This window comes from Pseudomonas sp. P20 (genome assembly GCF_016463925.1).
Taxonomy (GTDB): Bacteria; Pseudomonadota; Gammaproteobacteria; order Pseudomonadales; family Pseudomonadaceae; genus Pseudomonas; species Pseudomonas aeruginosa.
Map to the genome: position 1 here is coordinate 167,281 of NZ_JAEMVM010000008.1, position 54,476 is coordinate 221,756.

Genomic DNA, 54,476 nt, shown 5'->3' on the forward strand with positions numbered 1-54,476 from the left:
CCCAAAGAGGGAATGTCCTGTTGCTTGCCAGTTTTTATGTTGTTTTCATGGAAAAGGCAAAGAGCTCTTCAGACTATTGGGATTTTCGTTCGGTTTTTATGCCAACTAGTTGAATTGTTAAGATATTCATTGGCGCACATGGTGTGCATTGAAGGGTTAGGATGACCTATTCGAGCAAGCTCTCCTCGCATTATCTGGAACTCGCGGAACAGCCGATTTCAAAGGATGTCTTTGCGGGTGAGGATGTGCGTTTTTCCAGCGAATACGAGGCGCTGGAAAATGAGCTGGGCAAGGCGCTCTCGCTCCATGAGAACGGCCAGACCGACTGGTTGAAAATCCTGGAAAACAGCGAAGCGCTGCTTCGTGCCCAATCCAAGGACCTGCGTGTTGCAGCCTGGTTGACCTGGGCCCTCTACCAACGGGAATCCTTTCCCGGTTTGCTGGCCGGACTGGGATTGCTGGAACGTCTGTGCAGCCGGCACTGGGTCGAGATCCATCCGCTCAAGGCGCGCACTCGCGCCGCGGCCATTGCCTGGCTGGTGCCCCGGCTGGAGCAGGCGCTGAACGAGAACGTACCGATCAAGGAGCAACTCCCCCTGTTCCGGCGTCTCGCCGAGCACCTGGAAAAACTCGATACCGCGCTGACCGCGCAACTGGGCGACGACGCGCCCTTGTTGCTGCCGATCAGCCGACGCCTTTCGGGCATGCTCCAGCGCGCCGCCGACAACCAGCCCGAACCTGGCGTGGTCGGCGCCGTGGTGGCCCAGGTCAAGCAGGCGGCCAGCCAGTTGCTGGCGCCGGGTGCGCCCATCGACAACGAGCGCGACGCCCACAAGGCCATGCGCGCCCAGCAGGAGGCCGCACGCCCCCTGTGCGCCTGGTGGCTGAAGCAGAAGGCCACCGATCTGCGCGCGCTGCGCCTCAACCGAACGATGCTCTGGCTGCCCATCGAGTCCATGCCCGAGCGCAATGCCGAACAGGTCACCGCGCTAAGGGGAGTGCCGGCGGACAAGCTGAAAAGCTACCAGGAGCGTTTCGCCCAGGGCCTGTACGCCGATCTCCTGGTGGAGCTGGAGGCGAGCCTGGCACGGGCGCCGTTCTGGTTCGACGGCCAGCGCCTGGTCTGGGAGTGCCTGCAAGGGCTCAACGCCGAGCAGGCGATGCGGGAAGTCGAAATGCATTTCGCCTTGCTCCTGCAGCGTCTGCCGGGGCTGGTGGAGCTGCGTTTCCACGATGGCAGCGCATTCGCCGATGCGGCCACCCGCGGCTGGATCAGCGCCCATGTCATGCCCCATCTCCAGAACGACAGTGCGCCGCGCAAGGTCGAGACCGTGGCCCTGCAGGCCGAATGGGACGTCGCCCTGGACGAGGTCCAGCCGGTGTTGCGCAAGGACGGCCTGAAGGCGGCGGTACAGGTGTTGAAGCAGGGCATGAAGCGCGCCCACGGCGGGCGCGCCCGGTTCTTCTGGCAACTGAGCCTCGCGCGACTGTGCTTCCTGGCGAAGAAGTACGAGCTGGCCAAGACCCAGCTGGAGAGCCTCGACCATCAGTTGCACGAATTGGGATTGCACGCCTGGGAGCCCGATCTGGCGCTGGATGTACTGCACCTGCTGCATAGCTGCTGCGAGCTGTTGCCGCAGAACCACGCCGTGCGAGAACGCAAGGAAGACATTTATCGCAGGCTGTGCCACCTCGATCTCGAGGTGGTGCTCGAATAGGGCTTCGCGCCCTCAATTCTCAAGGAGAAAAAGCCATGGCCAAAGAAGGCTCGGTAGCCCCAAAGGAACGCATCAACGTCACCTTCAAGCCCGCCACCGGCGGTGCCCAGGAGGAAATCGAACTGCCGTTGAAGCTACTGGCGATCGGCGATTACACCCAGCGCACGGATGAGCGCAAGGTGGAGGACCGCAAGCCGATCGGCATCGACAAGATGACCTTCGACGAGGTCCTGGCCAAGCAGGAGCTGGGGCTGACGCTGAGCGTACCCAATCGTCTCCAGGAGGAGGGCGGCAGCGACGAGCTGGCGGTGGGGCTGCAGATCAACTCGATGAAGGACTTCAACCCGGCCAGCATCGTCGAGCAGGTGCCCGAGCTGAAGAAGCTGATGGAGTTGCGCGATGCGTTGGTGGCCCTCAAGGGCCCGCTGGGCAACGCCCCGGCGTTCCGCAAGGCCATCGAAAGCGTACTCGCCGACGACGAGTCCCGTAGCCGTGTGCTGGGCGAGCTGGGGCTGAGCGCCGCCCCCTCCCAGGACGCCTGAGCCACCCCCTAGCCAAGGAAGCAGATACATGAGCACCAGTGCCGCACAGCAAGGCCGGAACCAGAACGGCGAATACAACATTCTCGACAGCATCATCGCCGAGACCCGCCTGAGCCCGGACGACGAGGCCTACGACATCGCCAAGCGCGGCGTCTCCGCCTTCATCGAGGAATTGCTCAAGCCGCAGAACGACGGCGAGCCGGTGAAGAAGGCGATGGTCGACCGGATGATCGCCGAGATCGACGCCAAGCTCAGCACGCAGATGGACGAGATTCTCCATCATCCCGATTTCCAGGCGCTGGAGTCGGCCTGGCGCGGCCTGCAACTGCTGGTCGACCGCACCAACTTCCGCGAGAACATCAAGATCGAGATTCTCAGCGTTTCCAAGCAGGACCTGCTGGACGATTTCGAGGACTCGCCCGAGGTGATGCAGTCCGGCCTGTACAAGCACATCTACACCGCCGAATACGGCCAGTTCGGTGGCCAGCCGGTCGGCGCCATCATCGCCAACTACTACATGTCGCCCAGTTCGCCCGACGTCAAGCTGATGCAATACGTCTCCAGCGTGGCCTGCATGGCCCATGCGCCATTCGTGGCGGCCGCCGGTCCGAAGTTCTTCGGCCTGGAAAGCTTCACCGGCCTGCCGGACCTGAAGGACCTGAAGGATCATTTCGAAGGCCCGCAGTTCGCCAAGTGGCAGAGCTTCCGCCAGTCCGAGGATTCCCGCTACGTGGCGCTGACCGTACCGCGCTTCCTGCTGCGCACGCCCTACGATCCGGAAGAGAATCCGGTCAAGTCGTTCGCCTACAAGGAGACCGTGGCCAACAGCCACGAGCATTACCTGTGGGGCAACACCGCCTATGCCTTCGGCACCAAGCTGACCGACAGCTTCGCCAAGTATCGCTGGTGCCCGAACATCATCGGGCCGCAGAGCGGCGGTGCGGTAGAGGACCTGCCGTTGCACCACTTCGAGAGCATGGGCGAGATCGAGACCAAGATCCCCACCGAGGTGCTGGTGTCCGATCGCCGCGAGTACGAACTGGCCGAGGAAGGCTTCATTTCCCTGACCATGCGCAAGGGCAGCGACAACGCCGCGTTCTTCTCCGCCAGCTCGGTGCAGAAGCCGAAGTTCTTCGGCATCAGCGCCGAAGGCAAGGCCGCGGAGCTGAACTACAAGCTCGGCACCCAGTTGCCGTACATGATGATCGTCAACCGCCTGGCCCATTACCTGAAGGTCCTGCAACGCGAACAGCTGGGGTCGTGGAAGGAGCGTACCGACCTCGAGCTGGAGCTGAACAAGTGGATCCGCCAGTACGTCGCCGACCAGGAAAACCCCAGCGCCGAAGTGCGCGGCCGTCGCCCGCTGCGCGCTGCACAGATCATCGTCAGTGACGTCGAGGGCGAGCCGGGCTGGTACCGCGTCAGCCTGAACGTGCGCCCGCACTTCAAGTACATGGGGGCGGACTTCACCCTGTCGCTGGTCGGTAAGCTGGACAAAGAGTAAGCGGAGCTTTCCATGACCGGATACGGCAGCCTGTTCGAGCGCCTGAACGGCGACGCGGATAAGCGCGTCGGCTGGAGCCGCGAGGTTTCCGCCATGGCGTCGGTGGCTGCCCATCTGGGCAAGATGCTCAGCACCCGGGCGGGCAGCGTGCAGACGCTGTCCGACTACGGGTTGCCCGATCTCAACGACATGCGCCTGAGCCTGCACGACTCCCTGAGCCAGGCCCGCTCGGCCATCGAAGGTTTCATCGAGGCTTACGAACCGCGCTTGAGCGACGTGCGTGTCGTTTCCCTGCCGCGCGACAACGACCAGCTCCGCCTGGCCTTCAGCATCGAAGGGTTGCTGGAGGTGGAAGGTTTCAAGCGCCAGGTGAGTTTTTCCGCATGCCTGGATGGCAGCGGCCAGGTGAAGGTCAGCTAAGGAGGTTTCGATGTCCGGCAAACCCGCAGCCCGCGTTTCCGATCCAACCGCTTGTCCGCTCCCCGGGCACGGCAGCAATCCAATCGTCGTCGGTTCCGCCGACGTGTTCTTCGACGGCCTCGCGGCGGCCCGCCAGGGTGACGCCTCGGCCTGGCGCGCTTCGATGCCTGGTTCGTCCATGAGGTCTTCTGAGATGGGCGCGAATCGGGTCGATTACGGAAAGACAACGGACACCGTGGGTTTCCGATCTTCAGGCCAGAAATGTCATTGCGGTTTTGGCGGCAGCGGTCAGACGACTGCCATCAGTGAAACGATATCCAGCAGGTAGGCCGTGTCCTTCAATCATTACTACCAGAGCGAACTCACCGCACTGCGCCAGCTGGGGCGCCGTTTCGCCGAGCGTAGCCCGGCCCTGGCCCCGTTTCTCGGGCAGGTCGGACGCGATCCGGATGTCGAGCGCCTGCTCGAGGGCTTTGCCTTCCTGACCGGGCGGTTGCGGCAGAAGCTGGACGACGAGTTGCCGGAACTCAGCCACTCGATGATGCACCTGCTGTGGCCGAACTATATGCGCCCGCTGCCGGCTTTCAGCATTCTCCAGTTCGACCCCCTGACCCGCCCGGGCGGGGCGCTGCGCGTGGAGCGCGATACGCCGGTCGAGAGCCGGCCGGTGGGCGAGGTCGCCTGTCGCTTCCGTACCTGCTACGCCACCGAGGTCCTGCCGCTGGTGCTGGAGGCGCTCAACTATTCGGTGACCGGCGAGGGTGCGCTGCTCGGCCTGCGCCTGGCGATGAACTGCGACGGGCATCTCGGCGAGCTGGGCCTGAGTCGGCTGCGCCTGCACCTGGCCGGCGAGCGCTACATCAGCCAGATGCTCTACCTGTGCCTGCTGCGCAACCTGGAGAGCATCCAGCTGATTCCGCTGGACGCCCATGGGCGGCCGCTGGATGGCGTGGCCGGCAAGCCGATGTCGTTCCGCCTGACGGGCGAGCGGGTGCAGCCGGTGGGGTTCGCCGAAGACGAGGCGTTGATTCCCTATCCGCTGAATACCTTCCGTGGCTATCGCTACCTGCAGGAATACTTCGCGTTCCAGGACAAGTTCCTGTTCGTCGACGTGGATGGCCTTGACCTGCTCGGCGCTCTGCCCGAGGAAACCCTCAAGCAGGTCCGCGGCCTCGAGTTGCGCTTCGATATCCGCAAGAGCGGCATCCAGCGCCTGCACCCGACGCTGGAGAACGTCAAGCTGTACTGTACGCCGGTGGCCAACCTGTTCCGCCACGATGCGCTGCCGATCCGCCTAGACGGCAAGCAGGACGAATACCTGCTGATGCCGGCCGAATACAGCCTGGAGGACTGCGGGGTGTTCTCGGTAGAGGGCGTCACCGGCTGGCGGCCGGGCGGGCTCGGCTACCAGGCCTATGTGCCGTTCGAGTCCTTCGAGCACGATCCCAGCTTCGACGTCCCGGAAGCACGGCCCCACTACAGCGTCCGGCAACGGACCTCGTTGCTGCACGATGGCCTGGACACCTACCTGAGCTTCGGCATCCGCCATCCCGAGCAGATCGAGACGCTGTCGGTGGAACTGACCTGCACCAACCAGAACCTGCCCCAACGGCTGCGCCTGGGCGATATCTGCGTCGCCTGCGAAGGCACGCCGGAGTTCCTCGGTTTCCGCAATATCACCCCGGCGACGCCGAGCTACGCGCCGCCGCTGAACCGCGATTTCCTCTGGAAACTGATCAGCAACATGTCGCTCAACTACCTGTCGCTGGCCAACGTCGACGCGCTCAAGGTGATCCTCGAAACCTACGACCTGCCGCGCTACTACGACCAGCATGCGGCGAAGGTCAGCAAGCGCCTGCTGGGCGGGCTCAAGTCGGTCCGCCACGAGCATGTCGACCGCCTGCATCGGGGCCTGCCGCTGCGCGGCTTGCGTACCGAGCTGACGATCGATCCGGAAGGCTACATCGGCGAGGGCGACCTGTTCGTGTTCGCTTCGGTTCTGAACGAATTTTTCGCGCTTTACGCCAGCATCAACTCCTACCACGAGTTGCGGGTGAGGAGCACACAGGGAGACGTGTACCAATGGAAACCGCGCATGGGTTTGCAGCCCCTGCTGTAAGCGCGCTGGCCCGGGGCATTCGCGAGTACTCGCTGTTCCAGGCGGTCCTGCTGGTCATGGATCGCCTGCGTCAGGAATATCCCGGCCTGGGAGACGAGGCGCTCTACGATCAGTTGGAATTCCAGGCCAATCCTAGCCTCGGTTTCCCGGGCAGCGATGTCGATCGGGTGGAGTTCTTCGAAGAGCGCGGCATGCTGCGGGCGCGGCTGCGTTTCAACCTGATCGGCTTGTTCGGTGCCAGTTCGCCGTTGCCGGCGTTCTACAGCGAGCAGGCTCTGGGCGACAGCGAGGAGGGCAATCCTACGCGGAACTTCCTCGATCTCTTCCATCACCGCCTGCATCGGCTGCTGTTGCCGATCTGGCGCAAGTACCGCTACCGGGTGAGCTTCCAGAGCGGCGCGAGCGATGCGTTCTCCGCTCAGTTGTTCGCCCTCGTCGGATTGGGCGGGGAAGAGATCCGCAAGGCCAGGGAACTGAACTGGAAACGCCTGCTGCCCTACCTGGGCCTGCTCAGCCTGCGGGCGCACTCGGCGGCCTTGATCGAGTCGGTGCTGCGCTACTACTTCAAGCATGCCGAACTGGTCGCCGAGCAGTGTATCGAACGGCGCGTCGCGATCCTCGAAGAGCAGCGCAACCGGCTCGGCCTGTTCAACAGCCAGCTTGGCGAAGACGCGGTGCTGGGCGAACGGGTCCGCGACCGCAGCGGCAAGTTCCGCATTCATATCCGCCAGCTCGACTGGCAGCGCTTCCACGAGTTCCTGCCGATCGGTCCCGGCTACCAGCCGCTTTGCGCGCTGGTTCGCTTCACCCTGCGCGACCCGCTCGACTACGACATCCGGCTGGTCTTGCGCCACGAGGAAATCCGTGAGTTCCGCATCGGCGCGCAGAACGCCTGCCGCCTTGGCTGGACCAGCTGGCTGGGCCGGGAGCGTGCGGATGGCGTGGTGACGCTGGGCAGCAAGATTCATTAAGGATGGATGAGCATGATCAACGTAGACCTGCAACAACTGATTCAGGCGCTGGATGCCGACACCCGGCGCGACCTCGAAGGCTCGGCCGAGCGCTGCGTAGCCCGTGGCGGCAGCAAGGTACTGGTGGAGGACCTGTTGCTGGGCCTGCTGGAGCGTCCCCAGGGACTGCTGGCGCGCGCCCTGCAGGATGCCGCGGTGGACGCCGGCGAACTCAACGCCGCGTTGCAAGCGCGGGGCGAGCATAGTGCCTCGCGCAATCCGGTGTTCGCGCCCGAGCTGGTGCAGTGGCTGCAGGATGCGCTGTTGCTGGCCAACCTCGAACTGGGCCGTAGCCAGATCGACCAGGCGGCATTGATCCTGGCCCTGCTACGCAACCCGTTGCGCTATGCCGGCAGCCGCTACCAGCCGCTGCTGGCGCGGCTCGACATCGAGCGGTTGAAGGATTTCGCGCTCTCGCAGCCGCTGGAGGGCGCGCCCAGCGGCAAGCCGGGCGGCGGCGAGTCCCTGTTGCAGCGTTTCACCCACAACCTTACCCAGCAGGCGCGCGACGGCAAGCTCGATCCGGTGCTCTGTCGCGACGGGGCTATTCGCCAGATGGTCGACATCCTGGCCCGTCGGCGGAAAAACAACCCCATCGTGGTCGGCGAGGCCGGCGTCGGCAAGACCGCCATCGTCGAAGGCCTGGCCTCGCGGATCGCCGCAGGGGAAGTGCCGCCGGCGCTGAGGGACGTCGAGCTGTTGTCCCTCGACATGGGCCTGTTGCAGGCCGGTGCCAGCGTGAAGGGCGAGTTCGAGCGGCGCCTGAAAGGCGTCATCGACGAAGTGAAGGCAGCGCTCAGGCCGACCATCCTGTTCATCGACGAGGCCCATACGCTTATCGGCGCGGGCGGTCAGGCCGGCGGCTCGGATGCCGCCAACCTGCTAAAGCCGGCCCTGGCACGTGGCGAGTTGCGCACCATCGCGGCGACGACCTGGGCCGAATACAAGAAGTATTTCGAGAAGGACCCGGCGCTGGCCCGGCGCTTCCAGCCCGTGCAGTTGCATGAGCCGAGCGTTGCCGAGGCGGTGACGATCCTGCGTGGCCTGGCCCGGGTTTACGAGGAAAGCCACGGTATCTACCTGCGCGACGACGCGGTGGTGGCCGCCGCCGAACTGTCCGCCCGCTACCTGGCGGGTCGCCAGTTGCCGGACAAGGCCGTCGACGTCCTCGACACCGCCTGTGCGCGGGTGCGCATCAGCCTGGCGGCGGCGCCGGAGAGCCTCGAGCGCCTGCGCGGCGAGCTGGCCGAAGGCGAGCGCCAGCGCCAGGCCCTGCGCCGCGATGCCGAGGCAGGCCTGCCGATCGACCACGATACCCTGCAGGCGCTGGAGGAGCGCCTGGCCCAGGCGGAAAGCGAGCGGCACGTACAGGAGGACCAGTGGAGCCGCCAGCGCGAACTCGCCGAGCGCCTGCTCGCCCTGCGCCAGCAATTGGCCAGGGCCCGCGAGGCGAACCGGGAAGAGCAGGGCGGCGAGGCGGACGCGGAGACTTTCCCGGCCGACGAGCATGGCGGTGTCGAAGCCCTGGAAAAGGCCCTTCACGAAACCCGCCAGGCGCTCGTCGATGCCCAGGCCCAGGGGCGGCTGGTCAGCTTCGAGGTCTGCCCGCGCCTGGTTGCCGAGGTGATCGGCGCCTGGACCGGCGTACCGGTGGAACAACTGGCGCGGGAACACAACGCCAAGGTGATGGGGTTCGCCGACGACCTGCGGGCGCGGATCCGTGGCCAGGAACAGGCGGTCAGCGCCCTGGACCGCGCGATGCGCGCCACCGCGGCCGGGCTGAACAAGCCCGATGCGCCGGTCGGCGTGTTCCTGCTGGTGGGCCCGAGCGGGGTGGGCAAGACCGAGACCGCGCTGGCGCTGGCCGACCTGCTGTATGGCGGCGAGCGTTTCATCACCACCATCAACATGTCCGAGTTCCAGGAGAAGCACACCGTCTCGCGCCTGATCGGCGCGCCGCCCGGCTATGTCGGCTATGGCGAGGGTGGCATGCTCACCGAGGCGGTACGCCAGAAGCCCTATTCGGTGATATTGCTGGACGAGGTGGAGAAGGCCGATCCGGACGTGCTCAACCTGTTCTACCAGATCTTCGACAAGGGCGTGGCCAACGATGGCGAAGGGCGCGAGATCGATTTCCGCAATACCTTGATCCTGATGACCTCCAACCTCGCCAGCGAGCACATCGCCGCGCTTTGCCAGGACGGCGCGCGGCCTTCCGCCGAACTCCTGGAGGAAACCATCCGGCCGGCGCTCAGCCGGCATTTCAAGCCGGCGCTGCTGGCGCGCATGCGCGTGGTGCCTTACTACCCGGTGGGCGGCCCGGTACTGCGCGAGCTGATCGAGATCAAGCTGCAACGCCTCGGCGAGCGCCTGGCGCGCCGTCAACTGGCTTTCGACTACAGCCGGGCGCTGGTGGGCCACCTGGCCGAGCGTTGCACCCAGAGCGACAGCGGCGCACGGTTGATCGACCACCTGCTGGACACGCACCTGCTGCCGCTGGTGGCCGACCGTTTGCTGGAAGCGATGGCGCGCGACGAGCGTCTCGAGCGGGTCCATGCGACGCTGGGCGAGCACGGCCGCGTGCTCTGCGAGTTCGCCTGAGGTGGGTGCGATGTTCAGCCGCGTACCGCAACCCCTGGCCTTCGCCGAAGCCCTGCTCGCTCAGTTCGGCGCGCTGTCGCGGGAAACCGACGCCGCGGCCCTGCTGGGCGGTTTCGCACGCGCAGTCGGCGAACTCAGCGGCTGCGAGCTGAGCCAGTTGTATCTGCTCGACCAGACCCATACCGCGCTCACCCTCAACGCCGAATGCCGGGACGGCCTGTTGCAGGCGCTGGAGCCGTCGAGCCTGCCGGCGGACTACACCGGCGAGCAGTTGCTGCAGTTCGCCCTGTGCCAGAACCGCGTGGTCAGTCTCGTCGACCTGCCGTCGCGGCTGCACGAGACCGGCTTCCTGCCGGCAGCGGAGCAGCCCTGGCTGTCCCTGCTCTGCGTTCCGCTGGTGAGCCCGGAGAAAACGGTCGAGGGCATGGTGGTCTGCGCTACCCGGCGCCCACTGGACCTGCAGGGATTCGCCCATCCACTGGGCCAGCTGGGCTCGTTCGTGCTGGCCCAGCTGCATCTGCTGCAACGCCTCTCGCAACCCTCCGGCGAGCCGCAGGGACCGTCCAGCGCACCGGTGGTCAGCGGCTACGGGCTGATCGGCAGGAGCGCGGCGATGCGTGAGACCTGCCGCCTGATCAGCAAGGTCCTGCACAACCCCTATACCGTGTTGCTGCAGGGCGAGACCGGCACCGGCAAGGAGGTGGTCGCACGGGCGATCCACGAGTACGGCCCGCGGCGTGCACAGGCGTTCGTGGTGCAGAACTGCGCGGCGTTTCCGGAAAACCTGCTGGAAAGCGAGCTGTTCGGCTACCGCAAGGGCGCCTTTACCGGTGCAGAGCGCGATCGCCCCGGGTTGTTCGATGCCGCGGATGGCGGAACCCTGTTGCTCGACGAAATCGGCGACATGCCCCTCTCGCTCCAGGCCAAGCTGTTGCGCGTGTTGCAGGAAGGCGAGATTCGCCCGCTCGGCGGCAACGACACGCACAAGGTCGATGTACGCATCATCGCCGCTACCCACCGTGACCTCGCCCTGCTGGTACGCGATGGCAAGTTCCGCGAAGACCTCTACTACCGGCTGGCGCAGTTTCCCATCGAGTTGCCGCCGTTGCGCCAGCGCGAGGGCGACGCCCTCGAACTGGCCCGGCATTTCGCCGAGCGCGCCTGCGTGTTCCTGCGCCGCACGCCGTTGGGCTGGTCCGCGGAAGCGCTGGAACTGCTCGACGGCTATGGCTTTCCCGGCAACGTTCGGGAGCTGAAGGGACTGGTGGAATGCGCGGTACTGCTCTGCGAAGGCGATGTGCTGCTGGCCGAACACTTTTCCCTGCGCGCGCCCCCGGAAGCGGAGGCGCCGCTCAAGCTGCGCGAGCATCTGGAGCAGATCGAACGGGACCTGCTGCTCGCCTGCCTGCGCAGGAACGCTGGCAACCAGACCCTCGCCGCGCGCGAACTGGGTCTGCCGCGACGAACCCTGATCTATCGCATGGGACGCCTGAACATTCATTTCGGCGATCCCCGGACCTGAAGCCCATGATCGAGATTTCCTTCCAACCAGCCCAGCCGGGCGCGCGCCTGGAGCGCGGCGTCCGCGGCCCTTCCATGGAGACTCCCTGATGCCTGTTCGTCACTGGCCCGCCGTGCTTCTGGCCCTGGCCGTCCTCTGCGGCCTCGCCGGTTGCAGCGGCAACTACAAATTCAACGACGGCGACTATCGCCCGCTTGGCGATCCGCAGGCGGTCAATCGCGGCAAGTGACCGCAAGGAGCGATCTCATGGAACTGGTATTGGAAATGCTCAGCGCCAAGCAATTCGTACCGACGGAGCTATGCAGCAAGACCTTCGGCAGGAACGGCGGCCTCATCGGCCGCGGCGGTGAGTGCGATTGGGCGATTCCCGATCGCAAGCGGCACCTGTCCAAGCAGCATGCGCGGGTCAGCTATCGCAACGGCGCGTTCTACCTGACCGACACCAGCAGCAACGGCATCCGCGCCGGCAACGGCAGCCGCCTGCCGCATGGCGAGCCGCAGCGCATCGAGCAGGACAGCGTCTTCCTGCTCGGCGACTTCGAGATCCGCGCGCGGTTGCTGCGCGAGCCCGACGAGCTCGCCATGGACGTCGGGCGGCCGCAGCCGGCGGGCAGCATCATTCCGGACGATGCCTTCCTGGCCCTCGATCCGTTGCAGGCGCTCGACCAGGACGGTGCAGATGCCTACGAACTCGACGACCTGAGCGCGATCGCCCAGCCCAGCCAGGAGGCCGGGGCGCGTGCGGACTACGCGCGGATCGACATGGAAAGCCTGGTCGTACCGGAGCTGGTGCCCGCCCCGGCGGCCCCGCAGGAACCCGTGGAAAGTCCGCGTCCGGGTCGCGACGAAGCCTTCTGGCAGCGTTTCGGCCAGGCCCTGGGAATGGACCTCGAAGGCCTCGACGGCGCTGCGCGCGAAGCGCTGGCGATCGACGCCGCCGGTTTGCTGCGGCAGTGCATCGGCGGCTTGCAGCAGAGCCTGCGGACCCGCAGCGAACTGAAGAACGAACTGCGCCTGTCGCTGAGCACGTTGCGCGATACCGGCAAGAATCCCTTGCGCTTCAGCGCCGATGCCGGCGAGGCGCTGGGTCATCTGCTACGGGATGGCAAGCCTGGCCAGTTGAGTGGCGAACAGGCCGTCGCACGCAGTTTCCGCGACCTCCAGGCACACCAGGTGGCGCTGCTCGGCGCCAGCCGGGCGGCGGTGCGCGCGACCCTCGAGCATTTCTCGCCGCAGCAGCTGGCCCTGCGTTTCGAGCGCGACGGTCGCCGGCCGTTGCTGGCCACCTCGGGCAGCCGCTGGCGTGCCTATGGTCGCTACCACCAGTCGCTATGCCAGGACGACGATTGGAGCGAGCGTCTGTTGGCGCGTGATTTCGCCCAGGCCTACGAAGAGCAGGTTCGCCTGATTTCCACCCTCTACACCGAGCACCAAGGATGATCGCCATGTCTCGTCGCCCGATCCCGCCAGCCAGGGCGCTGGCCATGCTCGCCGTCCTGGCGCTGCTGGCCGGCTGTTCCACGCTGTCGCCGTATTCCAGACTGACCAAGCTCGACCTCGCCCTGAGCGCCGGCGAGCGGGTCAATCCCGACCTCAATGGCCGGCCGTCGCCGGTGGTAGTGCGGCTGTTCGAGCTGAAACACCCGGTGGCGTTCGAGAACGCCGACTTCTTCAGCCTCTACGAACGTCCCAAGGAGACCCTGGACCCCGACCTGGTGACCAGCGAGGAGCTGGAGCTGCGTCCCGGCGAGCGGGTCGAACTCAAGCTCAGCGTGGAGGAGGGGAGCCGCTACGTGGGCGTGCTCGCCGCCTACCGCGATCTCGGCGAGGCAAGCTGGCGCTACGTGGTGCCGGTCACGGCGAAAGAGCTGACCCGGGTAGAGCTGAAGCTGGGCCAGAAGGGCATCCTGAATGCCGGCGAATTGCTCGGCAAGGCGGGTGACGCGCGATGAACGTGCACAAGATCGTCTGGCAGGAAGGCATGCTGCTGCGCCCGCAGCACCTGCAACACAACGACCGCTACTACGACAACCAGATGAAGGCCCGGACCCAGTTGCTGGGCAGCTACAACTGGGGCTTCCTCGCCCTGGAGCTGGACCGCCAGTTCCTCAACATGGGCAAGCTGGTGATCAGCCAGGCCTCCGGCGTATTGCCCGACGGCAGCCTGTTCGAACTCGGCGGCAACACCGAGCCGCTCGCCCTCGACGTGCCGCCCAATACCTCGAACGTGCCGATCTACCTGGCCCTGCCGCTGGTCACCGGCAACCACATCGAGGCGCGCCGGCCGGAGCAGGCCGAGGTCCTGGCGCGCTATACCGCCTATGACCTGGAGGTGGCGGACTCCAACGCCGGCGAGGATTCCATGGTGCAGGTCAGCTGCGCGCGGCCGGATTTTCGCCTGCTGCTCGGCGAGCAGCAGAGCGACCAGGCCTACGTCAAACTGAAGGTGGCGGTGGTGCTGGATACCACGCCGGACGGGGTGATCAGCCTCGACCCCGACTTCGTGCCGAGCTACCTCCACGCCCACGCATCCGCCTACCTGCTGTCCTGCCTGAAGGAGGTGATCAGCATGCTCGGCCATCGCGGCGACACCATCGCCGAGCGTATCCGGTCCAATGGCAAGGTCGGCGGCGCGGAGGTCGGCGATTTCATGATGCTGCAACTGATCAATCGCACCGAGTTGCTGCTGCGCCACTACCTGGGATTGGAGCAGGTGCATCCGGAGCAGTTGTACCGGGTGCTGCTGACCATGCTCGGCGACCTCGCCACCTTCGGCAGCGAGAGCAAGCGTCCGCGCCTGGACAGCCGTTACCAGCACAGCGACCAGGGCGCCAGCTTCCGCAGGCTGATGGAGGCGATCCGCCAGGTCCTGTCGATGGTGCTCGAGCAGCATGCCATCGAACTGCCTCTCCAGGCCCGCCAGTACGGCATCCTGGTCTCGCCCCTGCACGACCACAAGCTGCTCGGCAGCGCCTCGTTCGTGCTCGCCGCCAGTGCCAATTGCGAGTCGGAGGAACTGCGCCAGCGGCTGCCCGCGCATCTCAAGGTGGGTGCGGTCGAGCACATTCGCCAACTGGTCAACCTGCACCTGCCGGGGATCCGGGTCAAGCCGCTGCCGGTGGCGCCGCGGCAGATCCCGTTCCACTCCAACAAGACCTATTTCATTCTCGAACCCAACGCCGAGGACATGGCCCAGCTGGAGCGCTCCGGCGGTTTCGCGTTCCACGTATCCGGCGAGTTCTCCGAGCTTGAACTGAAATTCTGGGCCATCAGGAACTGAACATGATCAAGGAAAGGGAATACCACGAGGACGAGAAGACCGTCCTCCTCGATCACCAGGGACAGGTACCGGCCCAGGGGCCGCTGACCGATTTCGCCGAACCGCCGCGCTTCGAGCAGCTCGAGGAGCGGATGATCTACGCGGCGCGCCTGCGTCCGGGCGAGGCCTTCAACGTCAGCCTGAACCCGCTGGTGGCGGCGGCTTCCGAACTGCTTTCGGAAGTGGTCCGGCTCAAGCACAGCACCGTGCTGGAGAACCTTGCGGCGCTCAAGGAGCGGTTGACCTCCGCCATGAAGCTCTTCGAATTCCGCGCCGTGCAGGATAGCGTGGAAAACAGCCAGGTCATGGCGGCGCGCTACGTGCTGTGCACGGTGGTCGACGAGGCGGTGGTGACCACCCCGTGGGGCAACGAAAGCGAATGGTCGAAGATCAGCCTGCTGAGCAGCTTCCATAACGAGACCTTCGGCGGCGAGAAGTTCTTCCAGTTGCTCGACCGGCTGTCGAAGAACCCGGTCAAGCACCTGCCGATGCTGGAGCTGATGTACCTCTGCCTGGCCCTCGGCTTCGAGGGCAAGTACCGGGTGATGGCTCGCGGCGTGCTCGACCTGGACGGTATTTCCGATGCGCTCTACCGGCAGATCCGCCAGTTGCGCGGCGACGTGCCGCGCGAACTGTCGCCGCACTGGCAGGGGCTCAGCGACCAGCGTCGCGGCCTGGTGCGGATCGTGCCCTGGTGGATGGTGGCGCTGTTCACCCTGGTCTGCCTGGTGGTGATGTATTCGGGATTCGCCTGGGTTCTCGGCGAACAACGCGACACGGTGCTGCAGCCTTACCAGTCGCTCGATGCGGCGGCAGGACAGCCCGGTTCGTAAACACAGGGACGCGAAATGAAAAACTTCTTCAAGAAAGTCGGCGCCTTCCTGCGCAAGACGTGGGTCTGGACGCTGTTGCTGGTACTCCTGGCGGCATTGCTGGTGTGGTTCGTCGGGCCGCTGCTGGCGGTCGCCGACTACAAGTTCTGGGAAAGCCCGACCTCGCGGTTGCTGAGCATCAGCCTGATGTTCCTGGTCTGGGGGCTGGCGATGGTCTTCGTCAGCTGGCGCGCCGGAGTGCGGCGCAAGGCCGTCGAGGACAGCGACGAGGGCCAGGAGCGCCTGCGCCGCGACGGTCTGATCGAAGACGAACAGAAGGAATTGCGCAGCCGCTTCAAGGACGCCTTGCGCACCCTGAAGACCTCCAGCCTGTACCGCGGTCGCAGCGAGCGCTGGCGCAACGAGCTGCCCTGGTACCTGCTGATCGGCCCGCAGGGAAGCGGCAAGACCAGCCTGCTGGACTTTTCCGGACTGGAATTCCCGATCAACCGGATCGACCGCAAGCTGACCCGCGACACCGCCGGCACGCGCTACTGCGACTGGTACTTCGCCGACCACGGCGTCCTGATCGACACCGCCGGGCGCTACCTGACCCAAGCCGACGGCGAGGTCGACGGGGGCGCCTGGGCGACCCTGCTCGGCCTGTTGCGCAAGCGCCGCCGCGCACGGCCGCTGAATGGCGTGATGGTGTCGATTCCGGTGGAAACGTTGCTCAGTGACGACGAGATGGCGCTGGATACGCTGGCTCGCCAGGTGCGTGCGCGCCTGCAGGAAATCCAGCAGACCCTGCACCTCGATCTGCCGGTCTACCTGGTGCTGAGCAAGGCCGACCAGTTGCTCGGCTTCGACGAGTTCTTCGACCAGTTGAGCCGCGAGGAGAGCGACCAGGTTCTGGGCACCAGCTTCGGCAAGGAGCAGAACGGCACCGATGTGACGGTCCTGCGCCAGGCGTTCGAGGACCTTCTGCGACGCCTGAACAGCCAGGTGATCATGCGCATCCACCAGGAGCGCGATACCCTGCGTCGCGGTCGCATCCTGGACTTCCCGCACCAGCTTGGCCAGATCGGCGAGCGGTTGTGCCTGTTCGTCGAACTCGCCTTCACCGGCAACCGCTACCAGCGCGCCAGCCGCCTGCGCGGCTTCTACCTGACCAGCGCGCCGCACCTGGCCCAGCAGCTGGACGAGGACACCGCCGGCATCGGCGCCAACCTGGGGATCGCCAGCGGCCTGCTGCCGACCCTGCGCAACGGGCGCTCGCGCTTCATCCATCACCTGCTGAGCCAGGTGATCTTCCCCGAGGCCAACCTGGCAGGTCTCGATCGCCGCGAACGCACGCGCATCCACTGGGGCCAGCGCGCCCTGTACGTCGGTTCGCTGGCGCTCCTTCTGCTATTCGGCCTGCTCTGGGCTGGCGGTTTCTCGGCCAACCACGAGCGCCTGGAGCGGGTCCGCGAGCTGGCGCAGCAATGGGCCCAGCAGCGCCAGGCGCTTGGCGAGCGCGACGACGCCATGGCGGCGCTGAAGACGCTGGATAGCAGCTATGCGGCGACCACCGTGTTTCCGCCCAAAGGGGAAGTCTCGCTGCACGAGCGCGCCGGGCTGTACCAGGGCAACGAGGTCAACCCGCCGCTGGCCGCTGCCTATCGCCGCGAGCTGGAGACGCAACTGCTGCCGCGCGTGGCGCGGATGCTCGAAGCGCAGATCCGCGGCAACATGCAGAATCGCGAACGCCTGCTCAACAGCCTGCGGGCCTACCTGATGCTGAATCTGCGCGAGCGCCGCGAGAACGGATGGCTCAAGGACTGGGTGGCTACCGACTGGTCGCAGCGCTATGCCGGCAACGGCACCGTGCAGAATGGCCTGAACACGCATTTCGCCCGTCTGCTCGAGCAACCGTTCAGCTATCCGCTGAACGAGACCCTGGTGGCCCAGGCACGCCAGGTGCTGCGCAGCGAGTCCCTGGCCAACGTGGTCTACCGGGTGCTGCGCGAACAGGCGCGAAGCCTGCCCGAGTATCGCTTCGGCCAGCACCTGGGGCCGCAGGCCGGTCTGTTCGTCGGCACCGACTACGTGATCCCGGGGTTCTACACCCAGCAGGGCTACCAGCAATACTTCGTGGTCCAGGGCGCCAGCCTGGTCAACGACATCCTTCGCGACAACTGGGTCCTGGGCGAGGGCAGCGGGATCAGCGACATGGACCTGCGGCGCCTGATGGTCGAACTCGAGCAGTTGTATTTCCGCGACTACGCGAACTTCTGGAGCGAGGCGGTCGGACGCCTGGGCCTGCTGCCGTTCAACGATGCCGGCGAGGGCGCCGACCAGGTTTCCGGGCTGCTCGCCGCCAACTCGCCGCTCCTCCAGTTGTTGCTGGAGGTCCGTGAGAACACCCGTTTCCCGGTCCTGGCGGAGAGCGCCGAGGCGCTGGCAGAGGCCAGCGACAAGGCCGCGGAAAAGGGCGGCAAGCTGGGCAAGGCGGCCGCCGCGGCGGCCGGCAAGGCCAGGGACGCGTTGGCGAAGAACCTGCCGGATACCGCGAAGAAGTCCCTGCAACGCCGCTTCGAGCCCCTGCATCGCCTGCTCGACGATAACAACGGCCCGGCGGCCGACCTCACCCCGCTGTTGCAGGCGCTCAACGAGTTGCAGTTGCAACTCGCCGGACTGGCGCGCGCCAGCCAGCCGGAGCAGGCGGCTTTCGACATGGCGAAGAGCCGCATGGGCGGCCAGCGCGATGCCCTGAGCAACCTGCGCAACGCCTCCGCGCGACTGCCGCGACCGCTCGGCGGATGGTTCAGCGTGCTGGCCGAAGACGCCTGGCGGCTGGTCCTCGGCGATACCTACCTGTACCTCAACCAGCGCTACCAGAGCGAGCTGTACGGTTTCTACAGCAAGGCGATCAACAAGCGCTACCCGTTCAACGCGCACAGCGCCAGCGATGTCGCGGTCAGCGATTTCCGCGAGTTCTTCAAGGCGCAGGGCGTCGCCGAACGCTTCTTCGAAACCTACATGCGGCCCTTCGTCAGCGGCGACCCGGGCAGTTACCGCCTGCGCAGCGTGGACGGTTACAGCCTGCCGATGTCCAAGGTCTATCTCGACCAGATGGGCACGGCCCAGGTGATCCGCCAGAGCTTCTTCGCCGAGAACCCGGCCGAGCCACAGGTGCGCTTCCGCCTGGAGCCCTATACCCTCGATCCTGGCGTCAGCCGCGCCGAGTTCCGTTTCGACGGTCAGTCCATGGAGTACCGCCACGGCCCGATCGTGCCGATGTCGTTCAAGTGGCCCAGCGACGCCGACGGCGGCCGCACCAGCCTGGTGCTGGAGAAGATGGCCGGACGACCGGTGGGAATCGAACGCAATACCGGGCCCTGGTCGCTGTTCAGGCTGTTCGACCTGATGCAGACCGAGTACCTCAGCGGGCGTGACGTGATGGTGCTCAAGGCCGACCTGGGCGGCCTGCGCGCCAACTACCTGCTGCTCGCCCAGCGCACGCCGAATCCGTTCGATCTCGCGGTCCTGCGCAGCTTCCGCATGCCGGTGCAGCTCTGATGCAACGCACCGAGCCCTGGCGCAGCGCGGCGCGCACGGATCGCGGCAAGGTCCGCGCGCGCAACGAGGATGCCTTCCTGGACTGCCCGGATCGCGGGCTCTGGGCGGTCGCCGATGGCATGGGCGGGCACCAGGCCGGCGACCTGGCCAGCCGGATGATCGTCACCAGCCTGGCGGAACTGCCGGCCCGGGCGGGATTCGACGAGCGCCTGAACGCGATGCGCCAGTGCCTGCACTGGCTCAACCGGCGCCTGGGCGAGGAACTCACCCTCAGCGCCGAACGCGGCGACAGGATCATCGGCAGTACGGTGGTGGCGCTGGTCGTGGAGGGGTCGCGGGCGGCCTGCGTGTGGGTCGGCGACAGCCGTTGCTACCTGTGGCGCGGCCAGCGGCTGTACCAGCTGTCCCGCGACCACTCGCTGTTGCAGCGACTGGTCGACGAACGGCGGATGGATATCGAGCAGGCCCGCGCCTATCCCTCGGCGCGCGCGCTGACCCGTGCCGTCGGCGCTAGCGAACAACTGGTGCTGGACGTGTTGGAACTGGAGGTGCATCCCGGTGATGTCTTCCTGCTCTGCAGCGACGGGCTCTACGAAGAGCTGAGCGCCGATGCGCTGGGTCGCGCGTTGAGCCTGGCATCGCCGCAGGTGGCGGTGGAGCGGCTGTTCGACGGTGCCCTGAGCGGCGCCGCACGGGACAACCTGACGGCCGTGGTGATCCGCCAATGAACGAACCGCTGTCGTCGCTGGAGCTGCTGCCGGAGGAGGAGGGCGGCGCGAACCTGACCTATTTCGCCTTCGCCGCCCCGACCGCCTCGGCGCCGGACCTGCCGGCGGTGTTGCCCGGTCCGCTGCCGGACGTTCTTTCCGGGCGCTACCGTCTGGAGCGGATGCTCGGCGCCGGCGGCATGGGGGCGGTCTACCGTGCCCGGGACCTGCTCCATGAGCAGTTCGGCGACCCGGCGCCGCTGGTAGCGCTGAAGCTGCTCAACGAGTCGGTCGCCGAGTCACCCGACGCCAGCGCCTTGCTCTATAGCGAGTTCGCCCTGACCCGGCGCTTGCGCCATCCGAACGTCGTGCGTCTGTTCACCTTCGACGTCGACACCGCATGCCAGCGCGCCTACATCGTCATGGAACTCATGCCTGGCCTGCCGCTCGACCGCCTGCTCTGCGAGCGTCCCGAAGGCCTGCCCTGGTCCGAGCTGAGCGCGATCGCCCGGCCGTTGCTGGATGTTCTGGCCTACGTCCACGAACAAGGAGTACTGCATGGCGACCTGAAGCCGAGCAACGTGATGCTCGGCGAAGAGGGCGTGCGGCTCTTCGACTTCGGCCTCGGCCAGGCGCAGGCAGGCATCCTGGATGGCCTGCCGCAGCTCAGCCGGGGCCGCATCGACGCCTGGACTCCGGGCTACGCCGCTCCCGAACTGCTCGAGGGCGCGCCATTGTCGCCGGCGGCCGACCTGTATGCGCTGGCCTGCGTCCTCTACGAACTGGCCGACGGTCGCCATCCGTTCCGCCGCCTGCCCTCGAACCAGGCCCGGGAGCAGGGGCTGGAGCGCCAGCTGCGCGCGCCCGGACACCTGCCTCGGCGCTGCTGGCCGGCGCTGCGTACCGCCCTGAGCCTCGACCCCGAACGGCGCTGCATCGGCGTCCGCGAATTGCAGGAAGCGCTGGGCGCGCGGCGTTCCTGGCTGGCCGGCGTTCTTGCCCGTTGAGCCGGCGGCGCTCGGTTTGCAGGACCTCTACGGCCGCTCTCCGCAAGCGCTCCGCAGGGCGATACGATTGCCTTCGCTGTCCCTGATCTCGGCGATGAACACGCCGTCGCCAAGCGGCGTCTTCGGGAAGAGGATTTCGCTGCCTTCGCCGAGGGCCCGGGCAATGACGGCATCCAGGTCCGCGACATTCAGGTAGATGATCGCCCCATGTAGCGTAGGCACGTAGACGTCGCCCTCGGCGAGTGCGCCGCTGGCACCGTCACGGCCTTCCTCGAAGGGGAAATGCGCCATTCTGCTTCCGTGCAGGGTGGCTACCTCGCCGAACGCCACTCCGAACACCGAGGCGTAGAAACGCATCGCCCTCCCCAGGTCGGACACCGGTATTTCCACGTGCGCGATCAGGTTCATTTCCTTCCTGTCCTGTCGGGACCACTGGTGACGCCGCTTTCCGGCGACGATGGCGGATGTTCAGCCGCGCGAAACCGAGCGGATCGAGCGAGCATGCCGCCGCGAGGGGGGCGAATGAATTCATGCGAAATTCATTAACATCTTGTCCCGCTTGACCGGCGTCAATACCCGTACTGCGTCACAAAAATACCCTGGCCCCAGGCCGTTCGGAAAGGCCGTTCGCTGTTCGCTTGGGGGAAGTCATCATGGCGCATCTGGTCTGGCAGGATGACCTGAATACCGGTATTCAGGTCATCGACAATCAACACAAACGCATCGTCGAGATGATCAATCACCTGCACGACGCCCAGCAAGGCAAGGAACACGCGGCGATCGCCGAGGTGATCGAGGAGCTGGTGGACTACACGCTGTCGCACTTCGCCTTCGAGGAAACCCTGATGGAGGACGCCGGCTACCAGTTTTCCCGGGCGCACAAGAAGATCCACGAGCTGTTCATCCGCCGGGTCTCCGAATACCGGGTGCGCTTCCAGGCCGGCGAGGATGTCGGCGACGAACTCAAGGGCTTGCTCTCGCGCTGGCTGTTCAACCACATCCGCAACGACGACGCCGGATATGTGGATGCGGTACGCCACAGCATGTCCGAACTGGTCAAGGACAAGAGCGAGGGCGGTTGGTTGTCGCGCTCGATGAAGCGCTTCTTCGGCTGATCGCCGGGGAGGGAAACGCAAAACCGGCCCAGTGGGGCCGGTTCTTTCGCCAGCGGACCTGGCCTCAGCGGATCAGGCTGAGGAATTCGCTGCGGGTGGCTGCGTTGTCGCGGAATTCGCCGAGCATCACCGAAGTGACCATGGACGAGTTCTGCTTTTCCACGCCGCGCATCATCATGCACATGTGCTGGGCCTGGATCACCACCGCGACGCCGAGGGCGCCGGTGACCTGCTGGACCGCCTCGGCGATCTGCCGGCTCATGTTCTCCTGGATCTGCAGGCGGCGGGCGTACATGTCGACGATCCGCGCGACCTTCGACAGGCCGAGCACCTTGCCGTTCGGGATATAGGCCACGTGGGCCTTGCCGATGAAGGGCAGCAGGTGGTGCTCGCAGAGCGAGTACAGCTCGATGTCCTTGACCAATACCATTTCGCTGTTGTCGGAGCTGAACAGGGCACCGTTGACGACTTCTTCCAGGCTCTGTTGGTAGCCGCGGCACAGGTACTTCATGGCCTTGGCGGCACGCTTGGGCGTGTCCAGCAGACCTTCGCGGTTAACGTCCTCGCCGAGCTGGGTGAGGATCGAGGAGTAGTGTTGTTCCAGGGACATGGGCGTTCCAGTCAGACGATTACCAGCGCGGAGGGTAGGACGTCGCCGGGCCGCTGGCAAGACTCGGCGCTTGCCGGCTACTCGTCGCGGCCTTCGAGCATGGTCCTGCGCAGCATCACGTAGACCGAGCCGGTGCCGCCGTGGCGTGGCAGGCAGGAGGTGAAACCGAGCACCTGCGGGTGCTGGCGCAACCAGGTATTGACGTGGCTTTTCACCAGCGGGCTGCGTCCGTCCTTGCGCGCGGCCTTGCCATGGGTCACGCGCACGCAGCGGATTTCCAGGCGGGTGGCCTCGGCAAGGAAGTCCCATAGCGTCTGCCGGGCCTTCTCCACGCTCATGCCGTGCAGGTCGAGGCTACCGTCGAAGGGCACCAGGCCCTGCTTGAGCTTGCGCAACTGGCTTTCCTGGACGCCGTCGCGGGCCCAGGACAGCTCGTCCTCGGGGCCGACGTCGATGACGAACTGGTCGGACAGGCCATCGACGCGGATTTCGTCGTTGCGCACGCTGGCATTGAGCTGGCGCTGCTTGAGTTGCTGGCGGTCGTTGCGAGGTTTGCCGGTATCGGCTCGATCGACCGAGATGCGCTTGACGCCGCGCATCTCGCTCTTGAACAGGGAAAAGTCGTCGTCTTGCATGGGAGCCTCCGCGAAGCGGCGCAGTTTACCGGATCGGCCGGACGCCGGCAGCCCGCTCAGTCGCGCTTTTTCATCAGGTTCGGCGACAGGCTCAGGTCGCTGTTGCGGCGGCTGCGGCGGCGGCTGAAACGCCAGAAGAACACGCCGAGGCAGAGCGACAGCAGGCCAAGGGCCAGCAAGACGCCGCCAGCGGCGGGTTCGATATGCAGCATGCCGACAGCCGGCTGGCGGCCGATCAAGGCCGAGGTGCCGGCCAGCGACAGCAGCACGCCCAGGCTCGCCACCAGGGCCGCGAACGCCGCCGCCAGGCGCCAGCGCCAGACTCTCGGCCGGCGCGGGCGCAGCCGGCGCGCATCGAAACTATCGGACAACTTCATCCCGACTTCCTCGTGTGTCATCGGGGCTAGGACCGGAACCTTCCGGCCGGGTTCCCGGATTCCCGGGAGCCGTGGGCAAACCGTGCGCCACTCGTCTTCTCGCCGCAAGCCATGGCCCTGCAGGCAGACTAGTCCTCCGCAGGGCGGGACGGGAGGGCGGCTGGATGGGCGGTCAGAGCAGTTCCCGGGCCTGGGCGACGATCGCCGCGAAGTTGTCGCCGAGGGCGGCGATCTCGGCGCGTTGCAGGTCCGCGGCGCTCAGGACCCCGCCGTTCAGGGTGGGTATGTCGCGGGTGGCGCAGGCGCTATCGGCGAGGGTGCAGCGGTAGCCGTAGTCCTTGGCCGCGCGCACGGTGGTGCTGACGCTGGAATGGGTCATGAAGCCGCAGACGATCAGGTCGAGACGGCCGTGGTTCTGCAGCAGGTCGTGCAGCTCGGTGCCGGAGAAGGCATTGGGCAGGCGTTTCTCCACGACTTTTTCCCCGGCTTCCGGTTGCAGTTCCGGGAGGAACTGGCCGCGCGGCCCTTGCGGATCGAACAGGCCGCCCTGGATACCCAGGTGGCGTACATGCACGATGGGCGTACCGCTGGCGCGGGCCGCCTGCACCAGCACGCCGATCTCCGCGGCGGCGGCGTCGAGGCCTGGCAGGCGCAGGGCGCCGCTGCGGTACTCTTCCTGGGCATCGATGATCAGCAAGGTGCTCTGCCGAAGGGGGGCTGGCGGGTAGCCGCGTCCGCTGATCTGCAAAAGGGTGAGCGGATGAGGCATGTCACTACTCCTGAGAAGGCACATGCCTTTCATTCTGGCCCCTATCGGCGAGCCTGTGAACCTTTGCCGCATGCGCACTAAAGTGGTATGGACTTCCCGCGCTGGAGGCCAGCTCCGGCGCGATCGGCTAGAATGTCGCCCTTTTGTGCGTTGCGAGGAGCAATTCCGTCATGTCCGAGTCCCGTCTGCTCACCCTGCGCGACTACATCCGCTGGGCTGTCAGCCGTTTCCACGCCGCCGGCCTGTTCTTCGGTCACGGCACCGACAATGCCTGGGACGAGGCGCGCCACCTGGTTCTGGGCTCCCTGCACCTTCCCTGGGAAATTTCTGACAGCTACCTGGATTGTCGCCTGGAAGACGATGAACGCGCCGAGCTGGCGGAGATCCTCCGGCGGCGCATCGAGGAACGGATTCCGGCGGCCTACCTGCTGGGCGAAGCCTGGTTCTGCGGGATTCCCTTCAGCGTCGACGAACGCGTGCTGGTGCCGCGCTCGCCTATCGCCGAACTTATCGAACAGCGCTTCGCGCCCTGGCTGCCGGCCGAGCCGGCGCGAATCCTCGACCTCTGCACCGGTTCCGGCTGCATCGGCATCGCCTGCGCCTATGCGTTCGAGCAGGCGGAGGTGGTGCTCGCCGACCTGTCCTTCGATGCGCTGGAGGTGGCCAACGTCAATATCGAGCGCCACGACCTCGGCGAGCGGGTCTACACCGTCCAGGGCGACGGTTTCGCCGGGCTGCCCGGCCAGCGCTTCGACCTGATCGTGTCCAATCCGCCCTACGTGGATGCCGAGGATTTCGCCGACATGCCGGCGGAGTTCCATCATGAGCCTGAACTCGGCCTGGCCTGCGGCGACGACGGCCTGGACCTGGTGCGACGGATGCTCGCCGAGGCGGCCGACCACCTCAGCGAGAAAGGCCTGCTGATCGTCGAGGTGGGCAACAGCGAGGTCCATGTGCAGGCGCTGTATCCGGAAGTGGACTTCACCTGGCTGGAGTTCGAGCACGGCGGCCACGGGGTGTTCATGCTGTCCGCCGCGCAGTGCCGCGAGCACCGGGAACTGTTCCGTTCGCGCTTGGAAAAGTGATCGGAGGCGGCTGGTGCCGCCGGTTCAGTGAGTGGCGATCCAGATCAGCAGGCCGGCCTGGAACACCGCGAAGGCGGTCAGGCAGGCGATGGTGAAGCGCAAGCTGGTGTCGTCGCGGCGGTAGTGGTTGATGCGCTGTTCCAGTTGGCGGATCTCCGCATCCTGGGCCTGCAGGGTCTGCTCGGCCTGTTCCAGCATCGCCGCGGCGTCCAGCAGCGGCACGATCTGCACCTTGTCCTTGTGCCAATCGCTGTGCAGCTCGCTGACCCGGCCGGCGCTGTAGCGGGCCTTGAGCAACCGCTGGTCCTCATAGCTGACGTCGAAGCCCTGGGCGCGGATGAAATGGTCGCGGCGCAGGCGTGCGTCTTCGGTCAGGCCATCCTTCAGCGCCAGTGCGCCGCCTTCCACCTTGTAGTGGGCCCAGCGTCGTTGCGCCCAGGCGATCGCCTGGGCCAGCAGGAAACGGCCCAGCCCGCGGTTCAAGGGTTCAAGGCTGAGCCCGGCGTCCGAGCCGAAACGCACTTCCTTGTTGCGATGATCGGCCCAGACCTCCAGCAGGTTCTGCTCCTTGCGCAGCATCAGGCCTGGCACCTGGATGCTCAGGCGCAGCAGGCTCTGGTCCGCGCTGTGCCGTTCGACCCTGCCGAGCTGGACGAAGCGCAGGGGGCGGGCGCCGGTCGCGCGGTCGGTGGGCAGCGGCGCCAGGCGGAGCAGGCGGAAATGCTCCGGCGCCAGTTCGGCCCAGGGGTGCGGCGGTTTCTTCTCGGCTTCTTCTGCGGCCGGTTGGGTATCGCTATCGATCATCGGACATCCTCTGGCCGGCCGCCTTCACGGGCCGGCTTTCAGAACTTGTCGGCGCGGGAAGCGATTTCTGTAGCGGCTCAGCGGCCTTTTTCCGCCTCTGCGCCGCGCAGGATGAAGCGGCTGACCGCCTCGACCAGTTGCCGGGCCAGCGGCAGGTTCGGGTCGTTGTAGGCGGAAAGCTGCTGGAGACCGGTGCTCGGGGCGATCCGCAGGATGTGGTTCATGCCGTCGATGAGCACCAGTTGCGAGTCGGGCTTGGCTCGCTGGAGCGCCTCGGCGTCGGCGACGCCGACCTGGATGTCATTGCGGCCCTGGACGATCAGGGTCGGGATGCGCAGGCGGCCGAACGCGCGGGCCGGGTCTTCGCGGAACAGCGAGATCAGGTACGGCTGCACGCTGGGTCGGAGCAGGCTGGCGAGCGCCGGCGGGATATCGCTGCGGGTCTCGCCGGCCTTCAGCGAAGCCAGCACCGAGTCGGCCTGGCGCAGTTGCGCCGGCGGCAGGCGACCGCGCAGTTGCTCGCGCAACACCCGGTCGATGGGTTGGCCGCTGCCGGCGATGGCGATCAATTCCTCGGCCGGCGTGCGAGGCGCCGCCAGGCTGGCGATCAGCGCGCCTTCGCTATGGCCGACCAGGATCAGCCGGGAGAAGCGCGGGTCGCGGGCCAGCCGCTCGCTCCAGGCGACCACGTCGTCGACATAGACGCCGACGCTGAGGTCTTCCTCGCGCGGCGCCGCCGCCAGGCTGCGGGCGACTCCCCGCTTGTCGTAGCGCACGCTGGCGATTCCGCGTTCGGCCAGGGCCTCGGCGAGACGCAGTAGGTAGCGGTTGTTGCCGCCGAAGGGGTTGTTGCCGTCGCGGTCGGTGGGACCGGAGCCGGCGACCAGCAGGACCACCGGCGGCGGCACGGCGCTGCGCGGCAGCAGCAAGGAGCCGCGCAGCACGCCGTGCCCGGTGTCCAGGTCGTAGGGGCGGTGCAGGATGCTGTTGGGAGCGGCGTGGGCCAGGCTGGCGAGCAGGCAGAACAGGGCGAGGAGGGCGCGCGGCATGGAGGTCTTCATGGGCCGATGATAGCGCTTTGATCGCGTCCTCCGGGGAAGGTTCGCAGGCCCGTCCTTGACGGGTATACTCCGATGTCTTTCCCTCTCGTTCTCACGCGGAGCCTCGCATGTCCGGCAACACCTACGGCAAGCTCTTCACCGTCACCACCGCAGGCGAAAGCCACGGCCCGGCGCTGGTCGCCATCGTCGATGGGTGCCCCCCGGGGCTGGAACTGTCCGCCCGGGACCTGCAACGCGACCTCGACCGGCGCAAGCCCGGCACCAGCCGGCACACCACCCAGCGCCAGGAAGCCGACGAGGTGGAGATTCTTTCCGGGGTGTTCGAGGGCAAGACCACCGGCACGCCGATCGGCCTGCTGATCCGCAACACCGACCAGAAGTCCAAGGACTACTCGGCGATCAAGGACCTGTTCCGCCCGGCCCATGCCGACTACACCTACCACCACAAGTACGGCGTGCGCGACTACCGCGGCGGCGGCCGTTCCTCGGCGCGCGAGACCGCCATGCGCGTGGCCGCCGGGGCTATCGCCAAGAAATACCTGGCGGGCCTGGGCATCCAGGTGCGCGGCTACATGAGCCAGCTCGGGCCGATCGAGATTCCGTTCAGGAGCTGGGACAGCGTCGAGCAGAATGCCTTCTTCAGCCCCGACCCGGACAAGGTGCCGGAGCTGGAGGCCTACATGGACCAATTGCGCCGCGACCAGGATTCGGTCGGGGCGAAGATCACCGTGGTTGCCGAAGGCGTGCCGCCGGGCCTGGGCGAGCCGATCTTCGACCGCCTGGACGCCGAACTGGCGCATGCGCTGATGAGCATCAACGCGGTGAAGGGCGTGGAGATCGGCGCCGGCTTCGCCAGCATCGCCCAGCGCGGCACCGAGCACCGCGACGAACTGACCCCGCAAGGCTTCCTGTCGAACAATGCCGGCGGCATCCTCGGCGGGATCTCCTCCGGCCAGCCGATCGTCGCCCACCTGGCGCTGAAGCCGACCTCCAGCATCACCACTCCCGGCCGTTCGATCGATACCGCCGGCGAGCCGGTGGACATGATCACCAAGGGCCGTCACGACCCGTGCGTCGGCATCCGCGCCACGCCGATCGCCGAGGCGATGATGGCCATCGTCCTGCTCGACCAGTTGCTGCGCCAGCGTGGGCAGAACGCCGACGTGCGCGTCGACACGCCGGTCCTGCCGCAGCTGTGAGGGCTGTGGCAGGCCGCGGTGCGGGACGGGTGAACGGCGGATCGTGACCAGCGCGGTTCCCTACTGGCGCCTGTCCAGCTTCTATTTCTTCTATTTCAGCCTGCTCGGCGCCACGGCGCCGTTCCTCGCCCTGTATTTCCATCACCTGGGCTTCCCCAGCCCGCGCATCGGCGAGCTGGTGGCGATTCCCATGCTGATGCGTTGCGTCGCGCCCAACCTGTGGGGCTGGCTGGGCGACCGCAGCGGCCAGCGCCTGGCTATCGTGCGCTTCGGCGCGGTATGCACGGCGCTGGGCTTCTCGCTGATCTTCGTCAGCCACAGCTACGCCTGGCTGGCCTTGGTGATGGCGTTGCACGCGTTCTTCTGGCACGCCGTGCTGCCGCAGTTCGAGGTCATCACCCTGGCCCACCTGCGCGAGCGCAGCGCCAGCTACAGCCGGATTCGCCTGTGGGGCTCGATCGGTTTCATCTGCACCGTGGTCGGTCTCGGCGCGCTGTTCGAGCGCCTGAGCCTGGATGTCTACCCGGCGACGCTGCTGGGTATCATGCTCGGCATCGTGCTGTGCAGCTGGTGGGTGCCCAATGCCCAGCCGGCCCATCGCGAACCGCGCGAAGGCGAGGGCGGCTTCCTCGCCCAGTTGCGCCAGCCGGGCGTGCTGGCGTTCTACCTGTGCGTGTGCCTGATGCAGCTGTCCCATGGGCCGTACTACACCTTCCTGACCCTGCACCTGGAATCGCTGGGCTACAGCCGGGCGCTGATCGGTCTGCTCTGGGCGCTGGGGGTGGTCGCCGAGGTCATGTTGTTCCTCGCCATGCCACGCCTGCTGCAACGCTTCAGCCTGCGCCAGGTGCTGGCCGCGAGCTTCCTGCTGGCGTCGTTGCGCTGGCTGCTTCTCGGCAACCTGGCCGACAGCCTGGCGCTGCTGGTCTTTGCCCAGACGCTGCATGCCGCCACCTTCGGCAGTTTTCATGCGGCTGCCATCCATTTCGTGCAGCGTAGCTTCGGCCCGCGCCAGCAGGGCCAGGGCCAGGCCCTGTATGCTGCGCTGGCCGGTACCGGCGGAGCCCTGGGCGCGCTGTATTCCGGCTATAGCTGGAACAGCCTGGGCCCTGCCTGGACCTTCGCCATCGCCAGCCTGGCAGCCTTGCTGGCAGCCGCTATCATCAGTACCCGTTTGCAAGAGGTGCGGGCATGAACGACAACCGTGAACAGCTGACCCAGCAGATCATCGACGCCGGCCGGTTCCTCTACGGCCGCGGCTGGTCGCCGGCAACCAGCAGCAACTACTCCGCGCGCCTGGACGAACAGCGCGCGCTGCTCACCGTCTCGGGCAAGCACAAGGGCCAGTTGGGCTTCGACGACGTGCTGGCCACCGACCTGGCCGGCAACAGCCTGGAACCGGGCAAGAAACCCTCGGCGGAGACCCTCCTGCACACCCAGCTGTATGCCTGGAACCCGGCGATCGGCGCGGTGCTGCATACCCACTCGGTGAATGCCACCGTGCTTTCCCGCCTGGTCCGCGGCGACCGCCTGGTGCTGCAGGACTACGAACTGCAGAAGGCCTTCGCCGGGGTCACCACCCACGAAGGCCAGGTCGAGGTGCCGATCTTCGACAACGACCAGGACATCGCCCGCCTGGCCAGCCGCGTGCAGCCCTGGCTGGAGGCGCATCCGCACTGCCCGGGGTATTTGATCCGCGGCCACGGGCTGTACACTTGGGGCGCGCGCATGAGCGATGCCCTGCGTCAGGTGGAAGCTTTCGAGTTTCTGTTCGAGTGTGAACTGAAAGTACTGAGTCTGAGCCGATGAGCAGCCTTACCGTCTATCACGAGAACCAGCCGGAGCAGCCGCTGAAGCTGCTGACCCATGCCGAGGACATCGCTTCGACCCTGGCCGAGGTCGGCGTCCGTTTCGAACGCTGGGAAGCCGCCGCGCCGATCGCCGCCGGCGCCAGCCAGGACGAGGTGATCGCCGCCTACGCCCACGAGATCGAGCGGCTCAAGCGCGAGCGCGGCTACATCACCGTGGACGTGGTCAGCCTGAACAGCGACCACCCGCAGAAGGCCGAATTGCGCGCCAAGTTCCTCGACGAGCACCGCCATGGCGAAGACGAGGTGCGCTTCTTCGTCGCCGGGCGCGGCCTGTTCGTCCTGCATATCGAGGAGCATGTCTACGCCGTGCTCTGCGAGCGCAACGACCTGATCTCTGTGCCGGCCGGCACCCGCCACTGGTTCGACATGGGCGAGCACCCGCATTTCGTCGCCGTGCGCCTGTTCAACAACCCGGAGGGCTGGGTCGCCCAGTTCACCGGCGACGACATCGCCAGCCGCTTCCCCCTGCTGGAAGACTGAGCGAGGCACCGTCCCATCCGTCACCATCCGCGCCCCCGGTCCTGCCGGGGGCGGTTTCATCCGGAGTCCGCATGACCATCAAAGCCATCCTCACCGACATCGAAGGCACCACCAGCGCGGTCAGCTTCGTTTTCGACGTGCTGTTTCCCTATGCCGCCCGGCACCTGCCGGACTTCGTCCGCGAACACGCCGGAGAGACCGAGGTAGCCGCACAGTTGGCGGCGGTGCGTGCCGAGAGCGGTGAGGCGGACGCCGATGTCGAGCGGGTGATCGCGATCCTCCTGCAATGGATCGCCGAGGACCGCAAGGTGACGCCGCTGAAGGCCCTGCAAGGCATGGTCTGGGCCCAGGGCTACCGCGACGGTCAGTTGAAGGGCCACGTCTACCCGGACGCGGTGCAGGCGCTGCGCGAGTGGAAGGCCCGTGGGCTGGACCTGTACGTCTATTCCTCCGGCTCGATCCAGGCGCAGAAGCTGATCTTCGGCTGTTCCGAGGCCGGCGACCTGGGCTCGCTGTTTTCCGGCTACTTCGACACTACCAGCGGGCCGAAGCGGGAAAGCGCCTCCTATGCGCGGATCGCCGGGGCCATCGGCCTGCCGGCCGCGGAAATCCTTTTCCTTTCCGACGTGGTGCAGGAACTGGATGCCGCGCGCGACGCGGGCATGCGCACGCTCGGCCTGGCCCGCGAAGGCGGCAGCCTGGACGGCCATCCGACGGTGGCCAGCTTCGCCGACATCCTCGTGGAGTGAACGCGCCGGCTATCCTGAGGGAACACTCTTGCTCGGGAGCATCGCGCCATGGGTTCCACCCTCAGCGGGCTGATCAGCCTGGTCATCCTGGCCCTGGATATCTGGGCCATCGTCAACATCCTGAAAAGCGCTGCGGAAACCGGGATGAAGATCATCTGGGTCCTGGTGATCATCGTCCTGCCGGTGCTCGGCCTGATCATCTGGGCCATCGCCGGCCCGCGCGGCAACGTCAGGCTGTAGCCTCCCGCCGCGGCGTTAGCCGCCTGCGGCGTAGTGGTTCCACAGGTGGATCGCGGCGTAGGCGCGCCAAGGCCGCCAGGCCTCGGCGCGGGCCTTCAGGCTGCGCGCATCGATGCCTTGCGGCCCCCAGACCGTGGATTTCAGCAGGCCGAGGTCGGCGGCGGGGAAGGCGTCGGCTTCGCCCATGGCACGCAGGGCTATGTATTCGGCGGTCCAGGGGCCGATGCCGGGCAACGCGCAGAGGCGCTCCACCAGGGCCTCGGGGCCGTCCGCCAGGTCCAGGCTCAGCTCTCCCGAGGCGATCGCCGCGGCGAAGCGTTGCAGCGTCTGTACCCGCTTGCCGGGCATGCCGATGCCGTCGAGGTTGGCTTGCGCCAGCGCGGCGGGCGTCGGGAACAGGTGGCTGATGCCGTCGTAGCCGAGATCTTCCAGCGGCTCGCCGAGGCGCTGGATCAGGCGCCCGGTGATGGTCACCGCGGCCTTCACCGTGACCTGCTGGCCGACGATGGCGCGCACCGCCTGTTCGAAGGGATCGAAGGCCACCGGCAGGCGCAGTCCCGGATTGGCGGCCACCAGCGGGCCGAGCAGGGGATCCCCGGCGAAATGCCGGGCGATGGCGGCCGGGTCGCTGTCCAGGTCGAACATCCGGCGGACCCGTGCCTCGAGTTCGGCGGCCAGGGCATGGGCGGACGGGCTGAGGCTCAGCGCCAGGACCTGGCGTTCCGCCAGCGGTCGCACCTCGAACCAGGCCGGGCGACCGTTGGCCCGGAAGCTGCGGGCATAGTGGTCGTCACCCAGGCTTTCGACACCGGCGAGCAGGCGCAGGGCGAAATGCTGGTGGAACTGGCGCCATTCCCAGGGTGACTGGTAGGGCAGGTGCAGGACGAGGGGAGAGGTAGGCTGGCTCATGGGCAGACGATACCTGTCCGGCGCAGCCGGCGCCATCCGCCGGCGGGGTTCGACCTGTCATTGCCGCCAGCGTAGAATGCGCGCCTTTCTTCGCGGCGCGGGCAAGTCCCGCTGCCAGATTGCAGCCTTACCAGGGAGATCCCGGCCCATGAGCGATTATCAGGAAACTCTGTACCAGGGCTACGGCCAGCGCTTCAGCATCGACAACATGCTGCATGAGGTGCGCACCGAGCACCAGCACCTGGTGATTTTCGAAAACGCCCGGATGGGCCGGGTGATGGCGCTCGATGGAGTGATCCAGACCACCGAGGCCGACGAGTTCATCTACCACGAGATGCTCACCCACGTGCCGATCCTCGCCCACGGCGCGGCCCGGCGCGTGCTGATCATCGGCGGCGGCGACGGTGGCATGCTGCGCGAGGTGGCCAAGCACAAGAGCGTCGAGCGGATCACCATGGTCGAGATCGACGGCACCGTGGTCGACATGTGCAAGGCGTTCCTGCCCAACCACTCCCAGGGCGCCTTCGACGACCCGCGGCTGAACCTGGTGATCGACGACGGCATGCGCTTCGTGGCTACCACGGAAGAACGCTTCGACGTGATCATCTCCGACTCCACCGACCCGATCGGCCCTGGCGAGGTGCTGTTCTCCGAGAACTTCTACCAGGCCTGCCGGCGCTGCCTGAACGAGGGTGGCATCCTGGTCACCCAGAACGGCACGCCGTTCATGCAACTGGAGGAAGTGCGCACCACCGCCGCACGTACCGACGGGCTGTTCGCCGACTGGCATTTCTACCAGGCGGCGGTGCCGACCTATATCGGCGGCGCCATGACCTTCGCCTGGGGTTCGACCCGCGAAGGCCTGCGTCGCCTTCCGCTGGAAACGCTGCGCCAGCGCTTCCGCGACAGCGGCATCGCCACCCGCTACTACAACGCCGATATCCACCTGGGCGCGTTTGCTCTGCCGCAGTACGTGCTGCAGGCCATCGGCAAGCAGGACAACGACTGACGCTTCACCAAGAAGGGCCGCAAGGCCCTTTTTCATGCGTCGCTCCGACATCCCCTGTTACTGCCAGCTAACATTTTTTTCACAATCGATCCGGGAAAATCTGCGCGCTTTTTTCCGTTGCCATGGCTATAAATGGCAGTTTTGTCCTTGAGTGCATCGAATGCTGACCAAACGATTGCGCCAGAGCGGCGTAGTAGTCTCCTGCCTGCTCGGTAGCGTCCTCTTCATCGCCCTGGCCTTCCTCGGCTGGCAGCGTTTCGCCCCGGCAGCCACCGTATCCGGCTGGACCTACCGGGTAGTGCTCGAGGACATTCCCCACGTCAGCGCCCTGGCCCGCGACCCGGACGGCCTGCTCTACGTGAGCCAGGAGTTGCAGGACGGCAAGGGCCTGGTGTTCCGCATCGCCGCCGATGGCAGCCGCGATACGGTGCTCGACGGGCTGTCCAAGCCCGACGGCATGGCCAGCTTCCGCAACGGCATCGCGATCAGCCAGGAGCAGGGCGCCTCGCCGGTGTTCTGGTGGCATGCCCAGCAGGCCCGGCCGCTGTTCGACGGCATCCAGGTGGAGGGCGTCGCCAGCGACGGCCGCTACCTGTACGCCGCCGAGGATCGCGACCTGGACGGGCGGATTCTCCGCTACGACCCGGAGACCGGCGGACTGACGGTACTGCGCGAGGGATTGCAGCGCTCCGAAGGGGTGGCCGCCTGCCCGGACGGAAGCGTCTTCTACACGGAAAAGAAACGTGGCCACGTCATGCGTCTGCATGAGGGGGCCGAGGACGAGGTGGTGCTGAACGGACTGAATGCACCGAGCTTTTTGCTGTGCGACAGCGAAGGCCTGTGGATCACCGAGGACTCGACGCATAACGCGCGAGCCTTGCTGCTGCCGCCCGACGGGCCGCTGCAGGTGATCGCACGGCGCCTGCGTTCCGCACAGTCCCTACTGCCCATCGGGCCCGGCCGCTACCTGCTGGCCGAGCAGGGGCGGGACCGCATTCTCGAAATCGAACGACAGAAGAGCGAATTGTAAACATGGACCAAACGGAAGTCCGAACCACCCAATCGCCCCCACGGCTGTTCCAGCCCACCATCCGCAGCCACCTGGCGTTCACCGCGCTCAGCGCGCTGGTGCTGCTGGTCATGTTCAGCCTGCTGCGCCTGGCCTTGCTGATCTACAACCGCGAACTGATCGGCGCGACCCCGGCGAGCACCTTCCTCGAGGCGTTCGGCAACGGCGTGCGTTTCGACCTGCGGGTCGTCGTCTATGCCGTGGCGCCGCTGGTGCTGTCGTTGTTCGCGGTACGCGCGATGGCCGCTCGCGGCCTGTTCCGTACATGGTTGACGCTGTTCGCCAGCATCACCCTGTTCCTCGGCGTACTCGAACTGGACTTCTACCGCGAGTTCCACCAGCGCCTGAACAGCCTGGTCTTCCAGTACATGTCGGAAGACCCGAAGACCGTCATGAGCATGCTCTGGTACGGCTTCCCGGTGGTCCGCTACCTGCTGGCCTGGGCCTTCGCCACCTGGGTGCTGTACCGGGTGTTCAAGGCCATCGACCTGGCGACCCGCCCGAGCCAGCGCAAGCCGCGCGAAGACAGCGTGATCGCCCGGCCGAGCGCTGCCGCGCCCTGGTACGTGCGCGGCGTGGTGCTGTTCCTCTGCGTGCTGGTCTGCGTCCTCGCCGCCCGCGGCACCCTGCGCCAGGGCCCGCCGCTGCGCTGGGGCGATGCCTTCACCACCGAGTCCATGTTCGCCAACCAGTTGGGCCTGAACGGCACCCTGACCCTGGTCAAGGCGGCCAAGGAGCGCTTCTCCGAAGACCGCGCGAACATCTGGAAGGCCACCCTGGACGACAAGGTCGCCCTGGAGACCACCCGGCAGATGTTGCTGACCCCCAACGACAAGCTGGTGGACGCCGATGAGGCCGCGGTGCGCCGCGAGTTCACCCCGCCGGCGGCGAATACCCTGCCGATCCGCAACGTGGTGGTGGTCCTGCTGGAAAGCTTCGCCGGCCACTATGTCGGCGCCCTGGGCGCGCCGGGCAACATCACGCCGTATTTCGACAAGCTGTCGAAGGAAGGCCTGCTGTTCACCCAGTTCTTCTCCAACGGCACCCATACCCACCAGGGCATGTTCGCCACCATGGCCTGCTTCCCCAACCTGCCGGGCTTCGAATACCTGATGCAAACCCCGGAGGGCGGCCACAAGTTCTCCGGCCTGCCGCAGTTGCTCAGCGCCCGCCAGTACGAGGACGTCTACGTCTACAACGGCGATTTCGCCTGGGACAACCAGTCCGGCTTCTTCAGCAACCAGGGCATGACCACCTTCATCGGCCGCAACGACTATGTCGACCCGGTGTTCTCCGATCCGACCTGGGGCGTCTCCGACCAGGACATGTTCGCCCGTGGCAACGAGGAACTGGACAAGCTGGCGAGCACCGGCAAGCCGTTCTATGCGCTGTTGCAGAGCCTCTCCAACCACGTGCCCTATGCGTTGCCGAAGGACCTGCCGGTGGAGCGCGTGACCGGCTACGGTTCGCTCGACGAGCACCTGACCGCCATGCGCTATTCCGACTGGGCGCTGGGCCAGTTCTTCGAGAAGGCGAAGAAGTCGCCGTACTACAAGGACACCCTTTTCGTGGTGGTCGGCGACCATGGCTTCGGCAGCCCCGAGCAGCTCACCGAGATGGACCTGCACCGCTTCAACGTGCCGCTGCTGCTGATCGCCCCCGGCATCCAGGAGAAGTTCGGTACCCACCTGCCGACCGTCGGTACCCAGGTCGACATCGTGCCGACCATCATGGGCCTGCTCGGCGGCGAGACCGTCCACCAGTGCTGGGGCCGCGACCTGCTGAACCTGCCGGAAGGCGACAAGGGCTTCGGCGTGATCAAGCCGTCGGGCAGCGAGCAGAACGTCGCCATCGTCTCCGGCAACCGCATCCTGGTGCGGCCGAAGGACGGTGACGTGCGCGTCTACGATTACCAGCTGGGCGGCGATGCCAAGGCGGTGATCACCAAGGAAGTGCCGGACCAGGCCGAGCTGCAGAAGAAGCTGGAGTCGTTCATCCAGACCGCGACCAAGAGCCTGCTGGAGAATACCGCGGGCGTGGTACACGGGATCCCGGACAAGGACTGACCCGTAGCAAGCATGTGAAAGGGGCCTTCGGGCCCCTTTTTTTCGGCGCCAGGTCGCAGCGTCTTTCGTCGCCGGTGCCGCGGCGGCCGCCCTGTCCGATAGCGATCAGGGCGTATCCGTCTGCTGGCTTTCCAGCCAGCGCAGGACTTCGGCGGTGGCCTGGATCAGGTCCGCCGGTATGTACTGGTCGACATTGCCGTCGCGCAGCAGCGCCCGTGCCAGCGGAATTCGTTGCAGCACCGGGATTCCTTCTTCCTCGGCGATGCGCCGGACCCGCAGGGCCAGGGCGTCGGTGTGCTTCAGGGTGACCAGCGGCAGGGGCGTTTCGCCGCGTCGATAGCGTATGCCGATGGCGACGTGGGTCGGGTTGGCGACGATCACCGAGGAGCGCCGGACATCCGCGCGCAGGTTGCTCGATTGCAGTTCCTGATGGAATTGCCGGCGCTTGCTCTTGATCTCCGGACTGCCCTCCATCTCCTTGTACTCGCGCTTCACCTCGTCCTTGCTCATGCGCAACTGCTTGTAGTGCTGGTGGCGTTCGAAGGCGTAGTCGGCGACGGCAATCGCCAGGAAGCCGACCGCGCAGACCAGCATCAGCTGCCTGAGCATCAGCCCGCTCACCGGTGCCACGCAGTCCAGCCCGCAGGCGGGAATCCGCAGGAGGCTGGCCAGGTTGCCCTGCAAGGTCAACCAGACCAGCAGGGAGAGCAGGGCGACCTTCAGGGTCGACTTGAGGAACTCCACCAGGCTCCGGATCGAGAAGATCTTCTTCGCGCCCTCCACCGGGTTGATCTTCTTCAGGTCCGGCTTGACGCTGTCGAGGCTGAGCAGGAAACCGTACTGGCCGACATGGCTGAGCACCACCACCAGCGCCGCGACCAGCAGGACCGGCGCCAGCAGGTAGAGGAGCTCCTGGAGAAGGTTCTCCAGGATGGTCTCCAGCGCCTGGCGAAACGGCAGGTCGATGTACTCGGCGGGCAGCAGGAGCAGCTTGCCGAGATGCTCCAGGTAGTAGTCGGAAAAGCCCATCAGCAGCGCCACCAGCGACAGGATCAACGCGCTGGAGACAATTTCCTTGCTCTTCACCACCTGGCCTTGCCGGCGGGCGTCGCGCAGCTTCTTCGCCGTGGGCTGCTCGGTCTTCTCGGCGCTCATGGCGTCTCCAGCACGGGACGCAGCAGGCGCAGCGGGTCGACGGCGAGCAGCAGGGCATCGTAGGCGTGCTCCATGAGGATGCCCAGGTAGAGCACCAGCAGCAGGCTGGCCACCAGGCTCTTGATCGGCATGGCGAGGATGAACACGTTCAGCGACGGGGCGAAGCGGCTGACCAGCGCCAGGCCGAACTCGGCGAGGAACATGGCGATCAGCAGCGGCGCGGCGAACAGCGCGCAGAGCATCAGCATCTGCGAGAACTGCGCGTAGAAGAATGCCACCCATTGGCTGCCGAGCTGCGGGAAGAAACTGCTCACCGGCCAACTGGCATAGCTCCTGAACAGCGAGCCGACCAGCGCGAGGAAGGCGCCGCCGGAGAAGAACAGGGTGATCAGCGTCTGCGTCAGCAACAGCCCGGTGGGGCTGGTCTGGCTGCCCAGGCTGGGGTTGAAGGTCGAGGCGAGTGCCGCGCCACGCTGGTTGTCGATGATGAAGCCGGTCGCTTCCATGGCCCAGAAGGGAATGGTGGCGACGAAGCCGATGAGCAGGCCGAGCAGCACTTCCTTGCCGATCAGCAGGGCGATGTCCAGCGCGTCGAGGGCCGGCGGCAGGCTGCCGGCGACGATCGGGTAGGCGAACAGCGCCAGCGAGCAGGCCACGCCGTTGCGCACCAGGCCGCCGCCCAGGGTTTGCTTGGCCAGCACCGGTAGGACCACGAAGCAACTGATGATCCGCGGCAGCAGCAGGCTGTAGGTCAGCAGCAGTTGCTGCAGGTCCTGGACGCTCATCGCACCAGCGGCACCTTCAGCAGGGTCATTTCGGCGAAACGGTACAGCTCGCCGCCCAGCCAGCCGCTGGTGGCGAACAGTACCACCACCACGGCCACCAGCTTGGCGACGAAGCCGAGGGTCTGCTCCTGGATCTGGGTGAGCGCCTGGACCAGCGATACCAGGGTGCCGATCAGGGCCGCGACCAGTACCGGCGGCAGCGACAGGACCAGCACCAGCCACAGGGTCTGGTTGGTGAAGTGGAGGATGTCGGCGCTGCTCATGGTCAGCCTCCGTAGCTGATGACCAGGCCGTGGGTCAGCCGCGCCCAGCCGTCGAGGAGGACGAACAGGAGCAGCTTGAACGGCAGGGAAATGGTCATCGGCGACACCATCATCATGCCCATCGCCAGGAGGATGTTGGAGATGATCAGGTCGATGGCGATGAAGGGCAGGTAGATCAGGAAGCCGATCTCGAAGGCACGGGTCAGTTCGCTGACTGTGAAGGCCGGCAGCAGGATCAGCAGGCTGTCCGGGTCGAGCCGCTCGGCGTATTCGCTGGGCCAGACCTGGCGGGTGCTTTCCATGAAGAAGGTGTGTTCGCGCTCCTGGATCTGCCGCTTGAGGAAGTTCCGGTAGGGCGCCATGCCCTCGTCGAGAAAGCGTTCCACCGATGCCGAGTCGCTCAGGCTGACGTCGTGGTTGCGCAGGTAGTCGCGGGTGGCGAAGCCGACCGGTGCCATCACGTACAGGCTGAGGATGATCGCCAGCCCGTACATCGCCATGTTCGGCGGAATCTGCTGGACGCCCAGGGCGTTGCGCAGCAGCGAGAAGACCACGGTCATCTTGATGAAGGAGGTCGCCATCACCGCGATGAACGGGACCAGCGCGAGCAGGGCCAGGCCGAGGATCAGGCCGAGCTCGTCGGGCAATTGGATCATGCTTCGTCGTGTCCGAACAGGCGGGTTACGCGCACCCCGAGCCGATCCTGGAGCCTGACCAGTTCGCCGATACCGAGGCAGCGCTGGTTGGCGAGGATGCGCACTTCGCCGTCCAGGGCACTGTCGAGATCGAGCAGCGAGCCTGGCTGCAGGGTGGAGAGGGTATGCAGGTCCAGGGTGCGGCGGCCGACCTCGAAGCTGACCGGGATCGGCAGTTGGTCGAGTTCGTGCAGGTCCTCGCCGTCGGCGAGGGAGGGGGTGTCGTGCATGTCGAGCAGTTCCAGTTGCGTGGAGTGGAGTTGGCAGCGCGCCCAGGGGCGTCCTTCGAGAACCCCCAGCAGCGCTGCGTCGGGGCGATGACCGGCAGGCAGCAGCAACAGGTCGCCGGGCTCCAGGGTGCGCAGCTCGCTGGCGTCCAGCGGCAGGCCGGGCCATTGCAGCGACAGGCGCAGCGGTATGGCCAGGCGTTGCGCCGAGGGGCGCGGCGGCAGGCGTGCCAGCAGCGTCGCGGGATCGCCGTCGAGCCAGAGCGCCAGGCGCTGGTCGTCGCGTTCCAGGCTCAAACGCAGGCCCATCGCAGCGCGTGGTTGCGCCGGGCTCAGGCCGTACCAGACCAGGCCGGGAAAGACGTTGCCTTCGCGCTCCAGCAAGGCCAGTTGCAGGGCCGCCGGCAGGCTGGCGAAGGCTGCCTCCTGCAGGTTCGGCGCGAGCCAGTGGGCGAGCGCCGGAGCCTGGCAGAGAAAGCGCAGGGGCAGGCCGTCCCACGCCAGGCTCAGTTCGAGATCGACGTCGGGGGCGGCCTGGGCGATGTCCAGGCGCGCTTGCAAAGCGTTGCCGGCATAGTGGCGACGGCAACGCGCGAGACGTCGCTGGAGATCCAGTTCGGCGCGGCTGGCGAGCGGCAGGTCGAGGTCCGTACCGTTCATTCGGCTTGCCACTCTTCATGCAGGTAGCGACGTTGCCGCGAGCGCTGGCCGCTGTCCTGCTGCTGGTTGAAGGTGAGTTGCACCGGTTGTTCCGGATGCAGCCGTTGCAGGCGTTCGAGCAACTCGCCACGGGCTTGCTGGAGAAACGCCAGGCTGCCGGGGCTGGCACTGATCTCGACCTGCAACTGGCCATGGCCATGCAGGACCTGCACCTCCACGGCGCCGAGCTGGGGCAGTCGCACCTGCAGGCGCGCCGCATGGCTTTCGGCTGCGCTGGCGACCTGGATGCGCCCCTGCACGGCATCGAGCAGGCGCGCGAGATCGGCCAGCGGCAGTGGCCGGCTCCCGCTCGATGCCAGCAGGCGTGCCAGCAGGCGGTCGCCGGGGGTTTGCATGGCAGGCAGTGGCACAGGCGCTTGGTCGTCGGGGGGCAGTGCGGATGGATCGGTTTCTCCGGGTTGCCGACGCTCCTCTCCGCGGCCTTCGCCGCCCGCTGTCGGCGCGGGCGGCGAAGCCTGGACACTGGCCTGCGCCGTGGACGCGACCTCGGCTGCGGTTTTCGCCGGGAAGCCGGGGCCGGGCTGTGGCCGCTCATGCGTCCGACCTGCGATTTGCGGGTGGGAGGACACCGGCACCAGCGGCGGTTCGTCGACCGGAGGCGCCGAAACGCTGGCCGGCTCCCGGGCTTGCGTGGACGCCGCGACGCGCGCGGAGACCGCCGGCGCTTGCCGTGCTACCGATCCGGACGGCGACACTGTTGGCGTTGGCGTTGGCGTTGGCGTTGGCGTTGGCGTTGGCGTTGCGTCCGCGGCAACTGGCACGGGGGCTTGCCGAGTGGTCGGCGGCCGGTCGGCGGCAGGCGCCGCGGGCTGGTCGGCGAGAGGCGTCGAGGTCGGCGCGTCGGCTGTCGCGGCGGGCTCTTCGGCCTCTGTCGTTTCGTCGCCCTTGTCGAACGGTGGCCTGGGCGCCGGCGGTCGGTGCGCGGGCAGGGCCTGTTCGAAGGCGATCTGCTGCGCGCGCAGCGGCGGAAGGGGGGCAGGGGTGTCGGACGACACGAGCGGAGCCGTATCCACGGCGTTCAGCTTGAGCATGGCCAGGTCTCGTGGCGGGTGAATTCTTCCAGTTCGCCTTCCTCGCTGCGTTCGCGCAGCCCCTGGCGCTCGGCGTCGACGTGGCGCTCCAGTTCGGCGAACTTCTCCAGTTGCCGCTGGCGTTCCAGCAGTTCTCGCCGGCACTGCCGCAGGCGCTCGCGCTCCCCTTCGAGGCGCTGCGCGGCCTCGGCGCAGTCCTGTTCCAGGCCGGCTTCCTTTTCCCGCAGCAGCCCTACCTGCTGCTGCCAGGCTTCCAGGCGCCGGCGGTCGAGCATGGCCGCCTGGCAGGCGAGAAACAGCCGTTGCTCTTCGGCCAGTCGCCAGTCGCGGTAGTCCCGTTGCGCCGCCTGGCGCTCGGTGTGTTCCTGCGCCGCGGCGCGAACCCGTAGCAATTGGCGGCCCTGGGCGCGCTCGGCCCGGTCCAGGCGCAGGCGTCGGACGCGCAACAGCAGCGCCAGGCTCATGCGCAGAGGCTCCGCAACTGCGCGCAGGCCTGTGCGTAATCGCTGGTTTCGTGGGTACCCTGGCGCAGCCACTGGCGGATCGCCGCGATCTTCTCGATGGCCCGGTCGGCTTCACTGTCCTGGCCTTTCTGGTATTCGCCGATCTTCAGCAGCAACTCGACTTCCTCGTACTTCGCCAGCCATTCGCGCAAGCGTCCGGCCGCATGGCGCTGATCGTCGTCGACGATCTGGTTCATGACCCGGCTCACCGAGTGCAGCACGTCGATGGCCGGATAGTGGTTGGCGGCGGCCAGCTTGCGCGACAGCACGATGTGCCCGTCGAGAATCGAGCGGGTCTCGTCGGCCACCGGCTCGCTCATGTCGTCGCCTTCCACCAGTACGGTGTAGAGCGCGGTGATCGAGCCCCGCTCGGATTGCCCGGCACGCTCCATCAGGCGTGGCAGCGCGGCGAACACCGAGGGCGGGTAGCCGCGGCGGGTGGGTGGTTCACCGGCCGCCAGGCCGATTTCGCGCTGGGCCCTGGCGAAGCGGGTCAGCGAGTCCATCAGCAGCAGGACGCGGCGACCCTGATCGCGGAAATACTCGGCGATGCTGGTGGCGACGAAACCGGCCTTGGCGCGCTCCATCGCCGGTCGGTCGGAGGTGGCGACCACCAGCACCGAGCGGCGCAGCCCCTGTTCGCCGAGGTCGCTTTCGATGAACTCGCGGACTTCGCGACCGCGTTCGCCGACCAGGGCGAGTACCGTCACATCCACCTCGGCATTGCGCACCAGGCTGGCCAGCAGGGTGCTCTTGCCGCCGCCGGCGGCAGCGAAAATGCCCATGCGCTGGCCTTCGCCGCAGGTCAGCAGGCCGTCGATGGCGCGCACACCCAGCGATAGCGGCCGCTCTATCAGGCGCCGGCTCATCGGCGGCGGGGCATCCCGGTAGACCGGATACCAGGCCGCCGGCTCGGCCGGCGGGCTGCCGTCGAAGGGGCGGCCGAGGCCGTCGAGCACCTGCCCGAGCAGGTGCTCGCCGACCGCCACGCGATGCATGCCGCCGGTAGGGCTGACTTCGGTGTTGGAGGAAACCCCGAGCATCTCGCCGAGCGGGGTGAGCAGCGCCTGGTGCTGCTGGAAGCCGATGACCTCGGCGAGCAGCGCCAGGCTCTGGTCGGGATTGCGCAACTGGCAGAGTTCGCCGATGCGCACGCCGGGCACCACGGCCTTGAGCAGGGTTCCGGTGACCTGGGTGACCCGCCCGCGGATCTGGATCGGCCGGCAGCCTTCGATGGCGTGGCGCATCCGGACGATGAGAGGAGAAAGAGGCGCGGGCATGGCGGGTCGGTTCGGCTGGAGTCGGCGCGCACTATAGAGAAAGCCTCGCGCGACGAATTTCAGTGCCAGCCGGGAGTTTTTAGAAATCGGTTGCCGCCGAGGCTAAAAAAAACCGGCCGATATTGGCATCGGCGGCACCGGGCCGGTTCCTATACTGCGCCGCCTTTGCAGACCAGGAGCCACAGCCACGATGGACATCCTCCAGAGTTCCTCCGCCGCGCCCCTCGCGCCGCGGGAAGCGGCCAACGCCCCCGCGCAGCAGGCTGGCGGCAGCTTTCAGGGCGAGCGCGTCCACTACGTTTCCGTTTCGCAGTCGCTGGCCGATGCCGCGGAAGAGCTGACCTTCGCCTTTTCCGAGCGCGCCGAGAAATCCCTGGCCAAGCGCCGCCTGAGCGACGCCCATGCGCGCCTGAGCGAAGTCCAGGCCATGCTGCAGGAGTACTGGAAGCGCATTCCGGACCTGGAAAGCCAGCAGAAGCTCGAGGCGCTGATCGCCCACCTGGGCAGCGGCCAACTGAGCAGCCTGGCGCAGCTCAGTGCTTACCTGGAGGGCTTCTCCAGCGAGATCAGCCAGCGCTTCCTGGCGCTGTCGCGGGCACGCGACGTCCTGGCCGGGCGGCCGGAGGCGCGGGCGATGCTGGCGCTGGTCGACCAGGCGTTGCTGCGGATGGCCGACGAGCAGGGCCTGGAGATCGAACTCGGCCTGCGCATCGAGCCGCTGGCCGCCGAGGCTTCCGCCGCCGGTGTCGGCGATATCCAGGCGCTGCGCGATACCTACCGTGACGCGGTACTCGACTACCGGGGCCTGTCGGCGGCCTGGCAGGACATCCAGGCGCGCTTCGCCGCGACGCCGCTGGAGCGGGTCGTGGCCTTCCTGCAGAAAGCCCTGAGCGCCGACCTGGACAGTCAGTCGAGCCGGCTCGATCCGGTGAAGCTGGAGCGGGTCATGAGCGACATGCACAAGCTGCGCGTGCTCGGCGGCCTGGCGGAGCAGGTGGGGGCGCTCTGGCAGGTGCTGGTGACAGGGGAGCGGGGCCATGGCATACGGGCCTTCTGAATTGACCGGCGCAGTCATCGCCTTGCTCGAGAAGCGCTGGGTCGGCGTCGCCGAGGTGCAGGCGTTGCTCGAGCCGTTGCCGCTGGCCGACGTCGCCCGGCAGATCCATTTCTTCCGCGAACTGAAGCGTCTCTACCGCCTGTTGCCGGTCGAAGTGTTCGGCGACGACGAGCAGCGCCAGAATCTTTTGAATGCCTGCCAGATGGCACTCGACCTGGCGATCGAGCGCGAAGAGGAGCAGCAGCATGGACTGGGTTGAGCTGGCCGTCGCGCAGTTCTGCCAGGACCTGCGGGTGAGCGTACCGGCGCCGCTGGCGCGCGTGGTGCAACTGGATTTCGAGGACAGCGGCACCTTGCAGCTGGAACGCCATGGCGAACAGTTGTCGCTCTGGCTGGCCTGTGACCTGGCCTGGCACCAGGCCTATCGCGGAACGCTGCGGGCGTTGCGCCTGTGCCATGCGCGCGCGGCCGGGAGCCTGCCGCTGCGTTGCGCCTGGAGCGGCGAATCGCGCCTGCTGCTGTGCATCACCCTGGAAGCCCGGCAGGTCGGCATCCCGACGCTGCACCAGGCCTTGCAGGCGCTGCGCTCGGCGCGCAGCGAAGTGCTCGCCGCATGAGCCGGGTCGGTGCCTGGCACATCGGCATCGAACGGCTCGACCTGGCGCATGCCGAGCCGTTCGCGCCGCCCCTGCCGGAGCGCCATCTGCTGGCGCCCGACGGCCGGCCGGTGGAGACCCACGTCGCCAGCCTGTATCCCGCGCAGCAGGCGCAACAGCGCCTGTTCGACTACGCCCGGCCCCAGCTGGAGTTCCACGGCCTGCTGCGCCCCGGCGACTTCCGCCAGGCGCTGCGCGATCTCCGCCTGGCCCTCACGCTGCCCCGCCAGCCGGCCCTGCAGGCCGCGGCCTGCCTGCTCGGCGAGCGCGATGAAGACGAGCGACTGCTGCAAATGGCCCTGAACCTGTTGCACAAGGTATGAATCGATGACGTTGAAACCGACGCAACAGCGCCTGTTGCTGATGCTGGGCTGGTTGCACCTGCAATGCGGCCAGCCGCGACGCGCCCAGGTGTTGCTGGAGGCCTTGCTGAGCGTTGCGCCGGAGCGCCGCGACGGGCGCCGCGCCTTGCTCCTGGCGTTGCTCCAGCAAGGCCTCGGCGAGCCCGCCGTGCGCCTGTGCCGACAGTTGCAGGAGGATGGCGAGGAGGAGCCCGGTCTGTGGCGTTGCCTGAGCCGTGCCGAACAGCTCGCCGGGCGTCTCGACGCGGCGCGTGCCGCGCACGCCCGGGCGCTGGAGCTGGAGGCGCGGGAATGAACGACCTGAGCGGGCTTCTCGGCCGGGTCGGCGAGCGCAAGGACATCCTGCTGGTGGTGTTGCTGCTGGCGGTGGTGTTCATGATGGTGCTGCCGCTGCCACCGCTGCTGCTGGACATCCTCATCGCCGTCAACATCACCATCTCCGTGGTCCTGCTGATGATGTCGGTGTACATCGGCTCGCCGTTGCAGTTCTCGGTGTTCCCGGCGGTGCTGCTGATCACCACGCTGTTCCGCCTGGCGCTGTCGGTGAGCACCACGCGGATGATCCTGCTGCAGGCCGACGCGGGGCAGATCGTCAACACCTTCGGCAGCTTCGTGGTCGGCGGCAACCTGGTGGTGGGCATCATCATCTTCCTGATCATCACCATCGTGCAGTTCCTGGTGATCACCAAGGGTGCCGAGCGGGTCGCCGAGGTCAGCGCGCGCTTTTCCCTGGATGCCATGCCGGGCAAGCAGATGAGCATCGACGGCGACATGCGTGCTGGCGTGATCGATGTCAACGAGGCGCGGGCGCGGCGCGCGGTGATCGAAAAGGAAAGCCAGATGTTCGGCTCCATGGACGGCGCGATGAAGTTCGTCAAGGGCGACGCCATCGCCGGGCTGATCATCATCGTCGTCAACATCCTCGGCGGCATCGCCATCGGCGTCACGCAGAAGGGCCTGAGCACCGCCGACGCGCTGCAACTGTACGCGGTGCTGACCGTCGGCGATGGCATGGTCTCGCAGGTGCCGGCGTTGCTGATCGCCATCACCGCCGGGATCATCGTCACCCGGGTGTCTTCCGACGAATCGGCGGACCTCGGCAGCGACATCGGCGAACAGGTGGTGGCGCAGCCCAAGGCGCTGCTGATCGGCGGCCTGTTGCTGGTGCTGTTCGGCCTGATTCCCGGTTTCCCGACCCTGACCTTCCTGGCTCTCGCGCTGCTGGTCGGCGGCGGCGGCTACTTCATGCTCTGGCGCCAGCGGGCCCAGGCCAGCGCCGGTTCCCGCGACCTGCCGGCGTTGCTCGCGCAGGGCGCCGGAGCGCCATCGGCCAAGGCGCGTGGCAAGGCTGGCGGCGGCAAGCCGAAGGCCGGGCGTCTCGCCGAGCAGGAAGAATTCGCCCTCACCGTGCCGTTGCTGATCGACGTCGATGCCAGCCTCCAGGAACGTCTCGAGGCGATGTCGCTGAACGAAGAGCTGGTGCGGGTACGACGCGCGCTGTACCTGGATTTCGGCGTGCCGTTCCCGGGTATCCACTTGCGCTTCAACGAAGCGATGGGCGATGGCGAATACCTGGTGCAGCTACAGGAGGTCCCGGTCGCGCGCGGATGCCTGCGGCCGGGCTGGTTGCTGGTGCGCGAACGCGCCGCGCAGCTGGAATTGCTCGCGGTCCCCCACGAGCCGGCAGAGCTGCAGGTGCCGGGAGAAGAGGCGAGCTGGGTGGAGCAGGCGCATCAGGATCGCCTGGAGCGTTCCGGCTGTGCCTGCCTGGGCCTGGAGCAGGTGCTCACCTGGCACCTGTCCCATGTGCTGCGGGAGTACGCCGAGGATTTCATCGGCATCCAGGAGACGCGCTACCTGCTGGAGCAGATGGAGCAGGGTTACGGCGAGCTGGTGAAGGAGGCGCAGCGGATCGTTCCCCTGCAGCGGATGACCGAGATTCTCCAGCGCCTGGTCGGCGAGGACATCTCGATCCGCAACATGCGGGCGATCCTCGAGGCGATGGTGGAGTGGGGGCAGAAGGAGAAGGACGTGGTGCAGCTCACCGAGTACATCCGCAGCAGCCTCAAGCGCTACATCTGCTACAAGTACTCCAGCGGCAACAATATCCTTCCCGCCTATCTGCTGGACCAGGCGGTGGAGGAGCAGATCCGCGGTGGCATCCGCCAGACCAGCGCCGGCAGCTACCTGGCCCTCGACCCGGCGATAACCCAGGCCTTCCTCGAGCGCGTGCGGCAGACCGTCGGCGATCTCGCGCAGGTGCAGAACCGGCCGGTGCTGATCGTTTCCATGGATATCCGCCGCTACGTGCGCAAGCTGGTGGAGTGCGACTATGCCGGGCTGCCGGTGCTGTCCTACCAGGAGCTGACCCAGCAGATCAACATCCAGCCGCTTGGCAGGATCGTGTTGTGAGCGCCGATCCGCTGATTCCCTGGTTTCTCGCCCGCGGCCTGGCGGTGCGTCCGCATTGCCTGCGCGACACCTCGATCGCGCTCGGTTGGCAGGTCCTGGCCCATGGCTGCGAACTGGCCTGGCGCTGCGACGGCGAGCGGGTCTGGATCGTGATGTTGCGTCGGCGGCAGGCGCGCAGCGGATTGGCCAATCCATTCGCCGCGCTGTACCTGCTGGCGGAGGCCACGCTCGATACGCTGGGGCCGCGCCAGCGTCTCTACGGCAAGGTCCTGGCGCTGGCCGGCAGCCCGCTGCCTGGCGAGCGCATGGCGCGCTTCTATCGCCGCTGGACCGGCGCCGCCGAGCCCGCCGACGGCTGGTTCGAGCTGGAGGCCGGGCGGGTGGTGACGCAGCGAAGCCTGCGAAAACGACAAAAACCCGACCGTGCCTGACAGGCTCCGGCGACGTCGATCCCTACCATGGGCGACATGAACGAATACACCGAAGACACCCTGCGGGCGACCGTCCAGGCCGCCGAACTGGCGATTCGCGACAGCGAGGAACGCGGCCGCCTGCTGGCGGAAATGTGGCAAGGCCTGGGGCTTGCCGCGGACGCCGGCGAGCTGCTGTTCCAGGCGCCGGAGCGAGAGCTGGCGCGAGCCGCCGAAGAGGAGCTGCTGGCCGAACTGCGGCGCATGCGCAGTTCCCAGCCGACGCAGGGCGAGCAGGGTACCCGGCCGCGGCGTCCGACGCCGATGCGTGGCTTGTTGATCTGAGGAATCACGATGGAAGTCAGAAACTTTAATGCCGGTCGCGAGCTGTTCCTGGACGAACTCCTGGCCGCGCCGGCGGCGCCTGCCAGTGCCGAGCAGGAGGAACTGCTGGCCCTGTTGCGCAGCGAGCGGATCGTGCTGGCCCACGCCGGCCAGCCGCTGAGCGAGGCGCAAGTGCTCAAGGCGCTCGCCTGGTTGCTCGCGGCCAATCCGTCCGCGCCTCCGGGGCAGGGCCTCGAGGTACTCCGCGAAGTCCTGCAGGCACGTCGGCAGCCCGGTGCGCAGTGGGATCTGCGCGAGTTCCTGGTGTCGGCCTATTTCAGCCTGCACGGCCGTCTCGACGAGGATGTCATCGGTGTCTACAAGGATGTCCTGCAGACCCAGGACGGCAAGCGCAAGGCGCTGCTCGACGAGCTCAAGGCGCTGACCGCGGAGTTGAAGGTCTACAGCGTGATCCAGTCGCAGATCAACGCCGCGCTGTCGGCCAAGCAGGGCATCAGGATCGACGCTGGCGGTATCGATCTGGTCGACCCCACGCTCTATGGCTATGCCGTCGGCGATCCCAGGTGGAAGGACAGCCCCGAGTATGCGCTGCTGAGCAATCTGGATACCTTCAGCGGCAAGCTGTCGATCAAGGATTTTCTCAGCGGCTCGCCGAAGCAGAGCGGGGAACTCAAGGGCCTCAGGGATGAGTACCCCTTCGAGAAGGACAACAACCCGGTCGGCAATTTCGCCACCACGGTGAGCGACCGCTCGCGTCCGCTGAACGACAAGGTCAACGAGAAGACCACCCTGCTCAACGACACCAGCTCCCGCTACAACTCGGCGGTCGAGGCGCTCAACCGCTTCATCCAGAAATACGACAGCGTCCTGCGCGACATTCTCAGCGCGATCTAGAGGTATCCATGAACCAGCAAGCGACCCCTTCTGACACCGACCAGCAACAGGCGCTGGAGGCCTTCCTGCGCGACGGCGGCACCCTGGCGATGCTTCGCGGACTCAGCGAGGACACCCTGGAGCAGCTCTATGCGCTGGGCTTCAACCAGTACCAGGCGGGCAAGTGGGACGACGCGCAGAAGATCTTCCAGGCACTGTGCATGCTCGACCACTACGACGCCCGCTACTTTCTCGGCCTGGGCGCCTGCCGCCAGTCCCTCGGTCTCTATGAACAGGCCCTGCAGAGCTACAGCTACGGCGCGCTGATGGACATCAACGAGCCGCGCTTTCCCTTCCATGCCGCCGAGTGCCACCTGCAACTGGGTGATCTCGACGGAGCCGAGAGTGGCTTCTACTCGGCCCGGGCCCTGGCCGCGGCACAGCCGGCGCACGAGGCCCTGGCCGCGCGTGCCGGCGCCATGTTGGAAGCCGTAACCGCGAGAAAGGATCGAGCATATGAATCCGATAACGCTTGAACGCGCTGGACTGCCCTACGGGGTGGCCGACGCCGGGGATATCCCGGCGCTCGGCAGGCCGGTCGCGAGGGATGTCGAGAGTCTGCGGGTGGAGCGCCTGGCGGCGCCGGCTGCGGCTTCCGCGAGCGGCACGGGGGTGGCGCTGACGCCGCCGTCCGCAGCCAGCCAGCAGCGCCTGGAGGTCGCCAATCGTGCGGAGATCGCCAGCCTGGTGCAAGCAGTGGGCGAGGATGCCGGACTGGCGCGGCAGGTTGTGCTGGCCGGCGCTTCGACGCTGTTGTCCGCCGGCCTGATGTCGCCGCAGGCGTTCGAGATCGAGCTGGCGAAAATCACCGGCGAAGTCGAGAACCAGCAGAAGAAACTCAAGCTGACCGAAATCGAGCAGGCGCGAAAGCAGAACCTGCAGAAGATGGAGGACAACCAGCAGAAGATCAGGGAATCGGAAGAAGCCGCGAAAGAAGCCCAGAAGTCCGGTCTGGCAGCCAAAATCTTTGGTTGGATCAGTGCAATAGCTTCGATCATCGTCGGCGCAATCATGGTGGCAACCGGCGTCGGCGCGGCCGCGGGTGCACTGATGATCGCGGGCGGTGTCATGGGAGTGGTCTCCCAGTCGGTACAGCAGGCAGCCGCGGACGGATTGATCAGCAAGGAAGTGATGGAAAAGCTCGGCCCGGCACTGATGGGTATCGAGATCGCCGTCGCGCTGCTGGCGGCGGTGGTCAGCTTCGGCGGCTCAGCGGTCGGCGGGCTGGCCAGACTGGGCGCGAAGATCGGCGGCAAGGCGGCCGAGATGACCGCCAGCCTGGCGAGCAAGGTCGCCGACCTGGGCGGCAAGTTCGGCAGTTTGGCCGGCCAATCGCTGTCGCACTCGCTGAAACTCGGCGTGCAGGTTTCCGACCTGACCCTGGACGTCGCCAACGGCGCGGCCCAGGCCACTCATTCGGGATTCCAGGCGAAGGCCGCGAACCGCCAGGCCGACGTGCAGGAATCGCGTGCCGACCTGACCACCCTGCAGGGCGTGATCGAGCGCCTGAAGGAAGAGCTGAGCCGCATGCTGGAAGCATTCCAGGAAATCATGGAGCGGATCTTCGCCATGCTCCAGGCCAAGGGTGAAACCCTGCACAACCTGTCCAGCCGACCGGCAGCGATCTGAGGAGACGTCACATGATCGACACGCAATATTCCCTGGCGGCTACCCAGGCCGCGATCCCCTCCGAGCCGATCGCTCCCGGCGCCGCCGGGCGTTCCGTCGGCACGCCGCAAGCGGCTGCGGACCTGCCGCAGGTGCCGGCCGCGCGGGCCGATCGGGTCGAACTGAACGCTCCGCGCCAGGTGCTCGACCCGGTGCGCATGGAAGCGGCCGGCAGCGAGCTGGACAGCAGCGTCGAGCTTCTGCTGATTCTCTTCCGCATCGCGCAGAAAGCGCGCGAGCTGGGCGTGCTCCAGCGCGACAACGAGAACCAGTCGATCATCCACGCGCAGAAGGCGCAGGTGGACGAGATGCGCAGCGGCGCCACGCTGATGATCGCCATGGCGGTGATCGCTGGCGTCGGCGCATTGGCCTCGGCGGTGGTCGGCAGCCTCGGCGCGTTGAAGAACGGCAAGGCCATCAGTCAGGAGAAGACCCTGCAGAAGAACATCGATGGGCGCAACGAACTGATCGACGCGAAGATGCAGGCGCTTGGCAAGACCTCCGACGAGGATCGCAAGATCGTCGGCAAGGTCTGGGCGGCGGACCAGGTGCAGGACAGTGTGGCGTTGCGTGCGGCGGGCCGTGCCTTCGAGAGCCGCAACGGCGCCCTGCAGGTGGCCAACACGGTGATCCAGTCCTTCGTCCAGATGGCCAACGCCTCGGTCCAGGTGCGCCAGGGCGAATCGCAGGCGAGCGCCCGGGAAGGAGAGGTCAACGCCACCATCGGGCAGAGCCAGAAGCAGAAGGTCGAGGACCAGATGAGCTTCGATGCCGGCTTCATGAAGGACGTCCTGCAGCTCATCCAGCAGTACACCCAGAGCCATAACCAGGCCTGGCGTGCGGCGGCCGGAGTGGTCTGAGCCGTCTCCGCGCGGGAGGAAAAGGCCACAGCGATGTGGCTTTTTTCTTAAAAGAAAAGTCTCTCAGTGACAAAAGCGATGCATAGCCCGGTGCTAGCATGCGCTGAGCTTTAGGAGGCGCCCCCATGGATTTAACGAGCAAGGTCAACCGACTGCTTGCCGAGTTCGCAGGCCGTATCGGTTTGCCTTCCCTGTCCCTCGACGAGGAGGGCATGGCGAGCCTCCTGTTCGACGAACAGGTGGGCGTCACCCTGTTGCTGCTCGCCGAGCGCGAGCGTCTGTTGCTGGAGGCCGATGTGGCGGGCATCGATGTGCTGGGCGAGGGGATCTTTCGCCAGCTCGCCAGCTTCAACCGCCATTGGCACCGTTTCGATCTGCATTTCGGCTTCGACGAGCTGACCGGCAAGGTCCAGTTGTATGCGCAGATTCTCGCAGCGCAACTGACCCTCGAATGCTTCGAGGCGACCTTGGCCAACCTGCTCGATCACGCCGAGTTCTGGCAGCGCCTGCTGCCGTGCGACAGTGATCGCGAGGCGGTCGCTGCGGTCGGCATGAGGGTTTGAGCGGCCCCATGAAAATCGAATCGATTTCGCCGGTGCAGCCGTCCCAAGACGCTGGAGCTGAGGCGGTGGGGCATTTCGAGGGGCGTTCGGTGACTCGCGCGGCCGTTCGCGGCGAGGACCGTTCCAGCGTGGCCGGGCTGGCGCGCTGGCTGGCGCGCAACGTGGCTGGCGATCCGCGTAGTGAGCAGGCCTTGCAGCGTCTCGCCGACGGTGACGGCACGCCGCTGGAGGCGCGCACGGTCCGGCGCAGGTGAGGTGCTGGATGCTGTTGCCGCTGGCGTTGCTGCTCGGCGGTTGCGTCAGCCAGCCCGCGCCGATGTCGCCGAAGGTGACGGTGGGTGGTTCGGTGGGCGGCGTTTCCCTGCAGGCGCGCCAGGCGCAACTCAGGCTGCGCCTGTATGCCGTCGTTCAGGGAAGGATGCAAACGATTGCCGAGCGGCGCTACCGGGTGTCCGGGTTGCCGTTGCGCTATGCCTTCGATCTGGAGATCGACAGGTTGGAGGGCGAGGCATTGTACCTGCGTACCGAGCTTTCCTGGGTGGGCGTCGCGGCGGTCCAGGCGAGTGCCTGGCAACAGGTGGCGGCGGGCGTCGATGAGCGGGTCCGGCTGGTTCGGCGCGACTGTTTTCCGAGTTGTACGGCCGCTCGCCCGGAAGAAAGATCTGGCAACGATTGATACATTGCCTGCTGTTTCGGAAAGTGCGTATGGAGATTAAAGAAGTGCAAGTCTCGTTCGTTTTCAGGGAAGGCCTCGAATAATAAAACTGGTACTTTTGTTCCGCTTCTAAAGAAGGCTGGATTAATTGGCGGAAGCCGACTCGCTCTGCGAATCAGCGCACGTCGGATAATCCTGATTATTATAAAATCGACTCCGTGCTCATGGCTTTGAAAATCAATAAAACGGAGCGTATTCATGCCTCTCCGCTCGGCGGGGCATTCAAGGTACGACGGGAAGTGTTGGGGTTCTTATAATATGCAAGGAGCCAAATCTCTTGGCCGAAAGCAGATAACGTCTTGTCATTGGAACATTCCAACTTTCGAATACAGGGTAAACAAGGAAGAGGGCGTATATGTTCTGCTCGAGGGCGAACTGACCGTCCAGGACATCGATTCCACTTTTTGCCTGGCGCCTGGCGAGTTGCTTTTCGTCCGCCGCGGAAGCTATGTCGTAAGTACCAAGGGAAAGGACAGCCGAATACTCTGGATTCCATTATCTGCCCAGTTTCTACAAGGCTTCGTCCAGCGCTTCGGCGCGCTGTTGAGTGAAGTCGAGCGTTGCGACGAGCCCGTGCCGGGCATCATCGCGTTCGCTGCCACGCCTCTGCTGGCCGGTTGCGTCAAGGGGTTGAAGGAATTGCTTGTGCATGAGCATCCGCCGATGCTCGCCTGCCTGAAGATCGAGGAGTTGCTGATGCTCTTCGCGTTCAGTCCGCAGGGGCCGCTGCTGATGTCGGTCCTGCGGCAACTGAGCAACCGGCATGTCGAGCGTCTGCAGCTATTCATGGAGAAGCACTACCTCAACGAGTGGAAGCTGTCCGACTTCTCCCGCGAGTTCGGCATGGGGCTGACCACCTTCAAGGAGCTGTTCGGCAGTGTCTATGGGGTTTCGCCGCGCGCCTGGATCAGCGAGCGGAGAATCCTCTATGCCCATCAGTTGC

General features: G+C 66.5%; 59 protein-coding genes and 1 pseudogene (1 of these 60 running past the window's edge). 44 read left to right on the top strand and 16 right to left on the bottom strand.

Annotation, left to right across the window (positions count from 1 at the left end; translation table 11 throughout):
* The first annotated feature begins 161 nt into the window (after positions 1–161).
* The 17 genes and pseudogenes from tssA to JHD77_RS11425 all read left to right on the top strand — a co-directional run bounded on the left by tssA (position 162) and on the right by JHD77_RS11425 (position 20,845).
* Entirely contained in the window at positions 162–1,718 is a 1,557-nt protein-coding gene (gene tssA / locus JHD77_RS11345) for a type VI secretion system protein TssA (protein ID WP_023131173.1), read from the top strand.
* 35 nt (positions 1,719–1,753) lie between these two features.
* Positions 1,754–2,260 carry a type VI secretion system contractile sheath small subunit gene (tssB, locus tag JHD77_RS11350; protein ID WP_003097811.1) on the top strand — a complete coding sequence of 169 codons (507 nt, stop codon included), beginning with the start codon at positions 1,754–1,756 and terminating at the stop codon, positions 2,258–2,260.
* A 28-nt stretch (positions 2,261–2,288) separates the two neighbouring features.
* Positions 2,289–3,764, top strand: coding sequence for a type VI secretion system contractile sheath large subunit (gene tssC / locus JHD77_RS11355; RefSeq protein ID WP_003087596.1), 1,476 nt, complete (start codon positions 2,289–2,291; stop codon positions 3,762–3,764).
* Between the two features lie 12 nt (positions 3,765–3,776).
* Complete coding sequence (gene tssE / locus JHD77_RS11360) at positions 3,777–4,184, top strand: type VI secretion system baseplate subunit TssE (RefSeq protein WP_003097809.1); 408 nt, start codon at positions 3,777–3,779, stop codon at positions 4,182–4,184.
* Between the two features lie 10 nt (positions 4,185–4,194).
* Positions 4,195–4,356, top strand: a pseudogene (locus JHD77_RS11365) (PAAR domain-containing protein); the annotation flags it as partial.
* A gap of 159 nt (positions 4,357–4,515) precedes the next feature.
* Positions 4,516–6,303 carry a type VI secretion system baseplate subunit TssF gene (gene tssF, locus JHD77_RS11370; RefSeq protein WP_016851764.1) on the top strand — a complete coding sequence of 596 codons (1,788 nt, stop codon included), beginning with the start codon at positions 4,516–4,518 and terminating at the stop codon, positions 6,301–6,303.
* Positions 6,267–7,274, top strand: a complete 1,008-nt coding sequence (gene tssG, locus JHD77_RS11375; protein ID WP_017002570.1) for a type VI secretion system baseplate subunit TssG — start codon at positions 6,267–6,269, stop codon at positions 7,272–7,274. The genes tssF and tssG overlap by 37 nt, the downstream gene beginning before the upstream one ends.
* A 6-nt stretch (positions 7,275–7,280) precedes the next feature.
* On the top strand, positions 7,281–9,914 hold the full coding sequence (tssH, locus tag JHD77_RS11380; protein WP_074231442.1) for a type VI secretion system ATPase TssH: 2,634 nt from the start codon (positions 7,281–7,283) through the stop codon (positions 9,912–9,914).
* Positions 9,915–9,924: 10 nt separating this feature from the next.
* Positions 9,925–11,436 (top strand): sigma-54 interaction domain-containing protein, encoded by a 1,512-nt coding sequence (locus JHD77_RS11385; protein WP_031756910.1) that lies wholly within the window; start codon positions 9,925–9,927, stop codon positions 11,434–11,436.
* 88 nt (positions 11,437–11,524) lie between these two features.
* Positions 11,525–11,665 carry a hypothetical protein gene (locus JHD77_RS11390; protein ID WP_003087614.1) on the top strand — a complete coding sequence of 47 codons (141 nt, stop codon included), beginning with the start codon at positions 11,525–11,527 and terminating at the stop codon, positions 11,663–11,665.
* Positions 11,666–11,682: 17 nt separating this feature from the next.
* Positions 11,683–12,876 carry a type VI secretion system-associated FHA domain protein TagH gene (tagH, locus tag JHD77_RS11395; RefSeq protein ID WP_010794017.1) on the top strand — a complete coding sequence of 398 codons (1,194 nt, stop codon included), beginning with the start codon at positions 11,683–11,685 and terminating at the stop codon, positions 12,874–12,876.
* Between the two features lie 5 nt (positions 12,877–12,881).
* On the top strand, positions 12,882–13,388 hold the full coding sequence (tssJ, locus tag JHD77_RS11400; RefSeq protein WP_003114612.1) for a type VI secretion system lipoprotein TssJ: 507 nt from the start codon (positions 12,882–12,884) through the stop codon (positions 13,386–13,388).
* Positions 13,385–14,716 carry a type VI secretion system baseplate subunit TssK gene (tssK, locus tag JHD77_RS11405; protein ID WP_003097790.1) on the top strand — a complete coding sequence of 444 codons (1,332 nt, stop codon included), beginning with the start codon at positions 13,385–13,387 and terminating at the stop codon, positions 14,714–14,716. Before tssJ ends, tssK begins: the two co-directional genes overlap by 4 nt.
* Positions 14,717–14,718: 2 nt before the next feature.
* Positions 14,719–15,588 (top strand): type IVB secretion system protein IcmH/DotU, encoded by an 870-nt coding sequence (icmH, locus tag JHD77_RS11410; protein WP_031756911.1) that lies wholly within the window; start codon positions 14,719–14,721, stop codon positions 15,586–15,588.
* 15 nt (positions 15,589–15,603) lie between these two features.
* Entirely contained in the window at positions 15,604–19,131 is a 3,528-nt protein-coding gene (tssM, locus tag JHD77_RS11415) for a type VI secretion system membrane subunit TssM (protein ID WP_023119618.1), read from the top strand.
* Positions 19,131–19,859: a PP2C family protein-serine/threonine phosphatase gene (locus tag JHD77_RS11420; RefSeq protein ID WP_003087627.1), complete on the top strand. Its 729-nt coding sequence runs from the start codon at positions 19,131–19,133 to the stop codon at positions 19,857–19,859. The genes tssM and JHD77_RS11420 overlap by 1 nt, the downstream gene beginning before the upstream one ends.
* A complete protein-coding gene (locus JHD77_RS11425; RefSeq protein WP_023119617.1) occupies positions 19,856–20,845 on the top strand; it encodes a serine/threonine-protein kinase in 990 nt (329 codons plus the stop codon). Before JHD77_RS11420 ends, JHD77_RS11425 begins: the two co-directional genes overlap by 4 nt.
* 27 nt (positions 20,846–20,872) lie before the next feature.
* On the opposite strand, the gene JHD77_RS11430 is transcribed toward JHD77_RS11425, so the two are convergent.
* Positions 20,873–21,253 (bottom strand): VOC family protein, encoded by a 381-nt coding sequence (locus JHD77_RS11430; RefSeq protein ID WP_010794019.1) that lies wholly within the window; start codon positions 21,251–21,253, stop codon positions 20,873–20,875.
* 245 nt (positions 21,254–21,498) lie between these two features.
* Between JHD77_RS11430 and JHD77_RS11435 the strand changes: the two genes are divergently transcribed.
* The gene (locus JHD77_RS11435; protein ID WP_003087637.1) at positions 21,499–21,960 is read left to right on the top strand and encodes a bacteriohemerythrin; all 462 of its coding nucleotides are present in this window, start codon (positions 21,499–21,501) and stop codon (positions 21,958–21,960) included.
* A gap of 64 nt (positions 21,961–22,024) precedes the next feature.
* Here the strand turns inward: JHD77_RS11435 and folE are convergent, their stop codons facing one another.
* From folE to JHD77_RS11455, 4 genes are all read right to left on the bottom strand, one after another.
* Entirely contained in the window at positions 22,025–22,570 is a 546-nt protein-coding gene (folE, locus tag JHD77_RS11440; protein WP_003087639.1) for a GTP cyclohydrolase I FolE, read from the bottom strand.
* Positions 22,571–22,647: 77 nt separating this feature from the next.
* A complete protein-coding gene (locus JHD77_RS11445; protein WP_003087642.1) occupies positions 22,648–23,205 on the bottom strand; it encodes a Smr/MutS family protein in 558 nt (185 codons plus the stop codon).
* Between the two features lie 56 nt (positions 23,206–23,261).
* Complete coding sequence (locus tag JHD77_RS11450) at positions 23,262–23,582, bottom strand: hypothetical protein (RefSeq protein WP_003087644.1); 321 nt, start codon at positions 23,580–23,582, stop codon at positions 23,262–23,264.
* A gap of 172 nt (positions 23,583–23,754) precedes the next feature.
* Complete coding sequence (locus JHD77_RS11455; protein WP_003103179.1) at positions 23,755–24,351, bottom strand: cysteine hydrolase family protein; 597 nt, start codon at positions 24,349–24,351, stop codon at positions 23,755–23,757.
* A gap of 170 nt (positions 24,352–24,521) precedes the next feature.
* On the opposite strand from JHD77_RS11455, the gene prmB reads away from it, so the two are divergent.
* On the top strand, positions 24,522–25,436 hold the full coding sequence (gene prmB / locus JHD77_RS11460; RefSeq protein WP_003087648.1) for a 50S ribosomal protein L3 N(5)-glutamine methyltransferase: 915 nt from the start codon (positions 24,522–24,524) through the stop codon (positions 25,434–25,436).
* Positions 25,437–25,460: 24 nt separating this feature from the next.
* On the opposite strand, the gene JHD77_RS11465 is transcribed toward prmB, so the two are convergent.
* Positions 25,461–26,240 carry a hypothetical protein gene (locus tag JHD77_RS11465; protein ID WP_003087649.1) on the bottom strand — a complete coding sequence of 260 codons (780 nt, stop codon included), beginning with the start codon at positions 26,238–26,240 and terminating at the stop codon, positions 25,461–25,463.
* Between the two features lie 77 nt (positions 26,241–26,317).
* Positions 26,318–27,301, bottom strand: a complete 984-nt coding sequence (locus JHD77_RS11470; RefSeq protein WP_019371914.1) for an alpha/beta hydrolase — start codon at positions 27,299–27,301, stop codon at positions 26,318–26,320.
* Between the two features lie 107 nt (positions 27,302–27,408).
* Here JHD77_RS11470 and aroC point away from each other — a divergent pair, with 107 nt between their 5' ends.
* The 6 genes from aroC to JHD77_RS11500 all read left to right on the top strand — a co-directional run bounded on the left by aroC (position 27,409) and on the right by JHD77_RS11500 (position 31,840).
* Positions 27,409–28,500 (top strand): chorismate synthase, encoded by a 1,092-nt coding sequence (gene aroC, locus JHD77_RS11475; RefSeq protein WP_003087653.1) that lies wholly within the window; start codon positions 27,409–27,411, stop codon positions 28,498–28,500.
* Positions 28,501–28,543: 43 nt separating this feature from the next.
* Positions 28,544–29,695 (top strand): MFS transporter, encoded by a 1,152-nt coding sequence (locus JHD77_RS11480; RefSeq protein WP_003087654.1) that lies wholly within the window; start codon positions 28,544–28,546, stop codon positions 29,693–29,695.
* Entirely contained in the window at positions 29,692–30,309 is a 618-nt protein-coding gene (locus tag JHD77_RS11485) for a methylthioribulose 1-phosphate dehydratase (RefSeq protein WP_003103182.1), read from the top strand. Before JHD77_RS11480 ends, JHD77_RS11485 begins: the two co-directional genes overlap by 4 nt.
* The gene (locus tag JHD77_RS11490; RefSeq protein WP_003087656.1) at positions 30,306–30,851 is read left to right on the top strand and encodes a 1,2-dihydroxy-3-keto-5-methylthiopentene dioxygenase; all 546 of its coding nucleotides are present in this window, start codon (positions 30,306–30,308) and stop codon (positions 30,849–30,851) included. The genes JHD77_RS11485 and JHD77_RS11490 overlap by 4 nt, the downstream gene beginning before the upstream one ends.
* A 71-nt stretch (positions 30,852–30,922) precedes the next feature.
* Positions 30,923–31,600: an acireductone synthase gene (gene mtnC, locus JHD77_RS11495; RefSeq protein ID WP_012614299.1), complete on the top strand. Its 678-nt coding sequence runs from the start codon at positions 30,923–30,925 to the stop codon at positions 31,598–31,600.
* 48 nt (positions 31,601–31,648) lie between these two features.
* Entirely contained in the window at positions 31,649–31,840 is a 192-nt protein-coding gene (locus JHD77_RS11500; protein ID WP_003103184.1) for a PLDc N-terminal domain-containing protein, read from the top strand.
* A 15-nt stretch (positions 31,841–31,855) separates the two neighbouring features.
* Here JHD77_RS11500 and JHD77_RS11505 read toward each other — a convergent pair whose 3' ends face one another.
* Positions 31,856–32,749, bottom strand: coding sequence for a DNA-3-methyladenine glycosylase family protein (locus JHD77_RS11505; protein ID WP_003449989.1), 894 nt, complete (start codon positions 32,747–32,749; stop codon positions 31,856–31,858).
* Positions 32,750–32,897: 148 nt separating this feature from the next.
* On the opposite strand from JHD77_RS11505, the gene speE reads away from it, so the two are divergent.
* The 3 genes from speE (at position 32,898) to JHD77_RS11520 (ending at position 36,893) form a co-directional block, all read left to right on the top strand.
* A complete protein-coding gene (gene speE, locus JHD77_RS11510; RefSeq protein ID WP_003120347.1) occupies positions 32,898–33,758 on the top strand; it encodes a polyamine aminopropyltransferase in 861 nt (286 codons plus the stop codon).
* A gap of 160 nt (positions 33,759–33,918) precedes the next feature.
* Entirely contained in the window at positions 33,919–34,788 is an 870-nt protein-coding gene (locus tag JHD77_RS11515; protein WP_031756912.1) for a YncE family protein, read from the top strand.
* 2 nt (positions 34,789–34,790) lie between these two features.
* A complete protein-coding gene (locus tag JHD77_RS11520) occupies positions 34,791–36,893 on the top strand; it encodes an LTA synthase family protein (RefSeq protein WP_003103200.1) in 2,103 nt (700 codons plus the stop codon).
* Positions 36,894–36,998: 105 nt separating this feature from the next.
* Here JHD77_RS11520 and pscU read toward each other — a convergent pair whose 3' ends face one another.
* The 8 genes from pscU to pscN are packed head-to-tail and all read right to left on the bottom strand — an operon-like array spanning position 36,999 to position 43,552.
* Positions 36,999–38,048, bottom strand: a complete 1,050-nt coding sequence (gene pscU / locus JHD77_RS11525) for a SctU family type III secretion system export apparatus subunit PscU (RefSeq protein WP_003103203.1) — start codon at positions 38,046–38,048, stop codon at positions 36,999–37,001.
* Positions 38,045–38,833 carry a SctT family type III secretion system export apparatus subunit PscT gene (pscT, locus tag JHD77_RS11530; RefSeq protein WP_003103206.1) on the bottom strand — a complete coding sequence of 263 codons (789 nt, stop codon included), beginning with the start codon at positions 38,831–38,833 and terminating at the stop codon, positions 38,045–38,047. Before pscT ends, pscU begins: the two co-directional genes overlap by 4 nt.
* A complete protein-coding gene (gene pscS / locus JHD77_RS11535; RefSeq protein WP_003087672.1) occupies positions 38,830–39,096 on the bottom strand; it encodes a SctS family type III secretion system export apparatus subunit PscS in 267 nt (88 codons plus the stop codon). Before pscS ends, pscT begins: the two co-directional genes overlap by 4 nt.
* A gap of 2 nt (positions 39,097–39,098) precedes the next feature.
* Entirely contained in the window at positions 39,099–39,752 is a 654-nt protein-coding gene (pscR, locus tag JHD77_RS11540) for a SctR family type III secretion system export apparatus subunit PscR (RefSeq protein WP_003087674.1), read from the bottom strand.
* Positions 39,749–40,678, bottom strand: coding sequence for a SctQ family type III secretion system cytoplasmic ring protein PscQ (gene pscQ / locus JHD77_RS11545; RefSeq protein WP_003120343.1), 930 nt, complete (start codon positions 40,676–40,678; stop codon positions 39,749–39,751). Before pscQ ends, pscR begins: the two co-directional genes overlap by 4 nt.
* Entirely contained in the window at positions 40,675–41,769 is a 1,095-nt protein-coding gene (pscP, locus tag JHD77_RS11550) for a type III secretion system needle length determinant PscP (RefSeq protein ID WP_079390448.1), read from the bottom strand. Before pscP ends, pscQ begins: the two co-directional genes overlap by 4 nt.
* Positions 41,757–42,233: a type III secretion system central stalk protein PscO gene (gene pscO, locus JHD77_RS11555; protein WP_003087688.1), complete on the bottom strand. Its 477-nt coding sequence runs from the start codon at positions 42,231–42,233 to the stop codon at positions 41,757–41,759. Before pscO ends, pscP begins: the two co-directional genes overlap by 13 nt.
* Complete coding sequence (pscN, locus tag JHD77_RS11560) at positions 42,230–43,552, bottom strand: SctN family type III secretion system ATPase PscN (protein ID WP_003122866.1); 1,323 nt, start codon at positions 43,550–43,552, stop codon at positions 42,230–42,232. The genes pscO and pscN overlap by 4 nt, the downstream gene beginning before the upstream one ends.
* 190 nt (positions 43,553–43,742) lie before the next feature.
* Between pscN and popN the strand changes: the two genes are divergently transcribed.
* From popN to exsA, 16 genes are all read left to right on the top strand, one after another.
* Positions 43,743–44,609 (top strand): SctW family type III secretion system gatekeeper subunit PopN, encoded by an 867-nt coding sequence (popN, locus tag JHD77_RS11565; RefSeq protein ID WP_003087692.1) that lies wholly within the window; start codon positions 43,743–43,745, stop codon positions 44,607–44,609.
* Positions 44,590–44,868, top strand: coding sequence for an Acr1 family type III secretion system gatekeeper subunit Pcr1 (pcr1, locus tag JHD77_RS11570; RefSeq protein ID WP_003087693.1), 279 nt, complete (start codon positions 44,590–44,592; stop codon positions 44,866–44,868). Before popN ends, pcr1 begins: the two co-directional genes overlap by 20 nt.
* On the top strand, positions 44,855–45,226 hold the full coding sequence (sycN, locus tag JHD77_RS11575; protein ID WP_003087694.1) for a type III secretion chaperone SycN: 372 nt from the start codon (positions 44,855–44,857) through the stop codon (positions 45,224–45,226). Before pcr1 ends, sycN begins: the two co-directional genes overlap by 14 nt.
* A complete protein-coding gene (gene pscX / locus JHD77_RS11580) occupies positions 45,223–45,588 on the top strand; it encodes a type III secretion system protein PscX (RefSeq protein ID WP_003100794.1) in 366 nt (121 codons plus the stop codon). The genes sycN and pscX overlap by 4 nt, the downstream gene beginning before the upstream one ends.
* Before the next feature lie 4 nt (positions 45,589–45,592).
* Positions 45,593–45,922, top strand: coding sequence for a type III secretion system chaperone PscY (gene pscY, locus JHD77_RS11585; RefSeq protein ID WP_003113547.1), 330 nt, complete (start codon positions 45,593–45,595; stop codon positions 45,920–45,922).
* Complete coding sequence (gene pcrD / locus JHD77_RS11590; protein WP_031756914.1) at positions 45,919–48,039, top strand: SctV family type III secretion system export apparatus subunit PcrD; 2,121 nt, start codon at positions 45,919–45,921, stop codon at positions 48,037–48,039. The genes pscY and pcrD overlap by 4 nt, the downstream gene beginning before the upstream one ends.
* Positions 48,036–48,470: an LcrR family type III secretion system chaperone PcrR gene (gene pcrR / locus JHD77_RS11595; RefSeq protein WP_003100791.1), complete on the top strand. Its 435-nt coding sequence runs from the start codon at positions 48,036–48,038 to the stop codon at positions 48,468–48,470. The genes pcrD and pcrR overlap by 4 nt, the downstream gene beginning before the upstream one ends.
* A 27-nt stretch (positions 48,471–48,497) precedes the next feature.
* Positions 48,498–48,794, top strand: coding sequence for an LcrG family type III secretion system chaperone PcrG (pcrG, locus tag JHD77_RS11600; protein ID WP_003100790.1), 297 nt, complete (start codon positions 48,498–48,500; stop codon positions 48,792–48,794).
* A 9-nt stretch (positions 48,795–48,803) separates the two neighbouring features.
* Positions 48,804–49,688, top strand: coding sequence for a type III secretion system needle tip protein PcrV (gene pcrV / locus JHD77_RS11605; protein ID WP_003087704.1), 885 nt, complete (start codon positions 48,804–48,806; stop codon positions 49,686–49,688).
* A gap of 8 nt (positions 49,689–49,696) precedes the next feature.
* The gene (gene pcrH / locus JHD77_RS11610; RefSeq protein ID WP_003100779.1) at positions 49,697–50,203 is read left to right on the top strand and encodes a SycD/LcrH family type III secretion system chaperone PcrH; all 507 of its coding nucleotides are present in this window, start codon (positions 49,697–49,699) and stop codon (positions 50,201–50,203) included.
* Positions 50,184–51,356, top strand: coding sequence for a type III secretion system translocon subunit PopB (popB, locus tag JHD77_RS11615; RefSeq protein WP_023105411.1), 1,173 nt, complete (start codon positions 50,184–50,186; stop codon positions 51,354–51,356). Before pcrH ends, popB begins: the two co-directional genes overlap by 20 nt.
* Before the next feature lie 11 nt (positions 51,357–51,367).
* Complete coding sequence (gene popD, locus JHD77_RS11620) at positions 51,368–52,255, top strand: type III secretion system translocon subunit PopD (RefSeq protein WP_003113550.1); 888 nt, start codon at positions 51,368–51,370, stop codon at positions 52,253–52,255.
* Positions 52,256–52,380: 125 nt separating this feature from the next.
* Entirely contained in the window at positions 52,381–52,818 is a 438-nt protein-coding gene (gene exsC / locus JHD77_RS11625; protein ID WP_003100769.1) for a type III secretion system regulatory chaperone ExsC, read from the top strand.
* A gap of 8 nt (positions 52,819–52,826) precedes the next feature.
* Complete coding sequence (exsE, locus tag JHD77_RS11630) at positions 52,827–53,072, top strand: T3SS regulon translocated regulator ExsE (protein WP_003100766.1); 246 nt, start codon at positions 52,827–52,829, stop codon at positions 53,070–53,072.
* 8 nt (positions 53,073–53,080) lie between these two features.
* Positions 53,081–53,494: a YscW family type III secretion system pilotin ExsB gene (gene exsB, locus JHD77_RS11635; RefSeq protein ID WP_004366305.1), complete on the top strand. Its 414-nt coding sequence runs from the start codon at positions 53,081–53,083 to the stop codon at positions 53,492–53,494.
* Positions 53,495–53,791: 297 nt separating this feature from the next.
* Positions 53,792–54,476, top strand: the 5' portion of a protein-coding gene (exsA, locus tag JHD77_RS11640; protein WP_003120334.1) for a T3SS regulon transcriptional activator ExsA. The gene runs 152 nt beyond the window's last position; only the first 685 of its 837 coding nucleotides appear in the window; its start codon is at positions 53,792–53,794; its stop codon lies off the right edge, out of view.

Bases quoted from the DNA above. Each gene is read 5' to 3' on its own strand.
- pscP (WP_079390448.1), bottom strand. From the start codon at position 41,769: ATGCTCAAGCTGAACGCCGTGGATACGGCTCCGCTCGTGTCGTCCGAC.
- popN (WP_003087692.1), top strand. From the start codon at position 43,743: ATGGACATCCTCCAGAGTTCCTCCGCCGCGCCCCTCGCGCCGCGGGAA.
- JHD77_RS11465 (WP_003087649.1), bottom strand. From the start codon at position 26,240: ATGATCGATAGCGATACCCAACCGGCCGCAGAAGAAGCCGAGAAGAAA.
- speE (WP_003120347.1), top strand. From the start codon at position 32,898: ATGAGCGATTATCAGGAAACTCTGTACCAGGGCTACGGCCAGCGCTTC.
- exsC (WP_003100769.1), top strand. From the start codon at position 52,381: ATGGATTTAACGAGCAAGGTCAACCGACTGCTTGCCGAGTTCGCAGGC.
- tssC (WP_003087596.1), top strand. From the start codon at position 2,289: ATGAGCACCAGTGCCGCACAGCAAGGCCGGAACCAGAACGGCGAATAC.
- tssM (WP_023119618.1), top strand. From the start codon at position 15,604: ATGAAAAACTTCTTCAAGAAAGTCGGCGCCTTCCTGCGCAAGACGTGG.
- tssE (WP_003097809.1), top strand. From the start codon at position 3,777: ATGACCGGATACGGCAGCCTGTTCGAGCGCCTGAACGGCGACGCGGAT.
- exsE (WP_003100766.1), top strand. From the start codon at position 52,827: ATGAAAATCGAATCGATTTCGCCGGTGCAGCCGTCCCAAGACGCTGGA.
- pscR (WP_003087674.1), bottom strand. From the start codon at position 39,752: ATGATCCAATTGCCCGACGAGCTCGGCCTGATCCTCGGCCTGGCCCTG.
- JHD77_RS11435 (WP_003087637.1), top strand. From the start codon at position 21,499: ATGGCGCATCTGGTCTGGCAGGATGACCTGAATACCGGTATTCAGGTC.
- pscX (WP_003100794.1), top strand. From the start codon at position 45,223: ATGAGCCGGGTCGGTGCCTGGCACATCGGCATCGAACGGCTCGACCTG.
- aroC (WP_003087653.1), top strand. From the start codon at position 27,409: ATGTCCGGCAACACCTACGGCAAGCTCTTCACCGTCACCACCGCAGGC.
- JHD77_RS11520 (WP_003103200.1), top strand. From the start codon at position 34,791: ATGGACCAAACGGAAGTCCGAACCACCCAATCGCCCCCACGGCTGTTC.
- prmB (WP_003087648.1), top strand. From the start codon at position 24,522: ATGTCCGAGTCCCGTCTGCTCACCCTGCGCGACTACATCCGCTGGGCT.
- JHD77_RS11505 (WP_003449989.1), bottom strand. From the start codon at position 32,749: ATGAGCCAGCCTACCTCTCCCCTCGTCCTGCACCTGCCCTACCAGTCA.
- exsB (WP_004366305.1), top strand. From the start codon at position 53,081: ATGCTGTTGCCGCTGGCGTTGCTGCTCGGCGGTTGCGTCAGCCAGCCC.
- folE (WP_003087639.1), bottom strand. From the start codon at position 22,570: ATGTCCCTGGAACAACACTACTCCTCGATCCTCACCCAGCTCGGCGAG.
- popD (WP_003113550.1), top strand. From the start codon at position 51,368: ATGATCGACACGCAATATTCCCTGGCGGCTACCCAGGCCGCGATCCCC.
- pscO (WP_003087688.1), bottom strand. From the start codon at position 42,233: ATGAGCCTGGCGCTGCTGTTGCGCGTCCGACGCCTGCGCCTGGACCGG.
- pcrV (WP_003087704.1), top strand. From the start codon at position 48,804: ATGGAAGTCAGAAACTTTAATGCCGGTCGCGAGCTGTTCCTGGACGAA.
- pscN (WP_003122866.1), bottom strand. From the start codon at position 43,552: ATGCCCGCGCCTCTTTCTCCTCTCATCGTCCGGATGCGCCACGCCATC.
- JHD77_RS11450 (WP_003087644.1), bottom strand. From the start codon at position 23,582: ATGAAGTTGTCCGATAGTTTCGATGCGCGCCGGCTGCGCCCGCGCCGG.
- tssG (WP_017002570.1), top strand. From the start codon at position 6,267: ATGGAAACCGCGCATGGGTTTGCAGCCCCTGCTGTAAGCGCGCTGGCC.
- tssA (WP_023131173.1), top strand. From the start codon at position 162: ATGACCTATTCGAGCAAGCTCTCCTCGCATTATCTGGAACTCGCGGAA.
- JHD77_RS11425 (WP_023119617.1), top strand. From the start codon at position 19,856: ATGAACGAACCGCTGTCGTCGCTGGAGCTGCTGCCGGAGGAGGAGGGC.
- JHD77_RS11490 (WP_003087656.1), top strand. From the start codon at position 30,306: ATGAGCAGCCTTACCGTCTATCACGAGAACCAGCCGGAGCAGCCGCTG.
- icmH (WP_031756911.1), top strand. From the start codon at position 14,719: ATGATCAAGGAAAGGGAATACCACGAGGACGAGAAGACCGTCCTCCTC.
- tssJ (WP_003114612.1), top strand. From the start codon at position 12,882: ATGTCTCGTCGCCCGATCCCGCCAGCCAGGGCGCTGGCCATGCTCGCC.
- pscS (WP_003087672.1), bottom strand. From the start codon at position 39,096: ATGAGCAGCGCCGACATCCTCCACTTCACCAACCAGACCCTGTGGCTG.
- JHD77_RS11500 (WP_003103184.1), top strand. From the start codon at position 31,649: ATGGGTTCCACCCTCAGCGGGCTGATCAGCCTGGTCATCCTGGCCCTG.
- tagH (WP_010794017.1), top strand. From the start codon at position 11,683: ATGGAACTGGTATTGGAAATGCTCAGCGCCAAGCAATTCGTACCGACG.
- JHD77_RS11515 (WP_031756912.1), top strand. From the start codon at position 33,919: ATGCTGACCAAACGATTGCGCCAGAGCGGCGTAGTAGTCTCCTGCCTG.
- JHD77_RS11485 (WP_003103182.1), top strand. From the start codon at position 29,692: ATGAACGACAACCGTGAACAGCTGACCCAGCAGATCATCGACGCCGGC.
- pcrH (WP_003100779.1), top strand. From the start codon at position 49,697: ATGAACCAGCAAGCGACCCCTTCTGACACCGACCAGCAACAGGCGCTG.
- pcrD (WP_031756914.1), top strand. From the start codon at position 45,919: ATGAACGACCTGAGCGGGCTTCTCGGCCGGGTCGGCGAGCGCAAGGAC.
- sycN (WP_003087694.1), top strand. From the start codon at position 44,855: ATGGACTGGGTTGAGCTGGCCGTCGCGCAGTTCTGCCAGGACCTGCGG.
- popB (WP_023105411.1), top strand. From the start codon at position 50,184: ATGAATCCGATAACGCTTGAACGCGCTGGACTGCCCTACGGGGTGGCC.
- JHD77_RS11470 (WP_019371914.1), bottom strand. From the start codon at position 27,301: ATGAAGACCTCCATGCCGCGCGCCCTCCTCGCCCTGTTCTGCCTGCTC.
- pscY (WP_003113547.1), top strand. From the start codon at position 45,593: ATGACGTTGAAACCGACGCAACAGCGCCTGTTGCTGATGCTGGGCTGG.
- JHD77_RS11390 (WP_003087614.1), top strand. From the start codon at position 11,525: ATGCCTGTTCGTCACTGGCCCGCCGTGCTTCTGGCCCTGGCCGTCCTC.
- mtnC (WP_012614299.1), top strand. From the start codon at position 30,923: ATGACCATCAAAGCCATCCTCACCGACATCGAAGGCACCACCAGCGCG.
- JHD77_RS11455 (WP_003103179.1), bottom strand. From the start codon at position 24,351: ATGCCTCATCCGCTCACCCTTTTGCAGATCAGCGGACGCGGCTACCCG.
- pscQ (WP_003120343.1), bottom strand. From the start codon at position 40,678: ATGAACGGTACGGACCTCGACCTGCCGCTCGCCAGCCGCGCCGAACTG.
- pscU (WP_003103203.1), bottom strand. From the start codon at position 38,048: ATGAGCGCCGAGAAGACCGAGCAGCCCACGGCGAAGAAGCTGCGCGAC.
- pscT (WP_003103206.1), bottom strand. From the start codon at position 38,833: ATGAGCGTCCAGGACCTGCAGCAACTGCTGCTGACCTACAGCCTGCTG.
- JHD77_RS11385 (WP_031756910.1), top strand. From the start codon at position 9,925: ATGTTCAGCCGCGTACCGCAACCCCTGGCCTTCGCCGAAGCCCTGCTC.
- JHD77_RS11445 (WP_003087642.1), bottom strand. From the start codon at position 23,205: ATGCAAGACGACGACTTTTCCCTGTTCAAGAGCGAGATGCGCGGCGTC.
- pcr1 (WP_003087693.1), top strand. From the start codon at position 44,590: ATGGCATACGGGCCTTCTGAATTGACCGGCGCAGTCATCGCCTTGCTC.
- tssK (WP_003097790.1), top strand. From the start codon at position 13,385: ATGAACGTGCACAAGATCGTCTGGCAGGAAGGCATGCTGCTGCGCCCG.
- tssB (WP_003097811.1), top strand. From the start codon at position 1,754: ATGGCCAAAGAAGGCTCGGTAGCCCCAAAGGAACGCATCAACGTCACC.
- pcrG (WP_003100790.1), top strand. From the start codon at position 48,498: ATGGGCGACATGAACGAATACACCGAAGACACCCTGCGGGCGACCGTC.
- JHD77_RS11430 (WP_010794019.1), bottom strand. From the start codon at position 21,253: ATGAACCTGATCGCGCACGTGGAAATACCGGTGTCCGACCTGGGGAGG.
- JHD77_RS11420 (WP_003087627.1), top strand. From the start codon at position 19,131: ATGCAACGCACCGAGCCCTGGCGCAGCGCGGCGCGCACGGATCGCGGC.
- tssH (WP_074231442.1), top strand. From the start codon at position 7,281: ATGAGCATGATCAACGTAGACCTGCAACAACTGATTCAGGCGCTGGAT.